Origin of the sequence: Paeniglutamicibacter cryotolerans, from assembly GCF_014190875.1 — a bacterium.
GTDB classification, from domain to species: Bacteria; Actinomycetota; Actinomycetes; order Actinomycetales; family Micrococcaceae; genus Paeniglutamicibacter; species Paeniglutamicibacter cryotolerans.
Window position 1 is genome coordinate 1,602,415 of the sequence record NZ_JACHVS010000001.1, and the last position, 57,671, is coordinate 1,660,085.

Genomic DNA, 57,671 nt, shown 5'->3' on the forward strand with positions numbered 1-57,671 from the left:
GCCGCCCGGGCGCTGACCCCGCCCGCCGTTTTCGAGCGAGTAGCGGACGCCCTGAGCGCCGGGGCAGAAGCCGTGATACCGGTGTTGCCGGTCATCGACACGATCAAGAGCGTGCAACCTGCCTCCGCCGGGATCGGAGAGGGCATCGTCAGCTCGACGGTAGACCGCGCGGTGCTCCGGGCGGTGCAGACTCCGCAGGGATTCAACGCGGCCAGTCTGGCAGCCGCCCACGCAGCCGTCAGCAGCTGGAAGCCCGAGCGCGCCGAGAAGGTCACCGACGATGCCATGCTGATGGAAATGAACGGAATTACCGTATTTACAGTGCACGGATCCGCCTTGGGCCTGAAAGTCACCACGAAAATGGACCTGCTGCTGGCCGAGGCACTTGTCGCCAACGGATATGAGGACGAAGCATGAGCAACGCCAATCGCCAGGCCCCGATCATCCCGCGCATCGGTCTGGGCGTCGACGTCCACGCCATTTCGCCGGACCCGGAACGTGGGCTTTGGCTCGCCGGGTTGCATTGGCCTGGCGAACGCGGCCTGGCCGGCCACTCCGATGGCGATGCCGTGGCACATGCCGCCTGCGACGCGCTTTTCTCGGCGGCCGGAATCGGTGACCTCGGGACCCACTTCGGTACCTCGCGGCCGGAATTCGCCGGCGCGGCGGGGACCCTGCTGCTGGCCGAGGCCGCCCGGCTGGTTCGAGCCGCCGGGTTTGAGATCGGCAATGTCGCCATCCAGTTCGTGGGCAACCGACCCAAGTTCGGCCCGCGGCGCAACGAAGCCGATGCTGTGCTTTCGGCAGCCGCCGGCGCCGAGGTCACCGTCACCGCCACCACTTCCGACGCGCTGGGATACGAGGGATCGGGGCAGGGCCTCACCGCCTACGCCACGGCGCTGGTCTACCGCTCCGATGCGGCGGCGTCCGGCTCGGATAACCTAGAAGCGTGAGCATCCGTTTTTACGACACCAAACAGGCCCAGATCAGGGACTTCGTCCCCCTCATCGAGGGCGAGGCGAGCCTCTACTACTGCGGCGCGACGGTCCAGGGCATGCCGCATGTGGGCCATGTCCGCTCGGCCATCGCCTTCGACATCCTGACCCGCTGGCTTGAGGCCACCGGGCATGCAGTCACCGTGGTGCGCAACGTGACGGACATCGACGACAAGATCCTGGAGAAGTCCGCCGCATCCTATGCCGAGGACTTCGAGGAGGACGAAGACTACCTGGCCCGTGAACCGTGGTTCGCGCTGGCCTACCGCTTCGAGCAGGAGTTCGCCCAGGCGTACGACGTGCTCGGCGTGCGCCGTCCCACCTACGAACCGCGTGCCACCGGTCACATCCCGGAGATGCACGGCCTGATCGCTCAGCTCATCGAGCGCGGCCATGCCTACCCGGCGCTGGATGACTCCGGCGACGTCTACTTCGACGTGCGCTCTTGGAAGGACTACGGGACGCTCACCCGCCAGAACATCGATGACATGCAGGGCGCGACCGACGCCGATCCGCGTGGCAAGCGCGATGCGCGTGACTTCGCCCTGTGGAAGGGGTACAAGGCCACCGACCCGGCCACCGCCTCCTGGCCCAGCCCCTGGGGCCCCGGCCGCCCGGGCTGGCACCTGGAATGCTCAGCCATGGTCACCAAGTATCTCGGCACCGAGTTCGACATCCACGGCGGCGGACTGGACCTGCGCTTCCCACACCACGAAAACGAATTGGCCCAGTCCACGGCCGCCGGCCACGGCTTCGCGAACTTCTGGATGCACAACGGCATGGTCACTTACGAGGGTGAAAAGATGTCGAAGTCGATCGGCAACACCATCTCGCCGGCGCAGATGCTCGAACTGGCCACCCCGCGCGTCGTCCGCTACTTCCTGGGCCAGGCGCACTACCGCTCGCAGCTGGACTACCGCCCCGCTTCGCTGGCCGAAGCGGGATCGGCGGTGGAGCGCATCGACACCTTTATTGCGAATGCGCTCGAGCGCATCCACCAGGTTTCCACGGGGTCGGACTTCGACATCGATATGCACCACTTCGAGGTGACCGAGGACTTCGCCGCGGCGATGAACGAGGACCTGAACGTGCCCCAAGCCCTGGCCGCGCTGCATGCCACCGTCCGCGCCGGGAACACGGCGCTGGCAGCCGGCGATCTAGAGGCGGCCGATGCCGCGCTGCAGCAGGTCATGGCCATGACCTATACGTTGGGTCTGGACGATGCCGGCAGCGGCGAGGCCGGTTCCGATGCGGCCGAGCACCGTGCTCTGGACATGCTGATCCATTCACAGCTGGCGGCCCGCGACGCGGCCCGCGCGGCCAAGGACTGGGCCGCAGCCGATGCGATCCGCGATGCGCTGGCAGCGGCCGGCATCGTCGTGGAGGATTCTGCCGCCGGGGCCCGCTGGTCGCTGAAGTAGGAGAGACTGCTCACTATCCTTCCCGGTAGTGGCTGTTTTGCCGCTAAACTAAAGGGCTGATAGGCCTGCCGGGCCGACGAACGACCATCTGATACCAAGGACTACCGACCATGTCTGCACCAAAGCGCTCCGGCGCCATCCGTAAGTCCAAGAAGGGTCCCTCCGTCGGAACCGGCGGATACGGCCGCAAGGCACTCGAGGGCAAGGGGCCCACGCCGAAGGCTGAAGACCGTACCTACCACAAGGCCTACCGCTCCAAGGAGCTGGGCGAACGCGCCGCTGCCAAGCGCGTGCCGGCCGGCAAGGGCGCCCCGCGCGGACGCACCGGTGGACGCGCGAAGAATGCCGAGGAAATGGTCACCGGCCGTAACTCGGTGGTTGAGGCGCTGCGCGCCAACATCCCGGTCAAGGCCATGTACGTGGCGATCCGTGTCGATGTCGACGACCGCGTGCGTGAATCGCTGAAGATCGCCGCCGAGCGCAATATCCCGGTGATGGAAACCGGCAAGCCGGAACTGGACCGGATGACCGACGACGCCATTCACCAGGGCCTGGTCCTGCAGATCCCGCCGTACGAGTACAAGGATGCGATTGAGCACGCCGAGTCGATCCTGTCCAAGTCCGCCAAGGGCCACATCTCCAACGCCCCGCTGTTCGTCGCGTTGGATGGCATCACCGACCCACGTAACCTCGGTGCGATCATCCGCTCCGTCTCGGCCTTCTCCGGCCACTCCGTCATCGTGCCCGAGCGCCGCTCGGTGGGCCTGACCGCCTCCGCATGGAAGACCAGCGCCGGTGCAGCCGTTCGCGTTCCGGTCACCCGCGCCACCAACCTCACCGCCGCGCTGAAGGAACTCAAGCGCATGGGCGTGTACGTGGTCGGGCTGGATGGGGACGGCGACGTGTCGCTGCCCGGCCTGGAACTTGCCACCGAACCGATCTGCATCGTCGTCGGCTCCGAGGGCAAGGGCCTGTCCCGGCTTGTGCGCGAGACCTGCGACCAGATCGTCTCGATCCCGATCGACTCGGCGATGGAATCACTGAACGCCTCCATGGCCGTCGGCATCACCCTCTACGAGATCTCCCGACGCCGCAGCGTCTGATCCCAGCAGTAACCACCCGGCTCCGGCCGGGACCTAACGGCCGTTCCCGCACCGGGAGCGGCCGTTGCCGTCTGCCCGGTGACGGGGACTCGTTGCCGGGCCGGGCCGCGGATGGCAGCGCAGTGGGACGCCGGTGATCGGGTGGGGCGGACGCAGAAAGTCCGCGCCTAAGCGCGGGCCTGTCTTTCATGGCTTCCGGCCCGGTTTATCGCTAGCGTGATGAATGTGACACACCACATGGCATCATGTTTCGGGCGGATTCCCATCACGGCGGTGACACCGGTCCTGGATGGGGGGCTCTATCCGGTCAAGGCGATGGTCGGCGAAGATCTCCGGCTCGGCGCGACCGCCTTTCGCGAGGGTCACGACAAGCTCGGAGTGAGCGCGGTGCTCCATGCCCCTGATGGGTCGGAGGCCCATAGAGTCGTGATGTCCCCGGGCGCCCAGGGATTGGACACCTGGCATGCCACGGTGCGACCCGGTTCCCCCGGGCTCTGGGAATTCTCTATCGAGGCGTGGGACCACCCCTATGCCACCTGGATGCACGACGCCACCATCAAGATCGACACGGGCATCGACACGGCGCTGATGCTGGCAGAGGGAGCAGCGCTGTTCACCCGGGCCGCTTCCGCACCGGGGCTCGATGCCGCTGACCGGTCGGCCCTGCTACATATTGCGCAGCGGGTCGGCGACGATCGGTTGAATCCCGTCGAGCGGCTCGCCGCCGGAACTAGCAGCGCAGTGGAAGCGATCTTCGAACGCACGCCGTTGCGCCAGCTGCTCACCACCTCACCCAGGTATCCGATCCTGGTTGAGCGCAGGGCTGCCGGATACGGAGCCTGGTACGAATTCTTTCCCCGCTCCGAGGGGGCCGTCTATGACAGGGGTACCAAGTCCTACGCCTCAGGAACTTTCCGCACCGCCGCGAAGCGGCTCGAAGCGGTAGCGGCCATGGGGTTCGATGTCATTCTGCTGCCCCCGATCCACCCGATCGGCCGCACCCGCCGCGCCGGCCCAAATGACACGCCGGTTGCCGGCCCGCACGATCCCGGTTCGCCGTGGGCCGTCGGTTCGGCCGATGGCGGCCATGACGCGTTCCATCCGGACCTGGGCGGGGAAGCAGACTTCGCCTTCTTCGTGGATTCAGCGTGGGGACTCGGACTCGAAGTAGCGCTCGACCTGGCGTTGCAGGCGTCGCCGGATCACCCGTGGGTCGCCGAACATTCCGAATGGTTCACCACCCGGGCCGATGGATCCATCGCCTATGCGGAGAACCCGCCGAAGAAATATCGGGGCGTCTACCCGTTGAACTTCGATCACGACCCCGCGGGGCTCTCTGCCGAGGTCCTGCGGATCGTGCTGTTGTGGATTGACCGCGGAGTGAGGATCTTCCGCGTCGACGATGCGGATGCCAAGCCACTGTGGTTCTGGCAGTGGCTGATCGGCCGGATTTCGGTGGACCATCCGGATGTGGTGTTCATGGCCGCGGCTCCCGCGAGTCCCGCCGTGGTGCAGGCACTGGGGAAGGCGGGTTTCCAGCAGTGCTCGGGCCACTTCGCCACGTGGAACACCAAGGCCGAGCTGGAATCCAATTTCAGGGAGGCTGCCGGAGATTCCAGCGCTTTCTCCCGGCAAAACTTCTTCGTCTCCACCCCCGATACCCTCACCGGCTATGTGCAATTCGGAGGCCTTTCCGGGTCGAAGGTCAGGGCAGTGCTGGCGGCAATGGCCAGCCCGCTCTGGGGCATGTATGCCGGATACGAACTCTTTGAACACGTGGCCCGCCCCGGCTCCGCGGAACACCTCGACTCGGAAAAATACGAGTACAAGCCGCGCGATTTCGCTGCTGCGGAAGTCGCCGGCCGCTCGCTGGCCCCGTACATCACCTTGCTGAACGGGATCAGGCGCGATCACCCCGCACTGTCCACGCAGCGGAACCTGACAATCCACTGCTGTGATGACGATGCGGTGATGGTGTTCTCCAAGTCCCGAGCCCGTCACGCCGGCGAACCAGCAGACACGGTGATCGTGGTAGTGAACCTCGACCCGCACACGACCCGCGAGGCAACGGTAAGCCTTGACCTCCGGGCGCTTGGCCTGGAAGCGGACGAGCCAGGGGAGGCCCGGACCTTCGCGGTGCGCGACCTCGTTGGTGGGCAGCAGTGGCGATGGGGCGAACACAACTACGTTTGTCTCGGCCCCCGAACCGAACCGGCCTATATCCTCCACGTTGTCGGTGACGGTCGATGAGTGAAGACTGTTTGCAGGCAGGTCATAGCCGTTCACCAAGACACCACCGACGACGGTGGTCCGAGCAGGAGGTGCCAATCAGATGACAAATGACGAGAACTCCGCCGCAATGCCGGCGTCAGCCGGGCCGAAGGCAGTCAACGCGGGGCCGGCAAGGAAGGCCATTGCCAGGGGAGCGGCGAAGCCCTTGGCGTCGGTCAAGCCACGCCGGGCCTCAGCTATCGGAGTCCCCGCTGCCGGTGCGCTTACCCCGGCCGCTTCATCGGCCGGGCCGCCCTTGTCGGTGACCCCCGAGTTGCTTGAACGGATCTCGAGGGCCGAATATCATGCGCCGCATGCCGTGCTGGGTGCTCACCTCGAGGATGAGGGTGAGGCCACTGTGCGCGTGCTGCGACCCCTGGCCCATGCTGTCACCGTATTGACCGGAGCCGGGCGCACTGTGATGGAACACGAATACGGCGGTGTCTGGGTTGCCGTTGTCCCGGTAGCGCACACCGGCCACGTCCCCGACTATCGAATCGAAACCACTTATCTCGACGGGGCTCCGAGGATCCTGGACGACCCCTACCGCCATCCGCCCACGCTGGGAGAGTTGGAACTACACCTGATCGCCACCGGGAAACACGCAAACCCGGGGGAGGTGCTCGGATCTAGGGTGCGTCACTACCATTCGGAGCTCGGAGACAGTGATGGAACCTCGTTCGCGCTTTGGGAGCCGCGGGCCCAGGCCATCCGTGTCATCGGCTCCTTCAACCATTGGGACGGAACGCATCACGCGATGCGCGCTCTGGGCCGAACCGGAGTCTGGGAACTGTTCATTCCGGGAGTAGGGGTCGGAGCAGTGTACAAATACCAGATCCATGAAACTGACGGAACCTGGCGAGAGACTCTCGATCCGATGGCCCCTGCAGTCACCGACTCCCCGGCCACCGGTTCGGTCGTTGAGTGATTCCGGTCTGGGGCGCCGGAGGCGGAGCAGCCGCGGGACCGGAGCCAGCGGACACCTCCAACCTCGACTGCCCTGGGGAAGGGGCAGCCAAGTGAACCACCTACCGACGGCGTTCGAGCGGGGGAGCAGGGTCCAGCGCTCCGCCGCAATGCGGCAGTTTTCTTGGCGGAAAGTATCCATCTCCCGTAAAGAGGGGATGTAGCCGTCGAGTAGCGCCAGATTCGTTGATCCGGCTCATCGTGGTGTTCGGGCTCACATTAATGGTTTCGGGCGATGCGTGGTCCCGGGACGGTGGCAGGCCCGTCGTTTGCCCCGGCTTTCCGGGGTTTTTACCCGGTCCGAGCGGTGGGAGTGCCCCCGTTTGGACAATCACGCCAAATGCGCCTATAGTTATTTATCGCGCCGCACACCGGATCGCAGCCCGAAAGGGAGATGCGAACGGACGGCGCGAAGATTTTCTCCTTCTTCTCCCGGATCATCGATTTGACCGGGACAGGGATTGGGACTAAGCTAGAAAAGTTGCTCCAGAGCGAAGCGCCGGTGTTCCGGGTCGTGGAGGTTGGAAGCGTCTGTTGTTTGAGAACTCAATAGTGTGCCAAATTTGTTAACACCGATTTTATTATGTAATTGGTGAATGGTTTCGGGCTCCGCACCCCCGTGTGGAGGCTCGAGGCAATTTGCCGGGATTTTTTTACTTGGTGCAACCCGGTCGGCTTTTTCCAGTCGGCGTGTTGGTTGTGTCTGTATTTTTTTACGGAGAGTTTGATCCTGGCTCAGGATGAACGCTGGCGGCGTGCTTAACACATGCAAGTCGAACGATGAGGGGAGCTTGCTCTCCGATTAGTGGCGAACGGGTGAGTAACACGTGAGTAACCTGCCCTAGACTCTGGGATAAGCCCGGGAAACTGGGTCTAATACCGGATATGCACCGTAAGCCGCATGGTTTTTGGTGGAAAGATTTATCGGTCTGGGATGGACTCGCGGCCTATCAGCTTGTTGGTGAGGTAATGGCTCACCAAGGCGACGACGGGTAGCCGGCCTGAGAGGGTGACCGGCCACACTGGGACTGAGACACGGCCCAGACTCCTACGGGAGGCAGCAGTGGGGAATATTGCACAATGGGCGAAAGCCTGATGCAGCGACGCCGCGTGAGGGATGACGGCCTTCGGGTTGTAAACCTCTTTCAGTAGGGAAGAAGCGAAAGTGACGGTACCTGCAGAAGAAGCGCCGGCTAACTACGTGCCAGCAGCCGCGGTAATACGTAGGGCGCAAGCGTTATCCGGAATTATTGGGCGTAAAGAGCTCGTAGGCGGTTTGTCGCGTCTGCCGTGAAAGTCCGGGGCTCAACTCCGGATCTGCGGTGGGTACGGGCAGACTAGAGTGATGTAGGGGAGACTGGAATTCCTGGTGTAGCGGTGAAATGCGCAGATATCAGGAGGAACACCGATGGCGAAGGCAGGTCTCTGGGCATTAACTGACGCTGAGGAGCGAAAGCATGGGGAGCGAACAGGATTAGATACCCTGGTAGTCCATGCCGTAAACGTTGGGCACTAGGTGTGGGGGACATTCCACGTTTTCCGCGCCGTAGCTAACGCATTAAGTGCCCCGCCTGGGGAGTACGGCCGCAAGGCTAAAACTCAAAGGAATTGACGGGGGCCCGCACAAGCGGCGGAGCATGCGGATTAATTCGATGCAACGCGAAGAACCTTACCAAGGCTTGACATGTTCCGGATCGCCGTGGAAACACGGTTTCCCCTTTGGGGTCGGTTCACAGGTGGTGCATGGTTGTCGTCAGCTCGTGTCGTGAGATGTTGGGTTAAGTCCCGCAACGAGCGCAACCCTCGTTCTATGTTGCCAGCGGATTATGCCGGGGACTCATAGGAGACTGCCGGGGTCAACTCGGAGGAAGGTGGGGACGACGTCAAATCATCATGCCCCTTATGTCTTGGGCTTCACGCATGCTACAATGGCCGGTACAATGGGTTGCGATACTGTGAGGTGGAGCTAATCCCAAAAAGCCGGTCTCAGTTCGGATTGGGGTCTGCAACTCGACCCCATGAAGTCGGAGTCGCTAGTAATCGCAGATCAGCAACGCTGCGGTGAATACGTTCCCGGGCCTTGTACACACCGCCCGTCAAGTCACGAAAGTTGGTAACACCCGAAGCCGGTGGCCTAACCCCTTGTGGGAGGGAGCCGTCGAAGGTGGGACCGGCGATTGGGACTAAGTCGTAACAAGGTAGCCGTACCGGAAGGTGCGGCTGGATCACCTCCTTTCTAAGGAGCAACTAGCAGGTACGGTTCATCCACAGTGGTGTTCACGGCTTGTTCAGTGCTGCCCGTTTCCACCACTTGTGTTGGTGGACGGGTGCTCATGGGTGGAATGTTAACAGGTAATGGCCGGGTTTCTTCCTGGTTGGTTTTCCTAGTACGCCGCACTTGTGTGGTGGGAACGGGGAGCTGGTCGGTGGGGGGTTCGGTCTCTTGGCACACTGTTGGGTCCTGAGGCAACAGGACATGCATGTTTACTTGCTCGTCTCTCACCGTTGTGGTGGGGGGTGAGTGGTGGTGTGTGTGGGCTGTTTGTTTCTGGTTGTCCCCGCGCATGGCCTAAGCCGCGCCGAATCATCCCGTGACGGGGTGGTGGTGCTGGTGGTGGGTGTGATGGGGTTGTTGTTTGGGAACTGCATAGTGGACGCGAGCATCTTGTATGCCACGTATCGTTGATCGCCTGCTTCTTCGGGAGGGGGTGTGAGAGGGTCGTGGAGCATGCAAAATAGCAATTTCTTTGATGATAGAAGACCCTGGACCGCACCTCGTGTGTGGTTCCGTTGGTTTTCTCGATATAAGTTAGTGTCTTTTTGATTTGACCTGTTTGTGGTCAAGTTTTTAAGGGCGCACGGTGAATGCCTTGGCATTGGGAGCCGAAGAAGGACGTGGGAATCTGCGATAAGCCTGGCGGAGTCGATAACCGGACGTTGATGCCAGGATTTCCGAATGGGGAAACCCCGTGCGGCGTCATGCCGCATGACCCGCAGCTGAACACATAGGCTGCGTGGAGGGAACGGGGGGAAGTGAAACATCTCAGTACCCCCAGGAAGAGAAAACAAAAGTGATTCCGTGAGTAGTGGCGAGCGAAAGCGGATGGGGCTAAACCGGTCCATGTGTGATAGCCGGCGGGCGTTGCATGGTCGGGGTTGTGGGACTATCCATGCCAGTGCTGCCGCACTGGCGGGGTGAGGTGCGAACATATAGGAGAACCTGTTTGAATGCAGGACCATAGGGGGTGAAAGTCCCGTATCCGTAATGTGTTTCGCCGCCCTGTGATGGTATCCCAAGTAGTACGGGGCCCGAGAAATCCCGTATGAATCTGTCAGGACCACCTGATAAGCCTAAATACTACCCAATGACCGATAGCGGAAAAGTACCGTGAGGGAAAGGTGAAAAGTACCCCGGGAGGGGAGTGAAATAGTACCTGAAACCGTGCGCTTACAATCCGTTGGAGCCTCCTTGTTGGGGTGACAGCGTGCCTTTTGAAGAATGAGCCTGCGAGTTAGTGTTACGTCGCGAGGTTAACCCGTGTGGGGAAGCCGTAGCGAAAGCGAGTCTGAATAGGGCGAGTTAGTGGCGTGATCTAGACCCGAAGCGAAGTGATCTACCCATGGCCAGGTTGAAGCGCGTGTAAGAGCGCGTGGAGGACCGAACCCACTTCAGTTGAAAATGGAGGGGATGAGCTGTGGGTAGGGGTGAAAGGCCAATCAAACTTCGTGATAGCTGGTTCTCCCCGAAATGCATTTAGGTGCAGCGTTGCGTGTTTCTTACCGGAGGTAGAGCTACTGGATGGCTAATGGGCCCTACAAGGTTACTGACGTCAGCCAAACTCCGAATGCCGGTAAGTGAGAGCGCAGCAGTGAGACTGTGGGGGATAAGCTTCATAGTCGAGAGGGAAACAGCCCAGAGCGCCAACTAAGGCCCCTAAGCGTGTGCTAAGTGGAAAAGGATGTGGAGTTGCGAAGACAACCAGGAGGTTGGCTTAGAAGCAGCCATCCTTGAAAGAGTGCGTAATAGCTCACTGGTCAAGTGATTCCGCGCCGACAATGTAGCGGGGCTCAAGCACACCGCCGAAGTTGCGTCATTCAGGTATGTGGTAGGCCTTCGTGGTCCAGCCGCCTGGATGGGTAGGGGAGCGTCGTGTGGGCAGTGAAGTCGCGGTGTAAACCAGCGGTGGAGCCCACACGAGTGAGAATGCAGGCATGAGTAGCGAAAGACGGGTGAGAAACCCGTCCGCCGAATGATCAAGGGTTCCAGGGTCAAGCTAATCTGCCCTGGGTAAGTCGGGACCTAAGGCGAGGCCGACAGGCGTAGTCGATGGACAACGGGTTGATATTCCCGTACCGGTAAAAAACCGCCCATACTAAGCCGGCGATGCTAACCGCCCCGAGCACCCACCAGATGACCTTCGGGTCATCTACCGGGTGTAAGGCGCGGGACCCGAGCCGGGGAGGTAAGCGTATTAACAGGTGTGACGCAGGAAGGTAGCCGAGCCAGGCAATGGAATTGACCTGGTCCAAGGATGTAGGGCGAGTCGTAGGCAAATCCGCGACTCATCTAAGCCTGAGACCCGATAGGCGCCCCCCTCGGGGGGTGATTCGGTGATCCTATGCTGCCAAGAAAAGCATCGACGCGAGGTTTTAGCCGCCCGTACCCCAAACCGACACAGGTGATCAGGTAGAGAATACTAAGGCGATCGAGAGAATCATGGTTAAGGAACTCGGCAAAATGCCCCCGTAACTTCGGGAGAAGGGGGGCCCCAACCTTGATGGAACTTCGCGTTCCGGAGGGGATCGGGGCCGCAGAGACCAGGGGGAAGCGACTGTTTACTAAAAACACAGGTCCGTGCGAAGTCGCAAGACGATGTATACGGACTGACTCCTGCCCGGTGCTGGAAGGTTAAGAGGACCGGTTAGCCGCAAGGCGAAGCTGAGAATTTAAGCCCCAGTAAACGGCGGTGGTAACTATAACCATCCTAAGGTAGCGAAATTCCTTGTCGGGTAAGTTCCGACCTGCACGAATGGAGTAACGACTTCCCCGCTGTCTCAACCATGAACTCGGCGAAATTGCACTACGAGTAAAGATGCTCGTTACGCGCAGCAGGACGGAAAGACCCCGAGACCTTTACTATAGTTTGGTATTGGTGTTCGGTGCAGCTTGTGTAGGATAGGTGGGAGACTGTGAAGCCGCAACGCTAGTTGTGGTGGAGTCATCGTTGAAATACCACTCTGGCTGTACCGGTCACCTAACTTCGGCCCATGATCTGGGTCAGGGACAGTGCCTGATGGGTAGTTTAACTGGGGCGGTTGCCTCCTAAAAAGTAACGGAGGCGCCCAAAGGTTCCCTCAGCCTGGTTGGCAATCAGGTGTCGAGTGTAAGTGCACAAGGGAGCTTGACTGTGAGAGCGACAGCTCGAGCAGGGACGAAAGTCGGGACTAGTGATCCGGCGGCACGTTGTGGAACGGCCGTCGCTCAACGGATAAAAGGTACCTCGGGGATAACAGGCTGATCTTGCCCAAGAGTCCATATCGACGGCATGGTTTGGCACCTCGATGTCGGCTCGTCGCATCCTGGGGCTGGAGTAGGTCCCAAGGGTTGGGCTGTTCGCCCATTAAAGCGGTACGCGAGCTGGGTTTAGAACGTCGTGAGACAGTTCGGTCCCTATCCGCTGCGCGCGCAGGAAATTTGAGAAGAGCTGTCCTTAGTACGAGAGGACCGGGACGGACGAACCTCTGGTGTGTCAGTTGTACTGCCAAGTGCACCGCTGATTGGCTACGTTCGGAAGGGATAACCGCTGAAAGCATCTAAGCGGGAAGCCCACTTCGAGATGAGATTTCCACGCACAATTTGTGTGAGAGGCCCCCAGCAGACCACTGGGTTGATAGGCGGGACGTGGAAGCGGGGACCAAAGACCCGTGAAGCCGACCCGTACTAATAGGCCGATGACTTACACCACAAACACCACCCTTCATGGGTGGCAAGATACGCTGCGTCCACTATGCGGTCCCGAGACAACAACCGTCTTGCAGGACTGAAAACACCGTACCGGTGCACACCCTCCCCTTCACGGGCAGGTGCGCACGCGGTATGAGCAACCACAGCATGACTGTGACCATGATTTTCCCCACCCGGGTCCCCCCGGGTGCGTGGAGCACGGGTTACGGCGGTCATAGCGTGGGGGAAACGCCCGGTCCCATACCGAACCCGGAAGCTAAGCCCCACTGCGCCGATGGTACTGCACTCGGGAGGGTGTGGGAGAGTAGGACACCGCCGAACATCTTTTCAGAGCCCATCCCCGGACCACCAGGTCCGGGGATGGCGCCGTTTAACCAGAAAACCACACCCCCCACCCCGGCCAAAAACACGAACCGAACCAAGCACTGTGTGTTCCGTCAGTCGTTGCTGTTGTGGACAGATGCGTCTTACCGGGCCCAACGTCCCCATAAAGGACCAGACCCTGAGCTCGCTCGATAAACTCCAACGATTCCAACGCCTCACGCCCGTGATCCTCGGGGAAATGGACGGAAAAATAGTCGAAACCCTTCAAGGCCTTCAACGCCGGCCACCAGCAACCCATACAGGTATTCACGCTGCTTCGGAGTGCCCTTCTTCGCCTGTTCGGCCAACGCCGAACCAGTCAACGAGACCTGCCTACCTGCCTCTATCAGGTCCTGAACACTCACGAGATTCATGCGCTGATCTCCGTCCTGGCGAACGTGTCATAGACGCTCAAATTTACATTCACATTCGCATCCGTCAGCTCGGGGCAGTGCGCCACCCGACGGGCCAGCATCCCCAACGAAGCCCGATCCAAGGAATGACCGCGTCGAATCAGGATATCCGCGGCACCGACCGAGGCCTGGAACCCGGTCGAAGAGGACGCAGCGTCCACCGCGTTCAACAGCCGGCGCCGATCGGTGGGGCCGACCGTTTCGAGCCAGTCACGCACCGGGTCACTGGCCAAGCTCCGCAACGGGGAATGGGACCGAGCCCTGGGCTTGTTCACCAGCAACTGCAATAAGGACGCCGGCTCGAAGATCGTCTCGTCCTGGCGGACGAAGGCCCTCGGGAAGGAACGGATCGGTTCGCAATGCTTATCTAGGATCTGCACCACGTCGCGGCGTAACCCCACCGTCAGGTTACGGCTATGGAAGGACGGCCCGACGGCGTAGGTATTTGAATCAATGAGGATGTTCCCGGTCTTATCGGCCTTCCTTGATTCATAGCGCACCGGGTCAAAACCAATACCCGGCAGTTCTAGGGATGCCGCCAAGTCATGGGCGAATAGCTCGGCCAGGGGGAGGCCCTTGCGGTAGTACACGGCACTGCCTAGCGCTCCGCACTGTTTAAGTAGCAGCTGGTTCAGCGCCTGCAGGCTGTTCGCTCCCGGTTCGGGGACCATGACATTCCGGCGTAGGGACCCGACCGTTTTTTCCACGTTGCCCTTCTCATGGCCTGAATCCGGGTTGCAGTACCGGGAAGATGAGCGGTAGTGGAGCTTGAACGTGCCGAATGGTTTGGACTTGACCACCTTGGTTCCCACCCATCGAGCGATACCGGTGGCATTGTCGAAGAGCAGCTCCCTGGGTGCGACGCCGATGTGCTCAAGGATGGTGTGCAGCCCTTGGCAGACACACTCGGCGGTTTCCTCGCGGTAGGCCTGAATTAATCGCATGTTTGAGAACTGGAAGGTGATCAGCAAGATGTGTAGGACCTGCCGGATCCTGGCCATCACCGCGTCCGGCTGCCCGAAGCCGACCTGCACGGTTCCAGGTAGCCAGAGAAGTCCGTTGAGGCCCTTCGCGGGGTTCCTGGTCGCTTCTTTGAATTTCTTCACGTGGCGTTAGACCGGTGAATAGGTGCCGGTGAAGCCGCGCTCTTCCACGAGCCGGTCAAAGACCCGTTTGGCGGTATGGCGCTGCTTGCGCCGGCGGCCAGCGTCCTCGATGAGCTACCGGTCAATGAGGTGATCGAAGCCGGTCAACTCCGAGCCCTGGCCTGGTCAGCGGTGCCGGTGGTCCTGGGGAGAAGTCCAGCTGGCCGGTGGAGTGGGTAACTGAATCTCATCCGATGCCTAGGGCGCGGGCGATTTTACGTCCGGAGACTGCCTCGGAGTCCAGTCTTCTGACCCTTCTTGAACGGACATGGGTACCGTCATCTTCTGTCCAGTCCTTCCAGCGCATACGCTTCGCAATGGCAGCACCGTAAGGAACTTATCGGGGGTGGCGGGCCCATGGCCTTTGACATTCTGGCCTGAGTCTTATCCGCGGGTGATCTTTTTGGGCCGGCCACCTGGCCCCGGGAAATGATGGGGGGGGTGGGTGGCAGGATTCATATCGCTCTTTCGGCAGGAAACCAGCCACTGACATGGCTGGGATTCTTGGCTGAAACGGCCCAGACTTAGTCGATCACACACAGGAGAGTGATGCATCCCAGATATCGAAGGTCTTCCCCGTGGGAATCCCGACTACTTGCGCCGGGTGACCGGCATGGGCCGGGCTCGGCCGACGGTTTCCTCAGTGAGCAAGGCCTTGATGATCACCATCGGTTCGCACCGCCGGGAACGGGCAGTAGCTAGCAACTCCGGGGCCAGCGCCCGGGCGTGGGGCATCTTCAGTTGCCGCATCAGCGCTTCCGGATTGGCGGGCAGCGGCGCGGCGCCAACCGCGGGGACATGGCTCATGCCGGACTCCTGTCAGTGGATGCAGCAAGCCCTGCCCAGCTGGAGCTCCCCTGGGTGAGAGAAGAATCCTCGCCTGAGGCATGGGCCTGGGCCCAATGCCCGGCGGCATTGATCAGTGAGGCCAGATCCCCGGTGGCAAACCGTTGGTGTACCACGGCCACCCCGAGTGCCTGGTCCAACGGGGCGGCGCCCGAAAAATCATGCCCAGGGCCATTTCCCTCGGTCCGTAGGATCCCACGTGCATGATTATCACCTTCGTATCCGTGCCGCTCCTGTGGAATCGCACGAACACCTGTGCATCCAACAGATGTGCCGGCACCGAATACTGGCAGTTCTCATAGGTGATTATGGCCGTGTTCGGTGGAACCTTGCGCGCCAAACCCAACGCGATCGTATGGGCGGTGTCTCACACTGCATGTAGGACAGGGCGTTCCTCCTGCAACGTCACCTCCGGAATCCGGGACCCGGGGCGCGGGGCGCGGGGCGCGGTGCTCGCGGTTGCTCAGCATATTCATGAATGCCGTGACGGATTCTTCTAGCTCGGCGAATGACCAGTATTGCTGGGAGCAAGTTGGTGTCCTTGGGAACCAGATCCGCCTTGGAGACCTTCACCGCTCCCTCACGCCCACCCGGACGCGGGGTCGGCAGGTTCCCAGGTCAAAACCGTGACTCCGAAATGACGGGCGAAAGCGACCGTTTGCTCATTACGCACCGGAACCTCGGCAGTGTGCTGGACAGTCACAGTTTTCTCGTTGACGGTCAGCACTTAGGTCGGCACCCCGCCCAAGATCCGGAACGGGCGGTCCAGCGCGGAGAAAATACGGCTGGCGGTCCGCCCGCAGGGCGATGACGATGCGGAACCTGAACCAGGCAAGCCAAGGCGACGAACAATACCGTCTTGGCCCTGTCGATGACCGGCCCGTCGCCAAAGTCGTCTTGGATGCACTGGCCCGGCTCGCTGATTCAAGGGCGGTGGACCCGTGGCATGCCGGCCTTGTATGCCGACCGGACCTGGGTCACCGAACGCCGAGTGGAACGCTCCGAGCCATTTTTGCCCATGGCGCCGAGCTTGCGGTGAACCACATCGGCGCGGACTCGGCCTTGGGAGGATTTACCCCATTCCTCGATCTTGGGCAGTCACACATCGGTGAGCCCCTTCCCGGGTTGCCGATTGATCGGAATCGGCCCCGGCGTCGCGTGCCTTCACGATGCGGGCGACGGTGTGGTGGGAGCAGCCGGTGAGTTCAGCGGTTGCGCGAAATGGTTTGGTCAGATCGTACGCAGCAAGTATTTCCATGATTTCCTTGGCATCCTTCATACGGTGCCTCTTTCTGGTTTGGACGCGAAGCAGACACTCGGTATCCAATCAAGAAGGGGCATTCCTCCTGCGATGACTGGTAGGGAGGAAGTGAATCATGCGGGCACTTAGCAGACCGTCGGTGGGCAGAACCCATGGCCGGCGGTGGGCGGAAGCGCTGGTCATCAGTGGGAAGTTATCTGGTCGCCCGTTGAGAGTTTTCATGGCCGCTAACACGGGGCTCCCTCCCGGTTCCTTACCGGGACGGAGCAAACCTTGCAGGCCGCGGTACTAGTATGAGGCTTCGGCTGATCCACACAAAGGCACGAGGGAGACCTTGACCTACTTCCATGGCATCTCCTGTGTAGGGATGCGCCGAGCACCACTCTCGGAGCGCTCTCAACGGGAGCGATTGGACGATGGACCACGATGCCCCCCTCGCCAGGATTCGAGATGTTGGGCTGAGTAGCCACACTGTGAGACTAACTTCGACAACGTGGGCAGAATGTGGACCGATCAAAACCGAAATGTCGGAGTATGCCTGGATTCAGAGCCAACCAGAGCCTCTGAAACCGGGTCCCGGGTGGATCTGTATCATTTGTTCGGTTTTGGACAACAGGAAAGGAGCTGATGTCGGGATCACTCTCACATGAATACACGGGTGGACTAGAAAGAGGAACGAAACCGTCCAAGCTATGATGGGGATCACTTTTCTAAGTTTGAGCGGGGAGAGTGCTTTGAAGGCTGAAGGGGGATCCTCTTCCCTTTGTTCGCAAGGAATTTCAAGGATTCGCCGTAGGTGTCCGTCGATTTGCCAGGGCGTCCGAACGCCTGTATTGTTTTCTAAGTCGCCGCGGCCAACACAGCAAGAAAGCCGCTGAAACAGCCGCCCGGCGACCGAATCTTCTAACAAACTCCCTTCGCATGGTTTTCTTGTCGCTGTCAGCGCGGAAAACCGGGAGGGAGTTGCGCCCCGGATTGCTGGTCAGGCCTTGAACGGCCGATTTGCTTCCGGGTGGCGGACACGGTAAGTTAGATAAGTTGCTCCAGAGCGAAGCGCCGGTGTTCCGGGTCGTGGAGGTTGGAAGCGTCTGTTGTTTGAGAACTCAATAGTGTGCCAAATTTGTTAACACCGATTTTATTATGTAATTGGTGAATGGTTTCGGGCTCCGCACCCCCGTGTGGAGGCTCGAGGCAATTTGCCGGGATTTTTTTACTTGGTGCAACCCGGTCGGCTTTTTCCAGTCGGCGTGTTGGTTGTGTCTGTATTTTTTTACGGAGAGTTTGATCCTGGCTCAGGATGAACGCTGGCGGCGTGCTTAACACATGCAAGTCGAACGATGAGGGGAGCTTGCTCTCCGATTAGTGGCGAACGGGTGAGTAACACGTGAGTAACCTGCCCTAGACTCTGGGATAAGCCCGGGAAACTGGGTCTAATACCGGATATGCACCGTAAGCCGCATGGTTTTTGGTGGAAAGATTTATCGGTCTGGGATGGACTCGCGGCCTATCAGCTTGTTGGTGAGGTAATGGCTCACCAAGGCGACGACGGGTAGCCGGCCTGAGAGGGTGACCGGCCACACTGGGACTGAGACACGGCCCAGACTCCTACGGGAGGCAGCAGTGGGGAATATTGCACAATGGGCGAAAGCCTGATGCAGCGACGCCGCGTGAGGGATGACGGCCTTCGGGTTGTAAACCTCTTTCAGTAGGGAAGAAGCGAAAGTGACGGTACCTGCAGAAGAAGCGCCGGCTAACTACGTGCCAGCAGCCGCGGTAATACGTAGGGCGCAAGCGTTATCCGGAATTATTGGGCGTAAAGAGCTCGTAGGCGGTTTGTCGCGTCTGCCGTGAAAGTCCGGGGCTCAACTCCGGATCTGCGGTGGGTACGGGCAGACTAGAGTGATGTAGGGGAGACTGGAATTCCTGGTGTAGCGGTGAAATGCGCAGATATCAGGAGGAACACCGATGGCGAAGGCAGGTCTCTGGGCATTAACTGACGCTGAGGAGCGAAAGCATGGGGAGCGAACAGGATTAGATACCCTGGTAGTCCATGCCGTAAACGTTGGGCACTAGGTGTGGGGGACATTCCACGTTTTCCGCGCCGTAGCTAACGCATTAAGTGCCCCGCCTGGGGAGTACGGCCGCAAGGCTAAAACTCAAAGGAATTGACGGGGGCCCGCACAAGCGGCGGAGCATGCGGATTAATTCGATGCAACGCGAAGAACCTTACCAAGGCTTGACATGTTCCGGATCGCCGTGGAAACACGGTTTCCCCTTTGGGGTCGGTTCACAGGTGGTGCATGGTTGTCGTCAGCTCGTGTCGTGAGATGTTGGGTTAAGTCCCGCAACGAGCGCAACCCTCGTTCTATGTTGCCAGCGGATTATGCCGGGGACTCATAGGAGACTGCCGGGGTCAACTCGGAGGAAGGTGGGGACGACGTCAAATCATCATGCCCCTTATGTCTTGGGCTTCACGCATGCTACAATGGCCGGTACAATGGGTTGCGATACTGTGAGGTGGAGCTAATCCCAAAAAGCCGGTCTCAGTTCGGATTGGGGTCTGCAACTCGACCCCATGAAGTCGGAGTCGCTAGTAATCGCAGATCAGCAACGCTGCGGTGAATACGTTCCCGGGCCTTGTACACACCGCCCGTCAAGTCACGAAAGTTGGTAACACCCGAAGCCGGTGGCCTAACCCCTTGTGGGAGGGAGCCGTCGAAGGTGGGACCGGCGATTGGGACTAAGTCGTAACAAGGTAGCCGTACCGGAAGGTGCGGCTGGATCACCTCCTTTCTAAGGAGCAACTAGCAGGTACGGTTCATCCACAGTGGTGTTCACGGCGTGTTCAGTGCTGCCCGTTTCCACCACTTGTGTTGGTGGACGGGTGCTCATGGGTGGAATGTTAACAGGTAATGGCCGGGTTTCTTCCTGGTTGGTTTTCCTAGTACGCCGCACTTGTGTGGTGGGAACGGGGAGCTGGTCGGTGGGGGGTTCGGTCTCTTGGCACACTGTTGGGTCCTGAGGCAACAGGACATGCATGTTTACTTGCTCGTCTCTCACCGTTGTGGTGGGGGGTGAGTGGTGGTGTGTGTGGGCTGTTTGTTTCTGGTTGTCCCCGCGCATGGCCTAAGCCGCGCCGAATCATCCCGTGACGGGGTGGTGGTGCTGGTGGTGGGTGTGATGGGGTTGTTGTTTGGGAACTGCATAGTGGACGCGAGCATCTTGTATGCCACGTATCGTTGATCGCCTGCTTCTTCGGGAGGGGGTGTGAGAGGGTCGTGGAGCATGCAAAATAGCAATTTCTTTGATGATAGAAGACCCTGGACCGCACCTCGTGTGTGGTTCCGTTGGTTTTCTCGATATAAGTTAGTGTCTTTTTGATTTGACCTGTTTGTGGTCAAGTTTTTAAGGGCGCACGGTGAATGCCTTGGCATTGGGAGCCGAAGAAGGACGTGGGAATCTGCGATAAGCCTGGCGGAGTCGATAACCGGACGTTGATGCCAGGATTTCCGAATGGGGAAACCCCGTGCGGCGTCATGCCGCATGACCCGCAGCTGAACACATAGGCTGCGTGGAGGGAACGGGGGGAAGTGAAACATCTCAGTACCCCCAGGAAGAGAAAACAAAAGTGATTCCGTGAGTAGTGGCGAGCGAAAGCGGATGGGGCTAAACCGGTCCATGTGTGATAGCCGGCGGGCGTTGCATGGTCGGGGTTGTGGGACTATCCATGCCAGTGCTGCCGCACTGGCGGGGTGAGGTGCGAACATATAGGAGAACCTGTTTGAATGCAGGACCATAGGGGGTGAAAGTCCCGTATCCGTAATGTGTTTCGCCGCCCTGTGATGGTATCCCAAGTAGTACGGGGCCCGAGAAATCCCGTATGAATCTGTCAGGACCACCTGATAAGCCTAAATACTACCCAATGACCGATAGCGGAAAAGTACCGTGAGGGAAAGGTGAAAAGTACCCCGGGAGGGGAGTGAAATAGTACCTGAAACCGTGCGCTTACAATCCGTTGGAGCCTCCTTGTTGGGGTGACAGCGTGCCTTTTGAAGAATGAGCCTGCGAGTTAGTGTTACGTCGCGAGGTTAACCCGTGTGGGGAAGCCGTAGCGAAAGCGAGTCTGAATAGGGCGAGTTAGTGGCGTGATCTAGACCCGAAGCGAAGTGATCTACCCATGGCCAGGTTGAAGCGCGTGTAAGAGCGCGTGGAGGACCGAACCCACTTCAGTTGAAAATGGAGGGGATGAGCTGTGGGTAGGGGTGAAAGGCCAATCAAACTTCGTGATAGCTGGTTCTCCCCGAAATGCATTTAGGTGCAGCGTTGCGTGTTTCTTACCGGAGGTAGAGCTACTGGATGGCTAATGGGCCCTACAAGGTTACTGACGTCAGCCAAACTCCGAATGCCGGTAAGTGAGAGCGCAGCAGTGAGACTGTGGGGGATAAGCTTCATAGTCGAGAGGGAAACAGCCCAGAGCGCCAACTAAGGCCCCTAAGCGTGTGCTAAGTGGAAAAGGATGTGGAGTTGCGAAGACAACCAGGAGGTTGGCTTAGAAGCAGCCATCCTTGAAAGAGTGCGTAATAGCTCACTGGTCAAGTGATTCCGCGCCGACAATGTAGCGGGGCTCAAGCACACCGCCGAAGTTGCGTCATTCAGGTATGTGGTAGGCCTTCGTGGTCCAGCCGCCTGGATGGGTAGGGGAGCGTCGTGTGGGCAGTGAAGTCGCGGTGTAAACCAGCGGTGGAGCCCACACGAGTGAGAATGCAGGCATGAGTAGCGAAAGACGGGTGAGAAACCCGTCCGCCGAATGATCAAGGGTTCCAGGGTCAAGCTAATCTGCCCTGGGTAAGTCGGGACCTAAGGCGAGGCCGACAGGCGTAGTCGATGGACAACGGGTTGATATTCCCGTACCGGTAAAAAACCGCCCATACTAAGCCGGCGATGCTAACCGCCCCGAGCACCCACCAGATGACCTTCGGGTCATCTACCGGGTGTAAGGCGCGGGACCCGAGCCGGGGAGGTAAGCGTATTAACAGGTGTGACGCAGGAAGGTAGCCGAGCCAGGCAATGGAATTGACCTGGTCCAAGGATGTAGGGCGAGTCGTAGGCAAATCCGCGACTCATCTAAGCCTGAGACCCGATAGGCGCCCCCCTCGGGGGGTGATTCGGTGATCCTATGCTGCCAAGAAAAGCATCGACGCGAGGTTTTAGCCGCCCGTACCCCAAACCGACACAGGTGATCAGGTAGAGAATACTAAGGCGATCGAGAGAATCATGGTTAAGGAACTCGGCAAAATGCCCCCGTAACTTCGGGAGAAGGGGGGCCCCAACCTTGATGGAACTTCGCGTTCCGGAGGGGATCGGGGCCGCAGAGACCAGGGGGAAGCGACTGTTTACTAAAAACACAGGTCCGTGCGAAGTCGCAAGACGATGTATACGGACTGACTCCTGCCCGGTGCTGGAAGGTTAAGAGGACCGGTTAGCCGCAAGGCGAAGCTGAGAATTTAAGCCCCAGTAAACGGCGGTGGTAACTATAACCATCCTAAGGTAGCGAAATTCCTTGTCGGGTAAGTTCCGACCTGCACGAATGGAGTAACGACTTCCCCGCTGTCTCAACCATGAACTCGGCGAAATTGCACTACGAGTAAAGATGCTCGTTACGCGCAGCAGGACGGAAAGACCCCGAGACCTTTACTATAGTTTGGTATTGGTGTTCGGTGCAGCTTGTGTAGGATAGGTGGGAGACTGTGAAGCCGCAACGCTAGTTGTGGTGGAGTCATCGTTGAAATACCACTCTGGCTGTACCGGTCACCTAACTTCGGCCCATGATCTGGGTCAGGGACAGTGCCTGATGGGTAGTTTAACTGGGGCGGTTGCCTCCTAAAAAGTAACGGAGGCGCCCAAAGGTTCCCTCAGCCTGGTTGGCAATCAGGTGTCGAGTGTAAGTGCACAAGGGAGCTTGACTGTGAGAGCGACAGCTCGAGCAGGGACGAAAGTCGGGACTAGTGATCCGGCGGCACGTTGTGGAACGGCCGTCGCTCAACGGATAAAAGGTACCTCGGGGATAACAGGCTGATCTTGCCCAAGAGTCCATATCGACGGCATGGTTTGGCACCTCGATGTCGGCTCGTCGCATCCTGGGGCTGGAGTAGGTCCCAAGGGTTGGGCTGTTCGCCCATTAAAGCGGTACGCGAGCTGGGTTTAGAACGTCGTGAGACAGTTCGGTCCCTATCCGCTGCGCGCGCAGGAAATTTGAGAAGAGCTGTCCTTAGTACGAGAGGACCGGGACGGACGAACCTCTGGTGTGTCAGTTGTACTGCCAAGTGCACCGCTGATTGGCTACGTTCGGAAGGGATAACCGCTGAAAGCATCTAAGCGGGAAGCCCACTTCGAGATGAGATTTCCACGCACAATTTGTGTGAGAGGCCCCCAGCAGACCACTGGGTTGATAGGCGGGACGTGGAAGCGGGGACCAAAGACCCGTGAAGCCGACCCGTACTAATAGGCCGATGACTTACACCACAAACACCACCCTTCGTGGGTGGCAAGATACGCTGCGTCCACTATGCGGTCCCGAGACAACAACCGTCTCCAGGACTGAACCAAACAGATCCATGCACCCTTCGTCCTTGACGGGCGGTGGATGGGTCGGGGCAGGAAACTGCCCGCATGAACCACAGCATGACTGTGACCTTGATTTTCCCCACCCGGGTCCCCCCGGATGCGTGGAGCACGGGTTACGGCGGTCATAGCGTGGGGGAAACGCCCGGTCCCATACCGAACCCGGAAGCTAAGCCCCACTGCGCCGATGGTACTGCACTCGGGAGGGTGTGGGAGAGTAGGACACCGCCGAACATCTTTTCAGAGCCCATCCCCGGACCACCAGGTCCGGGGATGGCGTCGTTTAACCAGAAAACCAATCCGAGAGTTATGCCAGGTGTCCAAAAACACCAGTCGATTCAATGGCGGGCCCCCAAGCTTCCTGGAGATAGGGAAGGTTAGGCCCAAAGCCTTCGGGAGTACTGTGCACAATGACGATCGCCTGCCGGCTGTTTAGACGGAGCTTTTGGTAGCACGTGCGTAACGATCCGGTAGCACGCGTGTAAGCAACCGGTAGCGCTTCGGGACGTTCAAAGTCAGGATTGCTTTCACCCACGACACCAGGTCGGGGACAGTGAAAGGAAGACTGACGGTAATGGCTGACTACAGACACATCATGGCCCTGCTGGTGCAGGGCCATTCGTACCGACAGGTCCAAGGCAGGGCAGGCTGCTCGCACCGCACGATCGCCAAGGCCAGCCGGGTCCTTGCCGATCAAAAGCTGACCACCCGTGAGCAGATCGACGCGCTCACCGATGAGGACCTCGACCGGCTGTTCGACGACGGCCGCAAGGCCGTGAGCGGTGAGTTCGTCCCCGTCAATGTCGAGGCCGTGGTGAAGGCACGCATCGGTCGGAAGAAGCCACCGTTGAAAGTCTTGTGGGCCCGCTACCTGGACACCGCGCACACAGACTCCGCCCGGTTTTACGGCTATGAGCGGTTCTGCCAGATTATTGCCGAGCACGTCAAGGTCAACGACCTGACCAGCCCGCTGTCCCACGAACCCGGACACACGATGCAGGTCGACTGGGCCGGCACCAAGATGCAGCTGACCGATCCGATCACCCAGGAAACCACGAAGGTCTCGCTCTTCGTGGCGTCCTTACCGTATTCGGGAATGATCTTCGCCTACGGGTCCCTGGATGAGAAGCTTCCCGCCTGGTGCCAGCTGCACCGGAAGGCCTTTGAATACTTTGAGGGTGTCAGCCAGCTGGTCATTCCCGATAACGCCTCGACCGCATCGAACCAGATCAGCCGGTATGAAAAGGCCCGGGATGTGAACCAATCCTATGAGGCCTTCCTTGAGTACTATCAAACCGCGGCAGTCCCGACCGGCGCGTATAAGCCGCAGGAGAAAGGCAACGTCGAGGCGGGGGTTAAGGTCTCGACCAATTGGATCATCCACTACCTGCAGGGGCGGCGTTTCGCGGGTCTGGATGAGCTGAACGAGGCCGTGGCCGAACAGGTGGAGATGATCAATGACCGCACGCCCTTTCGCGGGGAGAACCGCTCCCGACGCGATTGGTTCCAGGATGCTGAACGCCACGAACTCATCGGCCTCCCGGCCGAGCCGTGGCAGCAGGTTTACTGGCGCAAGGCGAAAGTCTCCAGGGACTGGCACGTGCAGGTCGACACGGTTAAATATTCGGTTCCGCACCAGCTCGCCGGGCAGATCCTGGACGTGCGGATCGTGGGTGAGCAGGTCACCGTGCTTGCCGGTGGGCTCGTGGTTGCTTCGCACCGGCGTGGTGCGCAGCGTCATTCCTACGTCACCGATCCCGAACATGCGCCGCACGGGTATGAGGACATCTCACTGCTCTGGACCCGTGCCTATTTCATCCGGCAAGCAACAAAGGTCGGCCCCTACACGGTTCAGGCGCTGGCTCGGTTGCTGGATCGGAAAAAGATCGAAGCGCAGGGCTACCGCTCCTGCATGAACATCCTGGCACTGGGCAAGGGCAACAACCGCGCCCTGCTGGAGCAGGCCTGCCATGACCTCTGCGTGCAAGACGAGCGGAACCCTGTCAGTTATACCGCGCTCAAACATCGCATCACCGCCCTGCGGGCGGCCTACGCCGGGCGTCCGGGCGTGAGCGCACCGGCATCGCCGCAGTCCGGCGCGGGGCCGGTGACCGCGGGTGCCAGGGATACCAGCAGCGCCCATCTGGGCGGGATCTCGCAGTTCAGTCTCGAGGCCTTGAGAAGCACCGCCGCAACCGAGGAAACGAAGGAGGAGGACCATGCTTGATCATCATCTGACCGACGATGACATGGGGCTGTTTACCGGGTTGCGGATGACAGCGTTCGGCCAAAGCGTCATCGACATCGCCAACGACTCGGCCTATGACGAATGGACGTTTTCGCGCAAGGTCCGTCATGCACTGGATCAGGAGATCGCGGCCCGGGCCCAGCGTCGGGTGGTGAAGCTGCTCAAGGAATCGAAAACGCCGAACCCTGCTGCCTGTGTTGAAGACATCCACTACCTGCCGGACCGGAGCCTGAACCGGGAGGTCGTGGCACGGCTCGCGTCCTGCCAGTGGATCGAGCACACCACGAACCTGGTGATCCTGGGCAAATCAAGCGTCGGCAAATCGTATTTGGCCCAAGCCCTGGTCAACGCGGCCTGCCGGCACGACTACACGGCTCGCTACTTCCGACTTGATGACCTGGCGAACAAGCTCGCGGTTTATCGTCGGGGTGATGCCGAACGGCTGACGTTCCTGGGCAGCCTGCACGACTGCGATGTTCTGGTCCTGGATGACTTCTTGACCACGCCGATTAGCCCGGAGACCGCGAGCGAACTGCTCAATATCCTGGCGGGGCGCGAACACCGTGGCGCCACGGTGGTGACTTCTCAGTTCGATCCCGAGGACTGGTACAAGTCGCTGCATGATGCGGTGATCGCCGAATCGATCCTCAACCGCATCGTTTCCAGCAGTGAGTTGGTCCAGCTTGATGGGCCCAATATGCGTCGGCGTAAGCATACGGGTCCGGGAGATGAGCCGGTGAGCTGAAGCGATCGGTGCTGGCGCGAGGGCTCGGTGCTACCGGGTCCTCGCACCGGTGCTACCGTTTCGCTCCACATGCGCTACCGAAAGCTCCGTCTATACATGCCGGCGTCGGAAGTGCCGGCGTCCCGTTCGGACCATGTCGGGAGCCTGGTGGACGTCGAGTTGATCGAGTCGACGACGATGGTTCCGCCCCCGGATCAAGTGGCCAGCATGGCGTCAGGGGTTGAAGTAGGCCTAGTGGCTAGCGTCACTAGGCATGAATGCGGTTTTGGTAGGCGAGGCTCGAAATCTGGGCTATGCTTGATATTGCAAGATCCACTGAAATGACAGTGACTCAAAGATTTCCCCCAGTAACGGGTGGACATAGAGTTACGGCGGTCATAGCGTGGGGGAAACGCCCGGTCCCATACCGAACCCGGAAGCTAAGCCCCACTGCGCCGATGGTACTGCACTCGGGAGGGTGTGGGAGAGTAGGACACCGCCGAACATCTTTTCCAAGACCCCCAAGCATGGCTTGGGGGTCTTGATGTTTAACTGCCCAAATGAAGTTCGTGGACGGCGCACCCTTCAATGGAGAAGCGGCTAACCTTGAAGTATGGACGGACTATTTTCGCACGCTGAACCAACTTCCGCCGGAGGTCAGGATGACCGGCCAACGCCACCCGCGAGAGTCCACGTAGTGAGCGTCCCCGTTCCTGCTGACCAGGCCTTCGAAGGCTTCGTTGATTACGTCCATCTTTGGTGGCCACTCGGCAAGTTCTCCGCTCTGGGGCCGGGAAGCCATGTGGGATTCGAAGACAACGGTCTCATCGAGGAATCCGACGACGGACGTGTGAGTCTGTGGGGAACAGTCGAGCGGATAGAGCCACCGCATGTACTGGAACTTTCGTTTACGTTGGGGATGGAGCAGCATCCCGCCACCCGAGTGCACTTGGATGTGCGAAGCGTGGGGCCGGGCTCCGAAGTTACCCTGACCCACGACGGATGGAGCGGTGGCGAGGCCGGGCTGCAGCAGTACGAGAAGTACTCCGAATGGCCCGAAGTCCTTTCCTATTACGCCCGCTTCATGGGCGGTCACAGCTAGGCGTCGCGCACCCTGCGGTAGAGCCTTCGTGAATCTGCGTCAATGCATACCAGGCGCCATCCATGGAAGGGGCCGCGTGGGCCCCGCTCGTCCGTTGCCGCGGGTATCAAAAATCTGACGCGGTGTGGACCGCTCGTGTGAGCCTTTTGGCGCCTTGTTGGGTAGGTGGATGCCCTGTGGGGCCTCCCGGGCGGGGTGTGTGTCCGATCCATTGCCCGGGGCCTAGCGTAGCTGGTTCGCGATCGGCCGCACCGCGCTCCGGCCAGCGCCGTGAGGCCACACCGAGAAGGTGCCGGCACCAAGCGCACGGGCGTTGTGCCGACCCGTGCTGCCGACAGTGGTTGAGCACTTCCATCAGGCCTTCATTTTCGTCCGAGATGAGATCTTGCTGGCCCCGGCGTAGCGCCCAGTTCCACGCCTGGTGGTGCGACTTCGGAGAATTTCGGAAACGTTGACGTTGGTCGATTTTGATCCATGTGGGGGAGGTCACCTCGTGGCGTTTCATCGAATGTGGACTCGCGAAAATGCCTGTATTCCTGCGGGAAACCATGCTGCTTTTAGGGCCGGATCGAATTGAGGGTCAGGGAAAAGCTGCTCCTTGGCGCATTCGAGAATCCTCGATTGGTTATTTCCCCGAAGACCCGGTAAACTCGATTCTCGTTGGTAAAACACCGGGATGTGGCGCAGCTTGGTAGCGCGCGTCGTTCGGGACGACGAGGTCGCAGGTTCAAATCCTGTCATCCCGACCAATGAAGGCCCCGCTGGAACTTCGGTTCGAGCGGGGCCTGTCCCATTTCTAGTGGATATGTGCCGCTCGATCCGGCTGCCCGGGCCGAGGGATCAGTCCGAGGGAATTCGAATACCGTGACAACCTCCTGGTCCTCGGCGAGCCCTGACAGCGGGCGGGTAGGGCCGTGAGCTTTCCGGCTGCTGACATCCACCCACCAGAGTTGACTGGTGCCGTTGGGCTGCCGTGGGGCCCGACCTCTGCGTGTGCGATGCCGCCGGCGCCCACTGGTAAGCCCCTGGGGATGCGTAGGGGGACAATGGCACAGTGTCAGGGCTCCGACCCGGAACGGGAATCCCGGCCTTCGTCCGCGAGCATCAACACGGCTCGGCGCCGCCGGGGATGGCCGCGCCACGTTTGCCTGGACTGCCCTGTTGATTTAGTAGGTGAATGATCACCCGATGTTTTATCTCCTACTGATGTGTGGGTCACGCCGGAGGCCCCCACAGTCGGTACCGGTACCGACACCGACTGGCAGCTGAGGCAGGGCGATTCCGGGCCGGGCGCTGCGGTGGGCAAGCTACCCCGGGATCGACGTCCCATGAACGGCGCTCATCCGGCATCGTCCCGGTACATGGCGCCCTGTTCGAGTGACCGGAGCACCTCGATCGGGGGATTAAGCATGATCGCCGCCTCGTCGCGGCGGTGCACCAGCACGTCCTGGACGTAGGACTCCACTGCCTGGGTCAGCGGGACGTTGGACCCGATGCTCTCGGAGATCTGCCAGCGGTGCTCGAGTACCTCATACACGAGTTGTGCCGGCTCTAGCTTGCCCTGCAGCTCGCGCGGGATTGCCTGGGTGATCTTCACGAAGACGTGTGTGACCCAGTGCGCGGCGGAGATCTCCTCATCCGTGTCCGGGAATTTCTTGGCACGGTGTGCATCCAGGTCGTTGAGCAGTCGGCGGGCCTGACCCTCCTCGACATCCAGCCCGGTCAGCCGCAGCAACCGCCGGGTGTGGTGCCCCGCATCGACCACCTTGGGCTGGATCGAGAACCGTCCGCCGTCGGAGGTCGTCTTCAGCGAGATCTCTTCCACATCAAAGCCCAGCTCGTTGAGCCGGCGGATGCGTTCCTCCACGCGCCAGCGCTCGGACAGGTCGATGGTGTCCTTGCGGGTGATCTCCGCCCACAGCCCGCGGTAGGCGTCCATGATCAGTTCACTGGTGGCCACGGGGTCCACCGATTCCTCGATTAGCCCGGCCTCCATCAGATCCATCAATTCACCGGCGATGTTCACCCGGGCGATCTCCAGGTCGTATTCGCGCTGGCCCCCGGAGAGCTCGGGGTAGAGCTCGCCGGTCTCCGCGTCCACCAGGTAGGCGGCAAAGGCCGCGGCATCGCGGCGGAACAGGGTATTGGACAGTGAGACGTCGCCCCAGTAGAAACCGGCCAGGTGCAGCCGCACCAGCAGAAGCGCCTGCGCATCGATGAGCCGGGTCAACGTGGCCCGGCGGAGCCGCTGCGAGAAGAGGGCGCGGTACGGCAACGAATACTTCAGGTGCCGGGTGACCAGGACGGGATCCAGCTCATTGCCCTGAAGGTCGCGGCGCCCGGTGATCACCGCGACCGGTTCCACGCATGGGACGTCCAGTCGGCGCAGCTTACGCAGCATGTGGTATTCGTGCCGGGCCACGTGTTCGCCGGTTTCCTTCACGGCGATCACACCCTCGCCCAGTAGCGCGAAGCGCACGATGTGCCGGGAGATGCCGCGCGGTAGGGCGGCCAGGTTCTCCGCCGGCCAGTCCTCCAACGCTATATGCCAGGGCAGCTCGAGCAGTGCCGGATCGGCCGTGGCAGAGGTGATGTTCAGTGAACCGGCCAGTGGTGCCGGGCTGCCGGAATCACGCGGGAGCTTGCCCCGCTGCTGGTAGTTGGTCGGCTCGTCGTTCCATTGTGCTTTGTGGCGCGGCATCTGTTGCCTTTCCTTCATGCTGCGGATACGACAACGGCGGCCCAGCTCCCTTCCGCTGGGGAAGGGTGCGGGCCGCCGTCGGCTGTTGCTGGGGGAAGCGGGGGCGATTACCTGGCGTCGACGGACGCGGCGCGCTCCTCGAGGCTGAGCCCGGTCTTCGTGTCGAACAGGTGCACGTGCCCGACCTTCGGGGTGACATGGACCGGCTCACCCTTCATCGGGGGTCTGCGCCCGTCGACGCGGACCACTACGTTGTGCTCGGTGCCGTTGAGCAGCGTGTGCCCGTAGACGTAGGCATCGGCGCCGAGTTCCTCGACGACATCGACCTGTACCTGCAGGCCCTCGCCAGCGGCGACGAGCTCCAGATCCTCCGGGCGGATGCCGAGCGTAACGGTGGAACCGGTGGCAGCATGCAGCGTCGCCGAGGACACCGGATAGGTGGTGCCCCCAAAGACGACTCCGCCATCAACCGTGGGCAGTTCGAGCAGGTTCATCGCGGGGGAGCCGATGAAGCCGGCGACGAAGACGTTTGCCGGGTGGTCGTAGAGCTCGCGCGGTGTGCCGACCTGCTGCAGCAGTCCGTCCTTGAGTACCGCGACGCGGTCGCCCATGGTCAGCGCCTCTACCTGGTCGTGGGTGACGTACACAGTGGTGACGCCCAGACGGCGGGTCAGCGAGGCGATCTGGGTGCGGGTCTGCACGCGCAGCTTCGCATCCAGGTTGGACAGCGGCTCATCCATCAGGAATACCTGCGGGCTGCGCACGATGGCGCGGCCCATGGCCACGCGCTGGCGCTGGCCGCCGGAAAGGGCCTTGGGCTTGCGGTCAAGATAGTCCTGCAGGTCAAGCAGCTTGGCGGCTTCGAGCACACGGCGGGCGCGCTCCTCCTTGTCCACGCCGGCGATCTTCAGCGCGAAGCCCATGTTGTCGCCCACGGACATGTGTGGGTAGAGGGCGTAGTTCTGGAAGACCATGGCGATGTCGCGGTCCTTGGGCGGGATGTTGGTGACATCGCGGTCGCCGATCAGGATCCGGCCGGAGTTCACGTCCTCGAGTCCGGCGAGCATGCGCAGCGAGGTGGACTTGCCACAGCCCGAGGGGCCGACCAGGACGAGGAATTCTCCGTCCTCGATTTTCAGGCTGAGCTTGTCGACGCTCGGCTTTTCGGTGCCCGGGTAGATCCGGGTGGCGTTCTCAAAAGTTACCGATGCCATGAGGCAGCATCCTTTCACGGGCAGGTACGTGCCCGACGATCCGAAGTGAATGGAATCACAAGCTTCTCATATCGAGGACAGCTTGGAGAAGTGCCGGCACGTGGCCGGTCCCCTCGATCCTGAACCGGGCCCGCGACGGACCATGGCCGACCTTGACTCCCACGTCCGCACCGGATAGCACGGCAAAGGCGTGCTCGTCCGTGACGTCGTCCCCGGCAAAGACCACGGCATCGGCGTCCACCACCTCGCGCAGCCAACTCAACGCCGATCCCTTATCTGCGCTGACCACAGACGCCTCAAGCACATCCTTGCCATCGAGCAGGCTTACCCCGGACAGGTCATCGAGGCGGGCCCGTGCGGCACGCAGCGCCGCGGCTCCCGTTGCGGGCTCGGCCCGACGCACGTGCAGCACCACGCCGGAGGGCTTGTCCTCGAGCGAGGTGCCGGGGTACAGGGCAGAAACCTCGGTCATCCGGGCCCGGGCCAGGCTCATCGCGCGCTCCTGGTCCGTGCCGAGCCGCAGCTCCCCGATCCCGGCGCCGAAGCGTTCCGGGGCCCAGCGTTCGGCACCGTGGCTGCCCACCAGCAGCGTGGATTCCGGCGGGTGGGCCACCGCGCGCAGCGATGCCAGATCGCGGCCGCTCAGGAGTGCGGTGACGGTATTCTCCAGCGCCGCCAGCTGCGCGAAGGCCTCCGCCGCGGCGGGCAGGGCCCGGGCATCGGCAGGGACATCACACAGCGGGGACAGTGTGCCGTCGAAGTCCATGGCCACCAGCAGCAACGGCACGTTCGACAGCAACTCGACGGCGTCTCGCAGAGCAGGACTCAGAGCCTCGGGCATCAGGCCTCTCCTCCCACCGCAACAGGCTCCGCGGGTTCCTCGGCACCGGAATTGAGCGAGCCCAGGAAGGTGTCTGACCAGCGGGCAACGTCGTTCTGCAGCACTTGCCGGCGCATCAGCCGCATCCGGCGGGCTGCCTCTTGGCCGGGCATGTTCACAGCGTTCATGATGCCGGCCTTCAGCCCGTCGATGTCATGCGGGTTGACCAGCACCGCCTGCTTGAGCTGGTCCGCCGCACCGGTGAACTCGGAGAGCACCAGCACTCCGCGCAGGTCGGCATGGGCCGCCACGAACTCCTTGGCTACCAGGTTCATCCCGTCGCGCAGCGCGGTGACCAGCATGATGTCGGCCGCCAGATAGAGTGCGACCATCTCCCGTTGCGGATAGCTGTGGTGCAGGTAGCGCACCGCAGTGTGGCTCATGGTGTCGTATTCGCCGTTGATGCCGCCCACGGTGAGCTCTACCTGGTCCTTGAGTTGCATGTAGTCGGCCACCGATTCCCGGCTGGGGCTGGCCACCTGGACCAGGCAGGCGTCCCCGACGGCGAGCTGCCTATCGGCCAGCAACTCGCCGTACGCCTTGAGCCGGTGCCGGATGCCCTTGGTGTAATCGAGTCGGTCCACGCCCAGCAGGATGGTGGTGGGATTGCCGAGCTCGGCCCGGATCTGTATCGACCGCTCGATGATCGCCGGATCCTGCGCCAGTTCGGCGACCGTCCTGGAATCGATGGAGATCGGGTGGGCCTCGGCCCGGCAGGTGCGTGCCGGACGATCGTCGTCATCGGTCAGCTGCACCGCAGGGCCCTTGACCGTGTACCCGTTGAAGCGCCGGACGCTGCGCAGGAAATTGCTGGCGTCGGAGGGGCGCTGGAAGCCGATCAGATCCGCACCGATCAGGCCCTCGAGCACTATTCTGCGCCACGGCATCTGCGCGAAGATCTCCGGGGAGGGGAAGGGAATGTGGTTGAAGAAGCCGATCCGCAGGTCGGGCCGGGACTCGCGAAGCAGCCTCGGGACCAGCTGCAGCTGGTAGTCCTGCACCCAGACGGTGGCGCCAGGGGCCGCAGTGCGTGCCGCTGCCTCTGCAAAGCGGGCATTGACACGTTTGTAGCGTTCCCACCAGGTGCGGTGGAATTCGGGGGGGACGATCACGTCGTGGTACAGCGGCCACAGAGTCGAATTTGAGAACCCCTCGTAATACAGCTCAACGTCCTCGGAGCTGAGCCTCACCGGGACCAGGTGCATGTCCGAGTGGCTGAAGGCGGCGAGCTCCTCGTCCGGGGCGCCGTGCCATCCGACCCAGGCGCCGTCTGCCGACTGCATCACCGGGGCCAGTGCCGTGACCAGCCCGCCGGGGGAGCGCTGCCACTGGGGCTTATCGTCGGGGCCCGCGATCCGGTCAACGGGAAGCCTGTTGGCCACCACCACGAAATCGAAGCGTTCGGGGGCGGTCTCGGCGGTATCGGGCGCCGTCTGGTTAGCTAGCACGAGGGGGTCCTTCGCTCGACGGGGAGGATTGCTTGTCTTGAGCCTAGCGGGAGTTTCCTAGCTATTTCGTTTTCGAAGGCCCCGACAAGAAATAAACCGCGGAATCAGCGGCGTGTCGGGGCCTTCCATCTGCCGAAATATGTATGACCTAAAGTATGATTTATGACATGGCGCTCTACAAGAAAACGATCAACGGCAACGTGTACTGGTACCTGCGTGAGATGGCGCGGGTGGACGGGAAGCCGAAGATGGTTTCCGAGCGGTACCTGGGAAGCGCCAAGGACATCGAAAAGCTCCTGGACGCCAAGGAAGCCGCAACCGTGCCAGAGAAAACGCGGCACCTGGGCTTCGGGGATTCCGCCGCGGTCTGGGGCATCCTGCAACGCCTGGACATCGCCGGGATTATCGACGAGGCCGTTGGCCCACGCCGCACGGACGCAGGTGCCTCGGTAGGCACCTACCTGTCCCTGGCGGCGCTGAACCGGGTCGTGGCACCCACCTCCAAGGCCGGCTTCAGTGATTGGTGGAAAACCACCGCGGCGGACCGCTTCACCAAGATCCCCGCGTCCGTGCTGGACCACCGGCGCTTCTGGGACGCCATGCACAAGGTCACCCTGGAACAGCTCGCGGTGATCGAGGAACGCATCGCATTGGCGATGATCACCGAATTCAACCTGGACATCTCCGCCCTGGCCCTGGACATGACCAACTTCGCCACCTACATCGACTCCACCAACGAGAAAGCGCCGATCGCCCAACGCGGCAAGGCCAAACAGAAACGCAACGACCTGCGCCTGGTCGGCCTGGGACTGGTCATCACCCGCGACGGCGGCATCCCGCTGCTCGCCCACGCCTACCCGGGAAACAAACCCGACGTCACCCAATTCCCGCTCATGATCGACGCGCTCGGAGCGCGGCACCGCAAGCTCGCCGAAACCGCCGGGATCTCCGGTAACCCGGAAGTCACCGTGGTGTTCGACGCCGGACAGAACTCGGCCTCCAACTTCACCCGCGTCACCGACACCGACCTCGCCTTCGTCGGCTCCATCCCACCCTCCCAGGTCACGGACCTGCTCAAGATACCGGCCAAGGACCGCGTGATCATGGAGGAGGAACGCTTCGAGGGGCTCAGCGCAGTGGAGTCCCGTAGGGATGTCTACGGGACCGAGCGCCGGGTGATCCTCACCCACTCACCGACACTGCACCAAAAGCAGGCCGCAGGCTTTGCCCAAACCCTGGCCAAGGCCCAGGCAAAGCTCGCGGACCTCGCCGAGACACTGGCCCGCGGAAAGGCCCGCCGCACCACCGGAGAGCTGGCCGAGCACATCAAATCGATCACTCGCGACTCCTGGCTCCAGCGCGTCCTGCTCTGCGAGGTCACCGGCACCACACCGGCCACCCACAGGCTCTCCGTCAGCGTCAACGAGACCGCACGCAAGGAGCTGGAAGACGAGGTGTTCGGGAAAAGGATCCTGGTCACCACCCACGAGAACTGGCCGGTGGCCGAGGTGGTCGACGCCTACCGGTCCCAATCGGACGCGGAATTCGGGTTCCGGCAGCTCAAGGACCCCCACGTGGTCTCGTTCTCACCCATGAACCACTGGACCGAACACAACATCCGCATCCACACCTTCACCTGCGTCCTGGCCCTGCAGATCGCCCACCTCATGCGCCGCGACGTCGAACAGGCCGGCGAACACCACTCCGTACGAGAACTGCTCGAACGACTGGCCAGCATCGGCGAAACCGTGATGATCTACCCCTCCACCGGAGGCCGCCCCAAGGCCCGGCGCATGCTCACCGAAGAAATCGACACCCACGCCAACCTTGCCGAAATCTTCAACCTCGCCAAGCTGGCCCCGAAGAAAAGTTAGGTCATACATTTCCGGTCACTAAAAACCGACACTGACTAGGTGTGACATGACTATCGGAGTGATTAGCTAGGAAACTCCCGCTAGGTGACCGGGAGGGATAGTGGGGAAAATCCCAGCTCTCGGATGACGCCGTGTGCTCTAAACTGGAAAACGTTGGGGGAACTTCGTGACACACAAAGGACAATGGATCTATGGCATCGAACAGCCCGCGGCCGAATAAGGCCGAGCGGAACTCGAACGCACGCGAACAGGCGGCAAAGATCAGGGAGCAGCAGGAATCTGCTGGCAAGCGCAAGTCCCTGTTCATCAAATTGGGCGTCGTGCTGGCGGTGGTGCTGGTCGTGGTGCTCATTGCCGCGATCATCATGCAGAACAACCGGGGCGCCGTTGCCGATACGGGCAATGCTCCCCGTGGCGGCAACGCGGGGGGCGGCATCACGCTGATTTCCGATACGGCGGTCGCCGACACCTCGGGCATCACGGTCGACGTGAATTCGCTTCCCCCGGTCCCGGTCTCTGACCCGGCCAACCCGGTAACCCCCAAGCCGCGCGATGTGGTCACAGCGCCCAAGGGGCAGCCCATCAACATCCTGCTGTACGTGGACGCCAACTGTGTCCACTGCGCTGATTTCGAGGGCCAGTACGCCGATCAGTTCGCCACCTGGCTTGGAGCTGGCGATGTCACCGTCGAATACCGCAACGTTTCCTACCTGAACAGCGGCACCAATTTCTCCTCGCGTGCGGCTAACGCGCTGGCCTGTGTTGCCAACTCGGCAGCGCCCTCGTACCTGCCCTTCTCCAAGGCCCTGTTCGCGCACTACCCCGAAGGGGAAATGAGCAACAAGCAGCTGGCGGCCATGGCCAAGGACAACGGTGCCGACGTCGGCAGCTGCATCAGCGATGGCACCTTCCGTCCATTCGTGAAGTTCACCGACCAGGCAGCACGGGTCGATGGGATCGCGGGCACCCCGAGCATCTTCATCCAGGGCAAGGAATGGACCCCTCCGGCGGGACAGGGCTTCGAAGCCTTCGGCCCGGCCGTGCAGGCAGCCATCGACGCCAACAAGAAGTAGCAAAACGCATTCATTTCCCGGGTCCTCCTGATTTATTCGGGCGGACCCGGGCCCGTGAAACGGGAAAATGCGGATCGCGTTTCCTGATCGGGCCTAGCGTCCGCTAATCTTGATCATGCTGTCAGCCTCCGGTTACGACCGGGAGCCGGCAACGTGCCTCCTTAGCTCAGTTGGCCAGAGCACCTGTCTTGTAAACAGGGGGTCACCGGTTCGAATCCGGTAGGAGGCTCCACTGAAATCCCCGTGGTTCAACGGCAGAAATGCCCTGATCCACGGGGATTCTTCGTTTCCCGCTGGTTTTCGGCTTGCGTGTGCGGCTAATGCACCAGCCCCGAGACGAGGTTGATGGACGTGGCTAGGACGATGGCGCCGAAGACATAGGCAAGCAGCGCTTGGCGCAGGACCGTGGAGCGGACCTCGTTTGTCTTTAGGTTCGTGTCGGAAACCTGGAATGTCATGCCGACGGTAAAGGACAGGTAGGCGAAGTCGCGGTAGTGCGGCGGCGAGTCTTCGTTGAAATCGACGCCCGCCCGCCCGCGGTAGTAAAGGGAGGCATAGCGCAGCATGAAGAGCGTGTTGACCAAGACCCACGACAGCGCGACGCTGGCCAGGGCCACGCCGATGATTGCCGCTTTCGTCGGGCCCTGGGCGGAGCCGGCATCGAGCAGGATCAGCACGACCCCGCCGAAGCTGGCGACGGTGGCGGACAGGACCAGGACGTCCGAGACGGTACGCCCCGGATCCTCGCGTGTGGCGTGGGCGGCCGTCCCATCGGCGTCGAGTCTCCCGATGACTGACCAGACCATGACTAGGAACGTCAGCGCGGCAGCCGCCCAGCCAAGTGCCGGAGCGTAGTCCCAGGACCAGAAGATGCCGACGGGCACGGCAACGACGAGACCGATGACAAGCATCAACGAGATCCGGAGACGGGAACGGTGTCGGCGGGTGTCAAAGGGTGAAGTGCTCATGGGCCCATCCTTTCACCTCGGGCTCGTGCTTGGCCTCGGCATCGGGCCCCGCGTCCGGTGTCATTGCAGAAGTGATCCTGGTTGCTTGAAGCGCTTCTTGACGATGCACGGACCACATCAATGAACCGCACCGTCCGCGGACAACGCGGTGGAGCGCTTTGTCCCTTTTCCCGACGGGGTGACGGCAAACGAGTCACCGCGAACTTTGCTGCCTTCGGTTGCGAAATTTCCGAGCGTGAAACATTTGCCTACCAGATCGCTGATCCGCATCGCGCGCAGGGTGGGTTTGCAGTCGATGCCATCGGGTTTCTGCTCGCCGTGGGCATGGCCGTATTGGCGAGCACCCACATCGCGGGGAATCTGGAACGGGGCTGCCTGATGGTCCTCGACGGCGATTCACTGACTGCCGCCATGCTGTCCCAGGGCCTTCTCCATGGCTCGCTGGCATCGATCAGGATTCCGCTGCACCTGGCCAGCGCGCTTTCCCTGTGGTTGGCTTCGCTGATGAGGCTCACCACGTATTAAGTGGGGACCACTTTGGCCGTACTCCTTTCACCGGCACTCCTCGCAAGCTTGCTGTGGGTTCCAACGCTCTCGTAGCAGGGCGTGGGTAAGGAGGACCGAAGGCCGAACATCGTCCGGCTGCCCCTGTCGGGTCTGCCCGGTGTCTTCTCCGTGTTCGCCAAACCTCTCTACCTGGCATGGTTCAGCGCCCCGGCAATCGTCGCCATCATGTTTATCAAATGCCGGGACCGGATGCCGGTAGACCACATGATCCGGCTGATGACCCGGGTGGTCCTGCTGGTCTCGTCGGCTGGAATCGGGTTGTTGGCCAGGTTCCTCACCTCCAGTCACCTGCCTCCGAGCAACGGCCAGCACTTCCGGCCCGCAGAGCGCCTTAACCATGCGAGTGGACTGTGGGGGCCTGCCTCAAGGTGGTATCCACCCCGCCCAGGCCCTCGAAGGGGGCGGCGATCGTGGTGGCGCTCCTTGCCGCCATCCTCGGCACTGTGTGATCGGGTGGAAGCATCCTTGCCGACGGCAACGCTCTTTCTCGCCGGAGGGGGGCGGCTGATCCCGCTCAGCAATACAGCGGGATTCGTGCTTCGGTGATCTGCCGCCAACAGGTACCAGCAGGGTTGAGTATTCGCCCCGGTTCTCGCCATCGTGACACTGGTAGCGCTCAGGATCGGTGCCCAGACCCCCGGGGATCCATGACCAAGATCAGTGTGCGGGCAGGTCGTCCTGTGCCTATTGTGCCGTGTGGGGCAGTGGTGATCGCGGCCATCAGCGCCTTACCCGAGCACAACAGGCGATCTCCGTGACCGATGCGTCGCTCGGCTGCGTCACCGAAGAGATCGTGGCTCACCCCGGCGTTGGCGCTGGGCCGTGCTGGAGCATCCGATCTACCAAGACCAGAATGGATGACCCGGCTCAAGTGATTCAGAGTGGCAGGCAGCCCGATGATCAGGGGTAGCTGGTGAACTGGGACGACCCCGGACCTTGCGCGACGTGTCGTTCATCGTGACCGTCGCCACCACTCCGCCCTGTGATTTTCCCCGGCGGTCGAGGTCCTGAGGACGATCTACGGCGGTAGCCATCAGATCTTCGATATCGCCCCATTCTTGCTCCTGCAGGGCCGGTACGCGGACCGCCGGACGTCCGCTGGCTTGTCGGGGCAAGTTGCGTCGCGGGTGCCCGGAGTTCTCCGCCAGCGCTCTGGGCGTCGTGCACCCCATGCCGGGGCTTAGCCTAGCGGTTTGGGGCCCTTGCGCTTCCGGTGGAAGATCAACGCAGCCGATACGCCGGCCAGCCAGAAGTCCTTGGCCATGGCAGTTCCGTCAGCGGAAGGCCGAATGCCATCGCTCCGAGTCATGCCCGGCGTCTTGAGATATGTGAAGATCAGACCCGCGGAGAAGACGCCGAGCCCCAACCCTGCCAACCGGCTCGGGATGAATGGGGCCAGCAGTGCCGAACCCAGGACGATCTCCCCATAACCGAGGTACTTCCCGAACTGGTCCGAATCGATCTGGGCAACCTGCGGGATCACTTGGGAGGCCATATCCTGCAGCCCGGAGGAGTGCTCGTGATCCATGCCCAGCTTCCCTACACCGCTATTGAGGATGTAGGCGCCGGTCACCAGACGTAGTGCCGCATTGCCGATGCTGAATCCCATGGTGCTGCTCCTGCCGGTAGTCGAAACTGCGCTTATGACCAGCTTAGGGAAGCACGGCCGCGACGGCTACGGCAGGGTCACGCGGGAATGGAACTCGCATCCGATTCGCCGGCCGAGGCCAGGTGGTGGGAGCCGAACGGGGCATCTGGCAACACGATCCCGGGCTGGGCGGGCACCAGGGAGCTGAGACCGGAACGGGTGCGGTGCCATGCCGATTCGGCGGCCACCCAGATGGTCATCGGTAGCCCAGTAAAGTAACCGGTGTATTCCTGTTCCACCGCCCATTGGGTAGACCTGGCGAAGTGCCGCCAAGAGGCGTCGTTGCGGTTGTCGATCACAGTGATCGGGGTTCCGCCCATGGACAGTGCATAGGTGAGCCGGGTATCGGCGATCTGCTCGCGGATGCCCAGCCGGCGGTAGGCGGGGTGCACGAACATCGCGCCGAGCTCCACGGGGGAGTCTGCCAGGGTCGGGGCGGTCACCGAGGTGTGCACTATCCCGACGCCGACGCGGGAGCCCTCGTGCAGCGCCGTGACGACCAGTTTGGCCGCGTCGAGCTTCTCATGCCAACGGGCATCGGGGGACGGGGTCAGCGAAGACAGGGCTTCGCGCTCGCCGGAAGACGGCGCGGAAAATGACAGGGAATACTCAATGGCTGGAAGCACTGGGGCGGTCCTCTAAGTGAAAAAGAGCGAACGAAAGAAGGGGTTCCCGGAAGTACGCCGGGCCGGTTCTTTGGCCGGTAGGGGACCGTTGCCGGTGGCGTCCGGCAGCTTCCTTGTAGGGCCCAGTTTGGGCGTCATTTTATAAACGACAAAAAGTAGTATTACCTGTCAGCTGGCCTCTTGTAAACCCGGGAATCCGATGGCCTTTCCGCAAAGCGCCTGAGGGAAACCGAGACTCCCGGAATTCCGCTGTTTTCCCCGGGAATCCGCACCGGAACGACGCCGGCAGAGCATCGGGAATTTACCCCACGTCGTCGGGATCCTCCGCCTGCAAGCCGACACTGGCGACGGTGATCCGAATGTCACGGGGACCGGTATGGGACAGCAGGTCGAGGCGGGCCGAGATCTCGCGAAAAATGCAGTGGCTGACAGTCGGTGCGTTCGCTCCCCGGGCAATGCCGATGGTGACCTGGACACGCAGTGTTTCGCCGGCGTCGACAGCGACGAGCACCAGGGGTGGTTCCAGTAGTCCGGGCGCCATGCCGTCGATGATGTCCGCTGCGATGCGCACCGGTGGCGCTTCCGAGTGATAGAGCCGTGCCACGCCTGCGACGCCTGCTACCAGCGCCGAGAGCTGCCCGGGTAGATCTTCGGACATGGCGTTCACTCCTCGCTTTCGACGTCGGATGGAACGGGCGGCTCGTGGAGGTCATGCACGATGACGTCGATACCCGAAATGGCCAGATTGGTGTGTGCCAGCAAGCGCCGGGAGACTGCCTGGCGCAGGTTTCGCACCACTTGGGGAACCGAACCGCCCCACACCACGCTGGCTTCAATCACGATGGTGATGGGTTCGCTCGGGAGAGTGACGTCGCCCAGCAGGCGTACCCGTCCGATGATCAGGCCAGGGACCTCGCTTTCTGCTGCGCGAATCAGTCCCAGTACAGCCCCCTCGGTAATGGCGAGATCGGCTACAGGATCGGGGTGGGCCAAGGGAATCCTGCGCCCGGCCCGGGCCTCGGTGGAGATTCTGGACAGCACACCTTGGACCCACGACTCATCGAGGGTGGGCGCCATGTCGGAATTGGAGGCCAGAAGCTCTTGCGAGAGGTGACGAAGCCGGACCATCGCCGATAGCGTGAGCTGGCAGCCGGGAGAGTTATCAATGGCGGGATCGGCCGGGGTCCTTCCGGCATCAAGGTAGTCGCTGAGTTCTTCGAGGCTGTGGTGTTTCAGGCCATCTAGGCCATCCAGGCCGGATCTGCTGGGGTTGGCAGGGGGTGAGGGCAGGTGAGTGGGGCTCATTTCCAGGCCTCCATTCGCGGGATGAGATTCATGCGGGCCCGGGCCAGCAGGCCGCGGACCGTAGACACCGGCAGCTCGAGTTCGTCGGCCATTTCCTCGTAGCTGAATTGCCCCAGCTCCTTCATGACCCAGCAGCGGCGTTGCGGAGCGGGCAGCTCGGACAGTGCCATGGAGAGCGCTTCAAGCTGGGAATTTTCCTGAGTGATACCCGAAGGAGAGGCGGACTCCGGTGCGGGGAGCTCGTCATCGTCCAGCTGGGTTTCCTTTTTGTGCGCCCGGATCCGGTCCATGCTCTTATGACTGACGATTTTCATCATCCAGCTCCTCACCGCACCACAGTCTTCCAACGTCGCGAGCTTCTCCCATGCGGTGATGAAGGCCTCCTGCACGACATCATCCACCTCGTTGTTGGAAGGTAGCAAACGGGTGGCATAGGCGCGCATCATCGGCGAATAACGTCGGACCAGATGTTCGAAGGCTGAGGTATCTCCGTCGGCAGCCCGACCGGCCAGCGTCCGGTCGTCAGCATGTCCCAGATCGGTCGGAGGAGGTGGTCCGGGCAATGTGCTTCCCTTCCTTGAGCAGGAGGCAGTTCGGGGCTTTTGCCCAAAAGTCGAGGCCTTTCCCTCCGCTCATCCTCATTGGTCCGGGTCGGGTTGTCCAGCTCTCAACGCCGGTGGTTCCCGAATGGGATGCATGGAGGTTCTTTGGCGCAGGCGTTTTCGACGAGCCAAATGGCCTTCTTCGGTTCGATGGAGGCCTGCCCAACTCGTCCCACACCCTCCGCTCTGCTGGCTGCTCCCCGGGCCATACTAAGGTTTTTGGGCCAGTCGTTCGGCGTGGCCCGCCTTGGGCGCCGCGGTGGCGGCCCCGGACACCAAGCGTTCCGTCTGATCCCTGAGGTCCGTGTGGTTCCCGTATTTGGCCCGCCCGGCCTGCCTCCCCAATAAGTAGGCGATGAGTGCCGCAACGGCGAGTGCCAGTAACTTGTTGGACATCGTGTTTCTCCTTTTGCCGGATTGAACAAGTGGCTGGACTCAGTGGACCCGCGAGATCCGGGTCGGGCCGAATCCGGCCTTGAAATGGATCAATACCGGCAGTTCACGGCCTATCAGCAAATCCCAGGCGCGAATGGTCTCTTCGATATGCAATTGGGCGGCGGACAGCGACAATGTGGATGAGGGCGCGGGAACAGCGATGATCTTCAGGGCGGGCCCGCTCGCGAATCGATGGCTGCTCACCGAGTATGAGGCCAATATTTTGGGGTTCTCGAGGCGCTGGCCGATGGCGGATTCCGCGACAGCGGAGGCAACTTCTACGGCACCGGATTCTCGGGGCAGGCCGGCGGCCGTTTCCTTGCTAGTCAGCAGAGTGCTGGTCCGACCGCGGCCCTGGGCAACGATGAATGCCAGCAGCAGGATAGAGACGATCAGCGCGGCAGCGGGAAGCGCGATGTAGAGCCAGGAAGCCTCCAGCTGTGGGGGCGTGGTGGATGAGACAGCCGAAGCCGCCGTATCTTTGACCCAATGGGCGGCTGCCGACCAGGCATCGGACCAACGAGGGACGAATGCCACCCCGACAAGCAGGATGCCGGTCGACAGCAACACCGCCCCCGTGATCAAGAGGAGTGCCCGGTTCAGCGCCCGATTGGTGTTATTCATGATCCGATCACTCCCTTTTTGGAAATGTTGACCTTGACGGGCAGCTCCAACCCGTGTGGCTGCAGGGCCTGCATGGCCGCAGTGCGGATCGCCTCCTGCCGATTCTGGAGGCCGGATGAAGGCACCACGTTTACGATCAGTTCCCGGGAACCCACGAGCACCCGGATCTGTCGTGGGTCGATGCCAGCCAGCTGGCTGACGCGTTGGGCGACAGCCGTGGCGATGACGCTGTCGTCCACCACGACAGCGCACCTGTCCGATTCCAGCCGACGGCGGGCGAGGCTGCCCGGCAAGACCGCTGCCAGAATCAGGAATAGTCCGACCAAGGCGATGAGTGCACCGCCAACGACCAGCAAGACCGGCTGAACATCGGTGAGGGAGGCGGCCGCCTGCAGCACGGTTGAAGGCCTGGCCCAGAGCGCAGGAAGGCGTAAACCGGCCAATGCGGTTTCGACCCCGAACCAGAGAATCAGAAACAGGAGCCCCAATGCCACGATGATGGCTGCCAGCGAACGGGATGAGTGCATTTCCCGGCGGATGATCCGGGCCAGCGTGCGGTCTGGTGCGCTCATCCGAGCCTCTTTTCCCGGATCGGGTGGAGGCCTGTCAGCCTGAAGTCGATCCGAGACACGCTGTGCCCGGTCAGCTCGGTGACCCGGTCGGCGATCAGCTGCCGGGCCGTGGCGACGCGTGAAATCAGGTCTCCGCCTGGGTCGCCTCCGGGTGCCGCCCAGGTGGCCGTGACACCTATGGGCGCCTTCATCGAGAGCACCAACTCTGCCTCATGGTCGGCCAGTTCCACATCAACGAGGGTTGCGGGGACATTCAAGGTTTCGGCACCGAGTGCCGTGGTTACCCGTTGCAGGCTGCGTTTGCTGATGGACGTGCGGCCCCGGCGGACCGCTGACGGTTCCCCGGTCTGGCCGCTCATGAGGAAGAGCGCCGTCCACGGAACGCATCGGCAAAGGCCCTGGGGTCGAAATGGCCATCCATGGCCCTTCCGGCCACAACTCCGATGAACATGGCCACCGCGACAAAAACAAAGGCCCAGAATCCCAGGACAATCCAGGTTAATGCAAGGACGGCACCCACGGCGGCACCGATGATGCCGCGGTTCATGAGCGTTGTACCCGCGGCTCGCCGACCGGAGGCTCGGTGGATTCAGCGTCTTCGGAAGGAATATGAACGTCGTTGATGATGACGTTGACTTCGGTCACTTCCAGGCCGACCAGATCCTCCATCGCCTTGTAGACGGCCTCGCGGACGTCGGCTGCCACGCCCTGCAGCGAGACGGGGTATTCGGCAACGATGGTCAGGTCGACGGCGACCTGGGTGTCCCCGACCTCGACGCCAACGCCCTGGGCTAGGTCCCTGCTGTTCAGTGCGCCCCTGATGGCACCAAGGGCGCGTGCAGCTCCGCCACCCAGAGCGTGCACACCCGGTACATCGCGTGCGGCGAGGCCGGCGATCTTGGCCACGACCCCGTCCTCGATGGTCGTTTTCCCCGCATTGGCGTTTTCGTGTCCGGTGGTCCGTCCGATGGAGGTGTTAATGGGTCCTGGGGTCGACATGTGATGCTCCTCAGTTGGAGGAATGTGCCGCGTCTGGTGTCATCCAAGCGTGGCCCGCGACCATTGCCGCGATACCAGTAAGTCGGATGTCGGCCGTCATTCGTCACGCTCCCGGGAGAAGTTTCTTGAAAACCGTCCGACGGAGTGGATGTCCTTTGCCCTGCAGCGGGACCCGCCGCGTCAGTGGACGGTCGTTCGCGACGCGCCTGGTTCACGGGTGGACGCTCGCTGGCGCAGTGGTCGTGGGTTTCGAGCAGATCGTCGACAACGCGCCGGTGAACGCGGCCTCGGGCCGCTAAGCCGCCTTCGGGACGTGTCGATTTGGCGCGGGCCCCGGTGCTCGGCTAACCTTGCAAGGTACACCCCCCACAGGGCGTGCCAAACGGTTCTTTAGCTCAGTTGGTTAGAGCGCTCGCTTCACACGCGAGAGGTCAGCAGTTCGAGTCTGCTAAGAACCACCAGAGGAATTTACAGTAAAAACCCCGGAAACCCGGGGTTTTTTTATTTTCGGGACAGTTCGAACCGTGATGGCTCACGGGCGTTGGCCCTAAGCGGCGCCTCCTCCCGGTGGAGATTGGTTCCCGCAGAGCCATTCGCCGGGTCGGCCGCCAGAGCTATGCACCCGCCGGCGGGCCGGGTTTAGCCCCCGCGCACTGCTGGCTTAGGATTCATTATGGTCATCGTTTGGTTTTATTAATTCCAAATCGTCGTGCACGTTTCAGGCCGTCCCCGGGGCGGCCTTTTCATTACCCGAAGGAATCCCCATGTTCTGGTTCGTCACGGGCGTCATCCTCGCCCTGGTCGCAATTTCGCTGTTTATCTCCCTCGCCGGCTCACGCAAGGACCAGGAAGCCGGGTCACCGGCGTGGCTCAAGATGGCCGCACCGGCAACCGCAGTGCTTGCCGTGGCCACCATCGTGCTCTCCACCATCTACACGCAGGACGAGGGCGAGGCGCGGGCCATGCGTTCCTTTACCGGCGAATTGGTTGGTTCCGATGTGTCCCCCGGCCTCGGATACAAGGCTCCGTGGGTGAAGGACATCAGCTTCGATACGCGCAACAACATCGCGGCCTACGTGGGAGACGGGAGCCTGGACTTCAATGGCGGCCGGCCCACCGGAAACCAGATCAGCTTCACCGACAAGGATTCGGCCGCCGGCAACATCGACGTCGTCGTCACGTATTCGATCCTTCCGGATCGGATCGAGGACATCTACCGTGAGTACAAGTCGCAGGAGAACTTCCGGTCGCGCCTGATCGAACAGGACATCCGGGCCACCGTCCGCACCGTCCCGGCGAACTATTCCACGGTGGAGGTGCTCACCCAGCGGGCCAAGATCAGCGACGGCATCCAGGAGGCCCTCGCCAAGCGCTGGGAACGCTGGGGTGTGACCAGCGTGCAGGTCGCCCTGCAGGAGATCCGTTACCCGGATGCAATCATGGAGCGCTTCAGCAACCTCACCGCAGAGCGCACCCGTGCGGAGGAAGCGAAGGCAGCGACCGTGACGGCTAAGGAAACCGCTGCCCAACGTGTCGCCCAGGCGCGGGGCGAAGCCGAGGCGAACGCCCTGCTCGAGAAGTCGCTGACGCCCGCCGTCCTGGAGAACCGCCGTATCGAAATGCTCAAGGCGGTGGGCGAGAAGGGGAACCTCATCATCACCGACGGGAAGTCCACCCCATTGATCAGCGTGGAAACCAAGAAGTAGCCACCGGCCACTCCCCGGCCGGGGAGCGGCAGGCCAGTGGGGAAGCCGTGCCCCGGCGATTCCGGGCGGACGTGCCGTCAGCGGACCTTCTGGCCGAGCATGTCCAGCACCATGGGCTTGACCTCGGTGCCCAGCAGCTCGATGCTGCGCACCATCTCCTCGTGCGGCAGCGTGCCGGCGCTGTACTTGAGGTCAACGCGGGAGAGGCCCAGCCCGCGGGCGAACGTCGCGATCTTGCGGGCCACGGTCCCGGGGCTGCCCGCCAGCAGGGATCCGTCCTCGGTGGCTCCGGCCTTGAAACGCGTGAACGATGCCGGCGGCCAGCCGCGTTCGGCGCCCAGGCGGTCCATGGTGCGCTTGTAGTGCGGCCAAAGGATCTCGAGCGCCTCCTCGTCGGTGTCGGCGACGAACCCGTGGAAGTGCGCTCCTATGCGCTGTTCGGGCTGCTGCTGTTCGGCCAGTGCGCGCTTGTACAGGCGGGTCAGCGGTTCGAACGCCATCGGCTGTCCGCCGATGATGGCCAGGAAGAGCGGCAGCCCGTGGCGGGCCGCGCGGACTACCGAGTCGGGGCTTCCTCCCACGCCCACCCAGGTGGCCAGCTTGCCGGATTCTGTGGGCGGGTAGACATGCTGCTTGTTAAGCGGCGTGCGCTGGGTGCCGCGCCAGGTGACGGGCCCTTCCTGGCGCAGCGCGGCGAAGAGGGCGAGCTTTTCCTCGAAGAGGACCTCGTAGTCCTGCAGGTCGTAGCCGAAGAGCGGGAAGGACTCCACGAAGGAGCCGCGACCCAGAATGACCTCGGCGCGGCCGTTGGACAGGGCGTCGACCGTGGAGAAGCGCTCGAACACGCGCACCGGGTCATCCGAGCTGAGCACCGTCACGGCGGATCCGAGGCGGATCCGTTCGGTGACGGCGGCAATCGCACCGAGGACGACCTCGGGGGCCGAAACGGCGTAGTCGTCGCGGTGGTGCTCTCCGACGCCGAAGAAGTCCAGCCCGGCGGATTCCGCCGCGACGGCCTCTGCCACCACGTTCCTGACCACCTGCGCGTGCGACAGCAGCTGCCCGTCGAGGCCCTGGGTCAGGTCGCCGAACGTTTCCACCCCGATTTCGAGTGGTGTGCTGGATGCTTCAGTTGACGTCGGCATGCGTGCCTCCCTGCGGATCAAAGTTATATGCGTTTGCATTTATTTTTATCCAACCGGGAGACGCCGTCGGTTATTCCCGGCCCAGCATCGAGCGTACGCTTCTTCCTCCGGCGGTGACAGGGGAAAACGGACTCCCGGGACGGCTTCGGTAGGCGACGCGGTGTGGCCGGGAAGCAGGCGCCTGTGAGATAGGAAACGAGACCGGAGAAATGCCATGCGGCGACTGTAGAGTGGTGCGCAGCAGCAGCCATGAGCAAGGAGAACCTGTGTCCACGGGCAAAGAACCCCAGCCCCCTCGAGACCGGGTCCTGGGGGACGATCCGAACCCGCCGGTTTCTGCCATGCGGCGGATCAGCATCGAAGAACTCAACACTCCCGAAGCGAGGGTCGGGTCCGTCCGCGGGCCCGGAAAGCGCACCGCGGGTGCCAACCAGGGAACAGCCGCCGGTGCAGCCAAGCGGCGGGCGCCTGCGGAAACGGGGCAGGTAGGGGTCTCGGCCACCGGCAAGCCCGTGGTTCCGGCCCGAGCCAACCCGGTGGCGCTGAGCAAGCTCTCGCGCCTGCTTCAATCCGATGCTCCGCCGACGCAGGCCTTCTCGATCGTCGACCGGCTGGTCGGCAGCCCCTACGCCAACCCCAAGGTCAATACCTCGGCGCACGATGCCAGTGCCCGCAAGACCCTGGAATTTGCTCTGGACCTCGCCGAAACCATGTTCCGCTATGGGGCTGGCGCGTTGGAGGTTGAAACCAGCATCATCGCCTCGACAGCGGCACTGGGGCTCAGCAACGTCGACGTGGACATCACCAACCAGTCGATCAACCTGAACTACTCGCCGCCGGACACCGTTCCCTATGCGCTGCTGCGCGTCGTGCGCTCCTGGACCAACAACTATGCGGGCCTGGCGCTGGTGCACCAGCTGGTCTCAGACATCGTCGGAGGCGGTGTGACCCGGCAGCAGTCCGTGGACCGGCTGCGCGGGATCACCCGGAACCCGAAGCCGTTCCCCAGATGGATCGTCGCCGGTGCCGGTGGAGGCTTCGCCGCTCTGTTTGTGCTGTTCATCGGAGGTTCGTGGCAGGGTGCGCTCATCGCGTTCGCCTCCTCGCTGCTGGTCGCCCAGATTGCCAAGTACGGTGGGCGCTGGCACGTGCCCGAGTTCTTTTCGACCGCTGCGAGCAGCTTCGTGGTCACAGCGCTCGCCATCTTGTTCTACGCGCTCGATGTGCCTATTTCCCCGGCGATCGTGGTCTCCGGCGGCATCCTGCTGCTGTTGCCCTCGGCCCGCTTCGTGTCAGCGGTGCAGGACGCCATCAATGGCTTCCCGGTCACGGCGGCGGGTCGGCTGTTCTCCGCGACGCTGGTCTATGCCTCGATCCTGAGCGGGATCATGGCGGCGTTGGTGCTCAGTGAACTGCTCGGTGCCCCTGCCGTCAACGTTCTGGGTATCGACAAGATCTCCTACCCCGGGTGGATCCTGGTCCTGTTGGTGGTCTGCGCGGTGATTCTGGGCGCCATTACCGAACAAAGCGCGCACAAGCTGCTGTTGCCCACCGGAGCGGTGGCCCTGCTGGGATACCTGATCATGCTCGGAGCCCAGGCGCTCGGCGCCGGAGACCGGCTGGCGCCGGCGGTCGCGGCCACGTTCATCGGCATGGCGGCCCGCTGGGTGGCACTGCGCATGGGCGCTCCACAGCTGGTGATCGCCGTGCCGGCCATCGTCTTCCTGCTGCCCGGGCTGATGATCTTCCGGGCGATGTACGGGATCGGGCTGAACCCCGAGGACATGACCGGCGGCATGATCGACATGTTCAACGCCTTCCTGATCATCTTGGCCATTGCCGGAGGGGTGGTCTTCGGCGACACCATCGCCCGCCCCTTCACCCGCGGCCACGGATCGAACGAGCGCAAGAACATCCGCCGCCGTTAGTGCCCGCCGGCCTGCATCGGCAGCGACCAGTCAATCGGTTCGGCCCCTTGGGTGGCCAGCAGCTCATTGACCCGGCTGAACGGACGCGAGCCGAAGAAGCCTCGGCGGGCCGATAGCGGCGAGGGGTGCGCACTTTCGATCACGGCCGTGCCCTCTAGCGCCGGAGCCAGCGATTGGGCGTCCTTGCCCCACAGCACCGAGACCAGCGGCGCCCTGCGGGCCACCAGCGCCGCGATCACCGCGTCGGTGATGTGCTGCCAGCCCAGCGAACGATGCGACCCCGCGTTGCCGGCGCCCACGGTCAGGACTCGGTTCAGCAGCAGCACGCCTTGATCCGCCCAGGCCGAGAGGTCCCCGTGCGCAGGTGTGGTGATGCCGGTATCCGAGGCGAGCTCCTTGTATATGTTCTGCAGGCTGCGCGGCAGCGGGCGCACCCGGGCCTCGGTGGCGAAGCTCAGGCCGATGGGGTGCCCCGGGGTCGGATAGGGGTCCTGCCCGACGATCAGGACCCGGACGCCGGCGAGTGGTGCCCGCAGGGCGCGCAGCACGTGGGTCGGTTCCGGAAGGACCGATTCCCCCGCGTCGCGTCGGGCATCCAGCATTGAGCCTAGCGCCACGAGTTGGTCGGACACGGCCTCCAGCGCCCGGGCCCAGTCCGGAGCCATGGCTTCGGCGGCCAGTGCCGCGGGAATGCCGCCAGCAAATGGCCAGGGTTCGAAGGGTCCGGGCCCGGGGTCGGGAAGTTCGAAGAGGGAGCCCTGTGCATCATCCATACCATCCATTCTGGCCCCTGTGACTCCGCCGACTGTAAATGACACAGGTGTCGTGAGTGCCTAGAATGGAGGGTGCGCGGTGACCGGCTGGGGATCCGCAATGAGGAGGAGTAAGATGCCCGCGGAACCGCTGAATTTGGATTTCACGCCCGACCCGGAATGCGGGTTGGACGAGCGGTCGCAGCGGATCCTGGCCCTGGAGCGGCAGTGGTGGAAGTACGCCGGAGCCAAGGAACAGGCCATCTCCGAACTGTTTTCCATTCCGGCCGCCAATTACTACCAGCTGCTGAACACACTGATCGACACGGAGGCCGCTTTGGCCTATGACCCGATGCTGGTCAAGCGATTGCGTAGACTACGATCCACGAGGCATCGCGCCCGTTCGGCCAAGCGGATCGGCACCGAATCGTAGCTCCGGGCGCCATCCGCGCCAGAACAGGGGAACCATCCCTCCGGGGCGATGGGCACGTTGAATCACCATGCAGGCAAGACCACCGAGGACGGGCATGACCAATTATCCGCGCGATGAATTCGATCGTGTTCCCGAGTTCAGCAACCGCAACGGAGCGCATCGTGCGGCCGGCTGGGCCGCATCAGCGGCATCAGCCGGTGGCGGCTCGGGATTGCGCTGGCTGATGATCACGGGGGCGTTTGCCCTGTTTGTCGGGCTGTTCAGCTTCTTGCTGCTCCCCGGGATGCTTGGCGGCCAGGACCCGCAGCCCATCCCTCCCGCCACCGCGCCCAGCGCGACGCCGAGCACCACGAAGAAGCCCGCCCCGACGAAGGCCAGCACCGAGCCCAAGGCGACTGGTTCCACGGGGGCGACCGGCGCCGTGGAACTGCCCGAGTCAACGTCGAACCCGGGGCCGACGGCTACGGACGCCGAGGCGCTGGCCAACAAGGCGGCAAAGATCGGCATCTACAATGGATCGACCCGCGGAGGGTTGGCTGGAACCGGTACCAGAACGCTCAATGGCGCCGGTTTCACTCAGGTATCGGCCGGAAACTGGACCAAGAAGGTCACGTACTCCACCGTCTACTACCGGCAGGCATCTTCCAAGTCCACGGCTGAAGCGGCTGCCGAGGCGCTGGGAATCACCTCGGTGATGCAGAGCACCAACATTCCCGGCGAGATTGCCGTGGTTCTTGGACGTAACTTTAATCCGTAGACCGGCTGGGACTTCGCTGGAAGCGGAGTCCCGTGGCTTGCACTCTCCATGCCTGAGTGCCAAGATTTGAGTTAGCACTCGCGTGCCCCGACTGCCAGAGAATCGGTGTTTCATTGCCGCAATCTGGTCTGACAAAGGGCGCAGCGCAGTGAGTCCTTGATCAGAGCAGCGAGGTTGATCGGCGCCCCGGCCCATGCCGGTGCCGGAAAACCGTCCGTCGCGGGCGTTGCCTCCGGTCACTGTTACGCATGAACGTCCCGAAAGGACCACAGCCGTTATGGCCAAGATGATTGCATTTGACGAAGAAGCACGCCGCGGACTTGAGCGCGGCCTGAACATCCTGGCAGATGCCGTAAAGGTAACCCTGGGCCCCCGCGGCCGCAACGTCGTGCTGGAGAAGAAGTGGGGCGCACCCACGATCACCAACGACGGCGTCTCCATCGCCAAGGAGATCGAGCTCGAGGATCCGTACGAGAAGATCGGTGCGGAACTCGTCAAGGAAGTTGCCAAGAAGACCGATGACGTCGCAGGCGACGGTACCACCACCGCCACCGTCCTGGCGCAGGCCCTCGTCAAGGAAGGCCTGCGCAACGTTGCCGCCGGCGCCGATCCGCTGTCGCTGAAGCGCGGCATCGAGAAGGCTGTCGAAGCCGTCACCGTCGAGCTGCTCGCCTCCGCCAAGGAAATCGAAACCAAGGAAGAAATCGCCGCCACCGCGTCGATTTCCGCCGGTGACAACGAAATCGGCGCACTGATCGCCGAGGCGCTGGACAAGGTCGGCAAGGAAGGTGTCATCACCGTCGAGGAGTCGAACACCTTCGGCCTCGAGCTTGAGCTCACCGAGGGCATGCGCTTCGATAAGGGCTACATCTCCGCTTACTTCGTCACCGACAACGAGCGCCAGGAAACCGTCCTCGAGGATCCGTACATCCTGATCGTCAACTCGAAGATCTCCAACGTCAAGGATCTGGTGAACATCCTCGAGAAGGTCATGCAGTCCAACAAGCCGCTGCTGATCATCGCCGAGGACATCGAAGGCGAGGCTCTGGCCACGCTGATCGTGAACAAGATCCGCGGCCTGTTCAAGTCCGTCGCCGTCAAGGCCCCGGGCTTCGGTGACCGTCGCAAGGCCATGCTTGCCGACATCGCCATCCTCTCCGGTGGACAGGTCATCGCCGAGGAAATCGGTCTGAAGCTGGAAAACGCCACCCTCGAACTGCTGGGCTCCGCCCGCAAGGTCGTTGTCACCAAGGACGAGACCACCATCGTCGAAGGTGCTGGCGACGCCGAGGAAATCGCTGGCCGTGTCAACCAGATCCGCGCAGAGATCGAGAACTCCGATTCGGATTACGACCGTGAGAAGCTGCAGGAGCGCCTTGCCAAGTTGGCCGGCGGCGTTGCGGTCATCAAGGCCGGTGCCGCCACCGAGGTCGAGCTCAAGGAGCGCAAGCACCGCATCGAAGATGCAGTGCGAAATGCCAAGGCAGCAGTGGAAGAAGGCATTGTCGCCGGCGGCGGCGTTGCACTCATCCAGGCCGGCGCCAAGGCATTCGCCAAGCTGGAACTGGTCGGGGACGAGGCAACCGGTGCGAACATCGTGCGCGTTGCCATCGAAGCACCGCTGCGCCAGATCGCCTTCAACGCCGGCATGGAGCCGGGCGTTGTAGCCGACAAGGTCAAGAGCCTTCCGGCAGGCCACGGCCTGAACGCTGCCACCGGTGAGTACGTCGACCTGCTGGCAGCCGGCGTCAATGACCCGGTCAAGGTCACCCGTTCGGCACTACAGAACGCCGCTTCCATCGCGGGCCTGTTCCTGACGACCGAAGCCGTCGTTGCGGACAAGCCGGTTCCGGCCGGTTCCGCTGCTCCGGGCGGCGACGACATGGGCGGCATGGGCGGCTTCTAGTCCCTACGCCTTCCCTGTTCGTTCAGCGGACATGGTGCAAGCCGCGGTTCACTTCCCTGTGGGTAGGTGAACCGCGGCTTGCCGTATTTAAGGCGGTGTAACCGAACCGCGTCAGGTCACCGCTATCCGGCGGACCTCAGTGCGGTGATTTCGGCCGTTAGGTTCGCCCGGGCCGATCCTTCCCATAGCGCGGCGCCAGTGGGCGTGGAGTAGAGCGAGCCGGATTCCAACAGCGCGGACAGGATACGAGCCCGGCCATCCCGGAAAATCGCCTCCGGGACATGGGCATACTCGCGGTGAACGGACTGCGCATAGCGGGCATACGCTCCAGTGGACCTGCCAAGTACCTCGAGGTCCGCGTCGCAAAGCAGGGCCCCGGCCGCGTCTGCGGCCATGGGGCGGTGCGTGGCCGTGAGCCGGACGAGCCGGATAACCTCGGCGCATTCCGGGCCGCCGATGCCGGCGCCGGGCAGCAGCGCGGCGGCCAAGGCGGCAGAAGCTTCCTCGTCCCCACCGGGAACCCCGGCATAGACGGCGTCGTGGAACCAGGCAGCCAAAACCACGGCGCGGGGATGGGCCCCGGAGGGTTCGCCCGCGGAGACCAGCCTGTCGATTGCTGCGAGAACGGCGAGCAGATGCGCCCTGTCGTGGTAGCTGCGGTGTTCCTCCGACCAGCGGGTGAGCAGGTCCCGGCCCAGCTGCGGTGCGCCGGGGAGCAGCACTTCCCAACGGGCCAACAGTACTGCGTCCAACCGCTCGGGGCGTTCGCGGGCTGGGATCCGGAGTCCCGAACGCAGCAGCCTCCGCACCAGCTCGCTGGCGCTGACCGGCAGGGCCCCGGCGGCCACGAGGGTGGCCTGGCGCCGCTGTGGAACGTCGTAGTGGTCACGGTCGAAGGCCCGTTCAGGCAGGCCGGCGGTCCGCGCGAACGCATGGAGCTCCTCGATGGAAGTATCGGAGACCAGATGGGAAAACAGGGTTCCGTGGGCCGGCCACAGGGGCGGGTCGATCAGTATTGCCACGATCCCAGCCTAGCGCCGGCCTGCCCGGCCCCGGTGCTCCTAGTACGTGAACATCGCGGCATTGGTCTGCTCGGCCTGGTCATAGAACTCTGAGGCTCGGGTCAGTGCCGTGCCGATGCCGGTCAGTGAATCCTCGACGCGCGACTGGGTGGCCCGCCAGTCGGCGATCACCGACTGGAAGTTGGCCGAAGCGGATCCCTGCCAGGTGGACGCCAGATCCTGCAGTCCAGATTGCAAGGCGTTGACGTCTCCGCGGAGTCGCTCGATGGTGTTCTGCACGGCCAGGCTGCGGGACCGCATCTCGGCCGTATTGGCGGCAAATGTGCTCATGATCTTCGTGTGCCCCCTTGAATCGGGTCCGGGTGCCGCCGGATGGTGGCACCCGAACCCAGCGTAGGACTAGCGGCACGAACCCTGATCCGGGGGAGGGCCGGGCCGTGGGATGGATCTAGTCCGAGGAGTCGTCGGTGGAGGAGGAGTCGGGCGGGACGTAGGGAAGGTGGATGGACATGGTCGCTCCGCCGCCGGGGGTCTCGTTGAGCCGGATCGAGCCGTCGTGCTGTTTGACGATCGCCGCGACGATCGCCAGCCCCAGTCCGGAGCCGCCGGTTTCGCGCTGACGCGAGGAGTCCGCCCGGTAGAAGCGCTCGAAGACGCGCCCGGCCTCCTCCTCGGAGATACCAGGTCCATGGTCGCGGATCTCCAGCACCGCATCGGAACGCCCGTTGATCACCGGAAGCACACCCACGGCAATCTCCATGGGACTGCCTGCGGGGGTGTAGCGCAGGGCATTGGTCATCAGGTTCGCCACGACTTGGCGCAGCCTGGGCTCGTCGCCTGCCGTCGGCGCCCTGCCCGGAGCGCCACCCTGCAACCCGACCAGCCGGACCACACGGTCCGGGGCGTTGACCCGGGCATCCTCGGCAGCATCCCCGGCGAGCATGAGCAGATCCAGGGGGCGGCGCTCCAGCGGCCGCTGTTCGTCCAGCCTGGCCAGCAGCAGCAGGTCCTCAACGAGCTGGCCCATGCGCTTGGCCTCGGCCTCGATTCGGCCCATGGCCATCGCCAGCTGGTCGGGGTCCGCTAGGCCTCCCTGACGGTAGAACTCCGAGTACCCCTGGATGGTCACCAACGGGGTACGCAGCTCGTGTGAAGCATCCTGGATGAAGCGTCGCATCTTGCGTTCGGATTCTGCACGCCCGCGGAAGGCGTGTTCGATGTGGGCGAGCATGGCGTTCAGCGACCGCGAGAGCCGCCCGACCTCGGTCTCCGGGGGGTATTCCTCAACGCGTCGCGAGAGGTCGCCCGCAGCAATCGCCGCGGCCGTGCGTTCGACGCGCAGCAGCGGCGTGAATGCACGGCTGGTGATTCCGTAGGCAATCATCGACATCAGCAGCGTGGCGAGCATGCCCGTGGATATGATCAGCAGTGCGGCCTTGTTCACCGTGTCGTCCACCGACTGCAACGGCAGGCCGATGGTCATCAGGTAGCCGGTAGCGTCCATCTCATAGGTGCGCACCCGCCAGCCGGCGGAGCCCGGCTGGGTGCCCGGAACGGTGATCGCAGCCGGGCTCTCGGAGCGCAGCTTATCGACGACGGCTGTGGTCAGATTCGGTATGTCCGCTGCCTGTCCGCCGACCTTCTTGGGGAGCGGCAGCTGGTACTTCAGCGTTCCCTCGTCGTCGCGGATGTCCCCGTAGAAACGCAGGAGCCCGCTTCGCGCATCGACCTTGGCGATTCCGGCGTAGGCGTTGTACATCACCGAGTTCAGCGTCGCGCTGTTCGCGCTCAGATCGCTGTCGGTCTGGGCGGTCAGCATCAGCCGCAGCGACTGGGCGGAGCTGACGGCGGTGACCAGGATCCCGAGGATCATGAGCATGCTCATCAGCGCGACCAGTTTGGATCGCAGGGAGATCTGTCGCCAGAAGCGACGCAGCTTGTGCACGATGGAGCTGGCCCTTAGCGGCGTTCGGAGGAGCGCATCAGGTAGCCGACCCCGCGCTTGGTCTGGATCAGTGAGGGCCACTCGGGCCTAGAGTCGATCTTGCGGCGCAGGTAGGAAATGTAGGACTCGACGATGGATGCGTCCCCGTTGAAGTCGTATTCCCAGACGTGGTCGAGGATCTGGGCCTTGGAGAGCACCCGGTTCGGGTTCATCATCAGGTAGCGCAGCAACTTGAACTCGGTCGGGGAGAGCTCGATGACCTCGCCGGCCCGGCGCACCTCATGGGCGTCGTCGTCGAGTTCCAGATCGTCCACGCGGATGACCGCGTCGTCGTCCTCGGCCGGCTGGGTGCGGCGCAGCACGGCGCGGATGCGGGCCACCACCTCGTCCAGGCTGAAGGGCTTGGTGACGTAGTCGTCGCCGCCGACAGTCAGCCCGGTGACCTTGTCCTCGGTGTCATCGCGTGCCGTGAGGAACAAGACGGGGAAGTGCTTCCCGGCGGCGCGCAGCCGGCGGGTGACGGTGAAGCCGTCCATGTCCGGCAGCATCACGTCGAGCACAGCGAGGTCCGGGGCTTCCTTTTCCACGGCAGCCAATGCCTCGCGGCCGTTGGCGGCGGCAACCACATCGAATCCGGCAAAGCGCAGGGAGGTGGAGAGCAGTTCGCGGATATTCGGTTCGTCATCGACGACCAACAACTTCGCTTCGGGGGTCTTCGCGTTCATGATTCACAGTCTGCTCTCTGAAACTGAATGTTTCCTGAGTGTTATCCGAACGCGATTCAGGCGAAAGCTTGACGCCCTGACCAGTTAGGAACGCCGGCGCTCGAACCAAGTCAGTCCCAGCACCACCATCAGCAGGATGAAGGCTACCGGCAACCCATAGAGCGCGATGGCGAAGAGCGCCGTCCAAGGCTGGACCGAGAATGCGTACTGGATGAGGCTCGTGATCAGGGAGAGCAGCGAAACAGCTGCGATGGCAACTGCGCTCAGGACCAGCATGCGGTGTGGGGTGGGGGTCGCGGGGGAGGTGTTCACGAGTTAAAAGCTTACAGCGGGACGGCTTAGCTTGGCATTTAACCTTTGTAGTGGGCCAGC

At 62.4% G+C, this 57,671-nt stretch carries 43 protein-coding genes, 3 tRNA genes, 7 rRNA genes and 2 pseudogenes (2 of these 55 only partly in view); 27 read left to right on the plus strand and 28 right to left on the minus strand.

What is annotated here, in order from left to right; all coding sequences use genetic code 11:
• From ispD to rrf (E9229_RS07600), 9 genes are all read left to right on the plus strand, one after another.
• Positions 1 to 417, plus strand: partial view of a 2-C-methyl-D-erythritol 4-phosphate cytidylyltransferase gene (gene ispD, locus E9229_RS07560; protein WP_183510640.1) — the 3' portion only. It extends 339 nt beyond the left edge of the window; 417 of the gene's 756 nt are visible here — the last part of the coding sequence; the start codon falls outside the window, past its left edge; it ends in the stop codon at positions 415 to 417.
• Complete coding sequence (gene ispF, locus E9229_RS07565) at positions 414 to 953, plus strand: 2-C-methyl-D-erythritol 2,4-cyclodiphosphate synthase (RefSeq protein ID WP_183510641.1); 540 nt, start codon at positions 414 to 416, stop codon at positions 951 to 953. The genes ispD and ispF overlap by 4 nt, the downstream gene beginning before the upstream one ends.
• Entirely contained in the window at positions 950 to 2,416 is a 1,467-nt protein-coding gene (cysS, locus tag E9229_RS07570; RefSeq protein ID WP_183510642.1) for a cysteine--tRNA ligase, read from the plus strand. Before ispF ends, cysS begins: the two co-directional genes overlap by 4 nt.
• A gap of 110 nt (positions 2,417 to 2,526) precedes the next feature.
• Positions 2,527 to 3,519 carry a 23S rRNA (guanosine(2251)-2'-O)-methyltransferase RlmB gene (rlmB, locus tag E9229_RS07575; protein ID WP_183510643.1) on the plus strand — a complete coding sequence of 331 codons (993 nt, stop codon included), beginning with the start codon at positions 2,527 to 2,529 and terminating at the stop codon, positions 3,517 to 3,519.
• A gap of 237 nt (positions 3,520 to 3,756) precedes the next feature.
• Complete coding sequence (locus E9229_RS07580; protein WP_246380415.1) at positions 3,757 to 5,769, plus strand: maltotransferase domain-containing protein; 2,013 nt, start codon at positions 3,757 to 3,759, stop codon at positions 5,767 to 5,769.
• An 82-nt stretch (positions 5,770 to 5,851) separates the two neighbouring features.
• Positions 5,852 to 6,718 carry a GlgB N-terminal domain-containing protein gene (locus tag E9229_RS07585; protein WP_183510645.1) on the plus strand — a complete coding sequence of 289 codons (867 nt, stop codon included), beginning with the start codon at positions 5,852 to 5,854 and terminating at the stop codon, positions 6,716 to 6,718.
• A 750-nt stretch (positions 6,719 to 7,468) separates the two neighbouring features.
• Positions 7,469 to 8,992, plus strand: a 16S ribosomal RNA gene (locus E9229_RS07590).
• Between the two features lie 602 nt (positions 8,993 to 9,594).
• Positions 9,595 to 12,722 (plus strand): 23S ribosomal RNA (locus E9229_RS07595).
• A gap of 203 nt (positions 12,723 to 12,925) precedes the next feature.
• Positions 12,926 to 13,042: ribosomal RNA gene (gene rrf, locus E9229_RS07600) — 5S ribosomal RNA — on the plus strand.
• The 16S, 23S and 5S rRNA genes sit together here, the layout of an rRNA operon.
• Positions 13,043 to 13,091: 49 nt before the next feature.
• Here rrf (E9229_RS07600) and E9229_RS20030 read toward each other — a convergent pair.
• From E9229_RS20030 to E9229_RS19800, 4 genes and pseudogenes are all read right to left on the minus strand, one after another.
• Complete coding sequence (locus tag E9229_RS20030) at positions 13,092 to 13,343, minus strand: ATP-binding protein (protein ID WP_407671357.1); 252 nt, start codon at positions 13,341 to 13,343, stop codon at positions 13,092 to 13,094.
• 111 nt (positions 13,344 to 13,454) lie between these two features.
• Positions 13,455 to 14,912: pseudogene (gene istA, locus E9229_RS07610) on the minus strand (IS21 family transposase).
• Positions 14,913 to 15,233: 321 nt separating this feature from the next.
• Entirely contained in the window at positions 15,234 to 15,449 is a 216-nt protein-coding gene (locus tag E9229_RS07615) for a hypothetical protein (protein WP_183510646.1), read from the minus strand.
• Positions 15,446 to 16,767: pseudogene (locus tag E9229_RS19800) on the minus strand (hypothetical protein). The gene E9229_RS07615 and the pseudogene E9229_RS19800 overlap by 4 nt, the downstream one beginning before the upstream one ends.
• A 1,251-nt stretch (positions 16,768 to 18,018) precedes the next feature.
• On the opposite strand from E9229_RS19800, the gene E9229_RS07625 reads away from it, so the two are divergent.
• The 8 genes from E9229_RS07625 (at position 18,019) to E9229_RS07660 (ending at position 28,193) form a co-directional block, all read left to right on the plus strand.
• Positions 18,019 to 19,542, plus strand: a 16S ribosomal RNA gene (locus E9229_RS07625).
• Positions 19,543 to 20,144: 602 nt separating this feature from the next.
• A 23S ribosomal RNA gene (locus E9229_RS07630) occupies positions 20,145 to 23,272 on the plus strand.
• 215 nt (positions 23,273 to 23,487) lie between these two features.
• A 5S ribosomal RNA gene (gene rrf, locus E9229_RS07635) occupies positions 23,488 to 23,604 on the plus strand.
• Positions 23,605 to 23,944: 340 nt separating this feature from the next.
• Positions 23,945 to 25,597: an IS21 family transposase gene (istA, locus tag E9229_RS07640; RefSeq protein WP_183510647.1), complete on the plus strand. Its 1,653-nt coding sequence runs from the start codon at positions 23,945 to 23,947 to the stop codon at positions 25,595 to 25,597.
• The gene (locus E9229_RS07645) at positions 25,590 to 26,363 is read left to right on the plus strand and encodes an ATP-binding protein (RefSeq protein WP_183510337.1); all 774 of its coding nucleotides are present in this window, start codon (positions 25,590 to 25,592) and stop codon (positions 26,361 to 26,363) included. The genes istA (E9229_RS07640) and E9229_RS07645 overlap by 8 nt, the downstream gene beginning before the upstream one ends.
• A gap of 367 nt (positions 26,364 to 26,730) precedes the next feature.
• Positions 26,731 to 26,847 (plus strand): 5S ribosomal RNA (rrf, locus tag E9229_RS07650).
• Positions 26,848 to 27,039: 192 nt separating this feature from the next.
• The gene (locus tag E9229_RS07655; protein ID WP_183510648.1) at positions 27,040 to 27,444 is read left to right on the plus strand and encodes an SRPBCC domain-containing protein; all 405 of its coding nucleotides are present in this window, start codon (positions 27,040 to 27,042) and stop codon (positions 27,442 to 27,444) included.
• A gap of 672 nt (positions 27,445 to 28,116) precedes the next feature.
• Positions 28,117 to 28,193, plus strand: a tRNA-Pro gene (locus E9229_RS07660).
• A 590-nt stretch (positions 28,194 to 28,783) separates the two neighbouring features.
• Here the strand turns inward: E9229_RS07660 and E9229_RS07665 are convergent.
• From E9229_RS07665 to E9229_RS07680, 4 genes are all read right to left on the minus strand, one after another.
• Positions 28,784 to 30,145: a DUF4032 domain-containing protein gene (locus E9229_RS07665; protein ID WP_183510649.1), complete on the minus strand. Its 1,362-nt coding sequence runs from the start codon at positions 30,143 to 30,145 to the stop codon at positions 28,784 to 28,786.
• 107 nt (positions 30,146 to 30,252) lie between these two features.
• Complete coding sequence (locus tag E9229_RS07670) at positions 30,253 to 31,359, minus strand: ABC transporter ATP-binding protein (RefSeq protein WP_183510650.1); 1,107 nt, start codon at positions 31,357 to 31,359, stop codon at positions 30,253 to 30,255.
• A gap of 55 nt (positions 31,360 to 31,414) precedes the next feature.
• Complete coding sequence (otsB, locus tag E9229_RS07675) at positions 31,415 to 32,200, minus strand: trehalose-phosphatase (protein ID WP_183510651.1); 786 nt, start codon at positions 32,198 to 32,200, stop codon at positions 31,415 to 31,417.
• A complete protein-coding gene (locus tag E9229_RS07680; protein WP_312855628.1) occupies positions 32,200 to 33,687 on the minus strand; it encodes an alpha,alpha-trehalose-phosphate synthase (UDP-forming) in 1,488 nt (495 codons plus the stop codon). Before E9229_RS07680 ends, otsB begins: the two co-directional genes overlap by 1 nt.
• A 167-nt stretch (positions 33,688 to 33,854) precedes the next feature.
• On the opposite strand from E9229_RS07680, the gene E9229_RS07685 reads away from it, so the two are divergent.
• The 3 genes from E9229_RS07685 (at position 33,855) to E9229_RS07695 (ending at position 36,866) form a co-directional block, all read left to right on the plus strand.
• Positions 33,855 to 35,561, plus strand: coding sequence for an IS1634 family transposase (locus tag E9229_RS07685; protein ID WP_183511802.1), 1,707 nt, complete (start codon positions 33,855 to 33,857; stop codon positions 35,559 to 35,561).
• A 191-nt stretch (positions 35,562 to 35,752) separates the two neighbouring features.
• Complete coding sequence (locus E9229_RS07690; protein WP_183510652.1) at positions 35,753 to 36,634, plus strand: DsbA family protein; 882 nt, start codon at positions 35,753 to 35,755, stop codon at positions 36,632 to 36,634.
• A gap of 155 nt (positions 36,635 to 36,789) precedes the next feature.
• Positions 36,790 to 36,866 (plus strand) — tRNA-Thr (locus E9229_RS07695).
• An 85-nt stretch (positions 36,867 to 36,951) separates the two neighbouring features.
• On the opposite strand, the gene E9229_RS07700 is transcribed toward E9229_RS07695, so the two are convergent.
• Complete coding sequence (locus E9229_RS07700; protein WP_183510653.1) at positions 36,952 to 37,602, minus strand: DUF1345 domain-containing protein; 651 nt, start codon at positions 37,600 to 37,602, stop codon at positions 36,952 to 36,954.
• A gap of 120 nt (positions 37,603 to 37,722) precedes the next feature.
• On the opposite strand from E9229_RS07700, the gene E9229_RS07705 reads away from it, so the two are divergent.
• Positions 37,723 to 38,127, plus strand: coding sequence for a hypothetical protein (locus tag E9229_RS07705; protein WP_183510654.1), 405 nt, complete (start codon positions 37,723 to 37,725; stop codon positions 38,125 to 38,127).
• Positions 38,128 to 39,349: 1,222 nt separating this feature from the next.
• Here E9229_RS07705 and E9229_RS07710 read toward each other — a convergent pair.
• The 11 genes from E9229_RS07710 to E9229_RS07760 all read right to left on the minus strand — a co-directional run bounded on the left by E9229_RS07710 (position 39,350) and on the right by E9229_RS07760 (position 44,980).
• Complete coding sequence (locus tag E9229_RS07710; RefSeq protein WP_183510655.1) at positions 39,350 to 39,778, minus strand: DoxX family membrane protein; 429 nt, start codon at positions 39,776 to 39,778, stop codon at positions 39,350 to 39,352.
• A 77-nt stretch (positions 39,779 to 39,855) separates the two neighbouring features.
• Entirely contained in the window at positions 39,856 to 40,443 is a 588-nt protein-coding gene (locus E9229_RS07715; RefSeq protein WP_183510656.1) for a GNAT family N-acetyltransferase, read from the minus strand.
• 301 nt (positions 40,444 to 40,744) lie between these two features.
• Complete coding sequence (locus E9229_RS07720; RefSeq protein WP_183510657.1) at positions 40,745 to 41,101, minus strand: hypothetical protein; 357 nt, start codon at positions 41,099 to 41,101, stop codon at positions 40,745 to 40,747.
• A gap of 5 nt (positions 41,102 to 41,106) precedes the next feature.
• On the minus strand, positions 41,107 to 41,748 hold the full coding sequence (locus E9229_RS07725; RefSeq protein ID WP_183510658.1) for an Asp23/Gls24 family envelope stress response protein: 642 nt from the start codon (positions 41,746 to 41,748) through the stop codon (positions 41,107 to 41,109).
• Positions 41,745 to 42,311, minus strand: a complete 567-nt coding sequence (locus E9229_RS07730; protein ID WP_246380419.1) for an RNA polymerase sigma factor — start codon at positions 42,309 to 42,311, stop codon at positions 41,745 to 41,747. Before E9229_RS07730 ends, E9229_RS07725 begins: the two co-directional genes overlap by 4 nt.
• Positions 42,312 to 42,560: 249 nt before the next feature.
• Positions 42,561 to 42,746, minus strand: coding sequence for a hypothetical protein (locus tag E9229_RS07735; protein ID WP_183510659.1), 186 nt, complete (start codon positions 42,744 to 42,746; stop codon positions 42,561 to 42,563).
• Between the two features lie 39 nt (positions 42,747 to 42,785).
• Positions 42,786 to 43,409 carry a hypothetical protein gene (locus tag E9229_RS07740; RefSeq protein ID WP_183510660.1) on the minus strand — a complete coding sequence of 208 codons (624 nt, stop codon included), beginning with the start codon at positions 43,407 to 43,409 and terminating at the stop codon, positions 42,786 to 42,788.
• On the minus strand, positions 43,406 to 43,981 hold the full coding sequence (locus tag E9229_RS07745; protein ID WP_183510661.1) for a DUF6286 domain-containing protein: 576 nt from the start codon (positions 43,979 to 43,981) through the stop codon (positions 43,406 to 43,408). The genes E9229_RS07740 and E9229_RS07745 overlap by 4 nt, the downstream gene beginning before the upstream one ends.
• A complete protein-coding gene (locus E9229_RS07750) occupies positions 43,978 to 44,340 on the minus strand; it encodes a hypothetical protein (RefSeq protein ID WP_183510662.1) in 363 nt (120 codons plus the stop codon). Before E9229_RS07750 ends, E9229_RS07745 begins: the two co-directional genes overlap by 4 nt.
• Positions 44,337 to 44,528 (minus strand): DUF2273 domain-containing protein, encoded by a 192-nt coding sequence (locus tag E9229_RS07755; protein ID WP_183510663.1) that lies wholly within the window; start codon positions 44,526 to 44,528, stop codon positions 44,337 to 44,339. Before E9229_RS07755 ends, E9229_RS07750 begins: the two co-directional genes overlap by 4 nt.
• Complete coding sequence (locus E9229_RS07760; RefSeq protein WP_183510665.1) at positions 44,525 to 44,980, minus strand: Asp23/Gls24 family envelope stress response protein; 456 nt, start codon at positions 44,978 to 44,980, stop codon at positions 44,525 to 44,527. Before E9229_RS07760 ends, E9229_RS07755 begins: the two co-directional genes overlap by 4 nt.
• Before the next feature lie 384 nt (positions 44,981 to 45,364).
• Here E9229_RS07760 and E9229_RS07765 point away from each other — a divergent pair.
• Positions 45,365 to 45,441, plus strand: a tRNA-Val gene (locus tag E9229_RS07765).
• 303 nt (positions 45,442 to 45,744) lie between these two features.
• Entirely contained in the window at positions 45,745 to 46,686 is a 942-nt protein-coding gene (locus E9229_RS07770; protein ID WP_183510666.1) for an SPFH domain-containing protein, read from the plus strand.
• A 77-nt stretch (positions 46,687 to 46,763) separates the two neighbouring features.
• Here E9229_RS07770 and E9229_RS07775 read toward each other — a convergent pair whose 3' ends face one another.
• Complete coding sequence (locus tag E9229_RS07775) at positions 46,764 to 47,831, minus strand: Atu2307/SP_0267 family LLM class monooxygenase (protein WP_183510667.1); 1,068 nt, start codon at positions 47,829 to 47,831, stop codon at positions 46,764 to 46,766.
• A 266-nt stretch (positions 47,832 to 48,097) separates the two neighbouring features.
• Here E9229_RS07775 and E9229_RS07780 point away from each other — a divergent pair, with 266 nt between their 5' ends.
• Entirely contained in the window at positions 48,098 to 49,759 is a 1,662-nt protein-coding gene (locus E9229_RS07780) for a threonine/serine exporter family protein (protein ID WP_312855629.1), read from the plus strand.
• Here the strand turns inward: E9229_RS07780 and E9229_RS07785 are convergent.
• Positions 49,756 to 50,532 (minus strand): uracil-DNA glycosylase, encoded by a 777-nt coding sequence (locus E9229_RS07785; protein WP_183510668.1) that lies wholly within the window; start codon positions 50,530 to 50,532, stop codon positions 49,756 to 49,758. The two genes, E9229_RS07780 and E9229_RS07785, sit on opposite strands and share 4 nt — an antisense overlap.
• Positions 50,533 to 50,647: 115 nt before the next feature.
• Between E9229_RS07785 and E9229_RS07790 the strand changes: the two genes are divergently transcribed.
• From E9229_RS07790 to groL, 3 genes are all read left to right on the plus strand, one after another.
• A complete protein-coding gene (locus E9229_RS07790; protein WP_246380421.1) occupies positions 50,648 to 50,944 on the plus strand; it encodes a DUF3263 domain-containing protein in 297 nt (98 codons plus the stop codon).
• A gap of 94 nt (positions 50,945 to 51,038) precedes the next feature.
• On the plus strand, positions 51,039 to 51,701 hold the full coding sequence (locus E9229_RS07795) for a LytR C-terminal domain-containing protein (RefSeq protein ID WP_183510670.1): 663 nt from the start codon (positions 51,039 to 51,041) through the stop codon (positions 51,699 to 51,701).
• Positions 51,702 to 51,978: 277 nt separating this feature from the next.
• Positions 51,979 to 53,607: a chaperonin GroEL gene (groL, locus tag E9229_RS07800; RefSeq protein WP_183510671.1), complete on the plus strand. Its 1,629-nt coding sequence runs from the start codon at positions 51,979 to 51,981 to the stop codon at positions 53,605 to 53,607.
• Positions 53,608 to 53,729: 122 nt separating this feature from the next.
• Here groL and E9229_RS07805 read toward each other — a convergent pair whose 3' ends face one another.
• From E9229_RS07805 to E9229_RS19320, 6 genes are all read right to left on the minus strand, one after another.
• Entirely contained in the window at positions 53,730 to 54,629 is a 900-nt protein-coding gene (locus E9229_RS07805; RefSeq protein WP_183510672.1) for a DUF4031 domain-containing protein, read from the minus strand.
• A gap of 39 nt (positions 54,630 to 54,668) precedes the next feature.
• Entirely contained in the window at positions 54,669 to 54,959 is a 291-nt protein-coding gene (locus tag E9229_RS07810) for a WXG100 family type VII secretion target (protein ID WP_183510673.1), read from the minus strand.
• 118 nt (positions 54,960 to 55,077) lie between these two features.
• Entirely contained in the window at positions 55,078 to 56,574 is a 1,497-nt protein-coding gene (locus tag E9229_RS07815; RefSeq protein WP_312855630.1) for a sensor histidine kinase, read from the minus strand.
• A gap of 14 nt (positions 56,575 to 56,588) precedes the next feature.
• Positions 56,589 to 57,299 carry a response regulator transcription factor gene (locus E9229_RS07820; RefSeq protein WP_183510674.1) on the minus strand — a complete coding sequence of 237 codons (711 nt, stop codon included), beginning with the start codon at positions 57,297 to 57,299 and terminating at the stop codon, positions 56,589 to 56,591.
• Between the two features lie 84 nt (positions 57,300 to 57,383).
• Positions 57,384 to 57,611 carry a hypothetical protein gene (locus E9229_RS07825; protein WP_183510675.1) on the minus strand — a complete coding sequence of 76 codons (228 nt, stop codon included), beginning with the start codon at positions 57,609 to 57,611 and terminating at the stop codon, positions 57,384 to 57,386.
• A gap of 38 nt (positions 57,612 to 57,649) precedes the next feature.
• Positions 57,650 to 57,671 carry the 3' end of a transposase gene (locus E9229_RS19320; protein WP_407671358.1) on the minus strand. 536 nt of this gene lie beyond the right edge of the window, so 22 of the gene's 558 nt are visible here — the last part of the coding sequence; its start codon lies off the right edge, out of view; it ends in the stop codon at positions 57,650 to 57,652.

Bases quoted from the DNA above. Each gene is read 5' to 3' on its own strand.
- E9229_RS07585 (WP_183510645.1), top strand. From the start codon at position 5,852: ATGACAAATGACGAGAACTCCGCCGCAATGCCGGCGTCAGCCGGGCCG.
- E9229_RS07820 (WP_183510674.1), bottom strand. From the start codon at position 57,299: ATGAACGCGAAGACCCCCGAAGCGAAGTTGTTGGTCGTCGATGACGAA.
- rlmB (WP_183510643.1), top strand. From the start codon at position 2,527: ATGTCTGCACCAAAGCGCTCCGGCGCCATCCGTAAGTCCAAGAAGGGT.
- E9229_RS07725 (WP_183510658.1), bottom strand. From the start codon at position 41,748: ATGAGCCCCACTCACCTGCCCTCACCCCCTGCCAACCCCAGCAGATCC.
- istA (WP_183510647.1), top strand. From the start codon at position 23,945: ATGGCTGACTACAGACACATCATGGCCCTGCTGGTGCAGGGCCATTCG.
- E9229_RS07795 (WP_183510670.1), top strand. From the start codon at position 51,039: ATGACCAATTATCCGCGCGATGAATTCGATCGTGTTCCCGAGTTCAGC.
- E9229_RS07790 (WP_246380421.1), top strand. From the start codon at position 50,648: ATGCCCGCGGAACCGCTGAATTTGGATTTCACGCCCGACCCGGAATGC.
- E9229_RS07745 (WP_183510661.1), bottom strand. From the start codon at position 43,981: ATGAGCGCACCAGACCGCACGCTGGCCCGGATCATCCGCCGGGAAATG.
- E9229_RS07770 (WP_183510666.1), top strand. From the start codon at position 45,745: ATGTTCTGGTTCGTCACGGGCGTCATCCTCGCCCTGGTCGCAATTTCG.
- E9229_RS07810 (WP_183510673.1), bottom strand. From the start codon at position 54,959: ATGAGCACATTTGCCGCCAATACGGCCGAGATGCGGTCCCGCAGCCTG.
- E9229_RS07775 (WP_183510667.1), bottom strand. From the start codon at position 47,831: ATGCCGACGTCAACTGAAGCATCCAGCACACCACTCGAAATCGGGGTG.
- E9229_RS07700 (WP_183510653.1), bottom strand. From the start codon at position 37,602: ATGAGCACTTCACCCTTTGACACCCGCCGACACCGTTCCCGTCTCCGG.
- E9229_RS07740 (WP_183510660.1), bottom strand. From the start codon at position 43,409: ATGAATAACACCAATCGGGCGCTGAACCGGGCACTCCTCTTGATCACG.
- E9229_RS07760 (WP_183510665.1), bottom strand. From the start codon at position 44,980: ATGTCGACCCCAGGACCCATTAACACCTCCATCGGACGGACCACCGGA.
- E9229_RS07580 (WP_246380415.1), top strand. From the start codon at position 3,757: ATGGCATCATGTTTCGGGCGGATTCCCATCACGGCGGTGACACCGGTC.
- E9229_RS07755 (WP_183510663.1), bottom strand. From the start codon at position 44,528: ATGAACCGCGGCATCATCGGTGCCGCCGTGGGTGCCGTCCTTGCATTA.
- E9229_RS07670 (WP_183510650.1), bottom strand. From the start codon at position 31,359: ATGGCATCGGTAACTTTTGAGAACGCCACCCGGATCTACCCGGGCACC.
- E9229_RS07735 (WP_183510659.1), bottom strand. From the start codon at position 42,746: ATGTCCAACAAGTTACTGGCACTCGCCGTTGCGGCACTCATCGCCTAC.
- E9229_RS20030 (WP_407671357.1), bottom strand. From the start codon at position 13,343: ATGGGTTGCTGGTGGCCGGCGTTGAAGGCCTTGAAGGGTTTCGACTAT.
- E9229_RS07615 (WP_183510646.1), bottom strand. From the start codon at position 15,449: ATGAGCCATGTCCCCGCGGTTGGCGCCGCGCCGCTGCCCGCCAATCCG.
- groL (WP_183510671.1), top strand. From the start codon at position 51,979: ATGGCCAAGATGATTGCATTTGACGAAGAAGCACGCCGCGGACTTGAG.
- E9229_RS07710 (WP_183510655.1), bottom strand. From the start codon at position 39,778: ATGGGATTCAGCATCGGCAATGCGGCACTACGTCTGGTGACCGGCGCC.
- E9229_RS07645 (WP_183510337.1), top strand. From the start codon at position 25,590: ATGCTTGATCATCATCTGACCGACGATGACATGGGGCTGTTTACCGGG.
- otsB (WP_183510651.1), bottom strand. From the start codon at position 32,200: ATGCCCGAGGCTCTGAGTCCTGCTCTGCGAGACGCCGTCGAGTTGCTG.
- E9229_RS07690 (WP_183510652.1), top strand. From the start codon at position 35,753: ATGGCATCGAACAGCCCGCGGCCGAATAAGGCCGAGCGGAACTCGAAC.
- E9229_RS07720 (WP_183510657.1), bottom strand. From the start codon at position 41,101: ATGTCCGAAGATCTACCCGGGCAGCTCTCGGCGCTGGTAGCAGGCGTC.
- E9229_RS07685 (WP_183511802.1), top strand. From the start codon at position 33,855: ATGGCGCTCTACAAGAAAACGATCAACGGCAACGTGTACTGGTACCTG.
- E9229_RS07785 (WP_183510668.1), bottom strand. From the start codon at position 50,532: ATGGATGATGCACAGGGCTCCCTCTTCGAACTTCCCGACCCCGGGCCC.
- E9229_RS07705 (WP_183510654.1), top strand. From the start codon at position 37,723: ATGAACCGCACCGTCCGCGGACAACGCGGTGGAGCGCTTTGTCCCTTT.
- E9229_RS07665 (WP_183510649.1), bottom strand. From the start codon at position 30,145: ATGCCGCGCCACAAAGCACAATGGAACGACGAGCCGACCAACTACCAG.
- E9229_RS07750 (WP_183510662.1), bottom strand. From the start codon at position 44,340: ATGAGCGGCCAGACCGGGGAACCGTCAGCGGTCCGCCGGGGCCGCACG.
- ispF (WP_183510641.1), top strand. From the start codon at position 414: ATGAGCAACGCCAATCGCCAGGCCCCGATCATCCCGCGCATCGGTCTG.